Genomic DNA, 57,671 nt, shown 5'->3' with positions numbered 1-57,671 from the left:
TGGGGACGGGCCAGCCGAGGCCCCAGATCTGGTAGGCCTGGGTCAGGTGTTCGGCCCAGTGCGCGATGACGACGAACAGGAAGAGGTTGAGCGCGGCCCGGTGGTGCTGGACGAGTGTCGTCCTCATGAGTCCTCCCGTTGGGGGCGGATGTACGGGGGCGGGGTCTCCGGCAGGCGGTGGGGCCTGCGCCACGCTGGTACACCCAGACTGCCAACTCCCGGATTCCGTACCCGTCTTCGAGATTGCGCAGTCGTGGTGCGCGTGGCCCGTGCCTGCCGTCGGCGTGCGCGGGGGGTCCGCACGATCGGAGAAGGCCGGAGATCTCCCCCGGCCCATACTGAAGGTCGCCAATCGTAGTGCAGCTCAGTCGATATGACGGCCAATCAGTTCAGATCGATCGGAATGAGGACGGACACAGGATGGCGGACCCGCAGGACGTGATCGCGGCGCTGAGCGCCGAGGGTGCCGAGGTCGACCGGCTCGTGGCGGACCTGGACGACGAGCAGTGGCGCCTGCCCACCCCGGCACCGGGCTGGACCATCGCCCACCAGATCGCCCATCTGTCGGCGACCTTCAAGATGGCCGGTACGGCGGCGGGGGAGCCGGACGCCTTCCGGGCGGTCGCCTCCCGGATCGGCGGCGACTTCAACGGGGCGGTGCAGACCGCGCTGCTCCCGTACCTGGCCGAGCCGCCGGAGCGGCTCTACGCCCTCTGGCAGGCCGAACGGGCGGCGGCGGAGAAGGCGTTGGCGGAGGTGCCGGCCGGGCAGGTGGTGCCCTGGCTGGTGCGGCCGCTCCCGGCGCCGGTGCTGGCCGCCGCGGGGATGATGGAGCTGTTCGCCCACGGCCAGGACATCGCGGACACCCTCGGGGTCGCCCGCCGGCACACCGACCGGCTCCGGCCGCTGGTGGAATTCGCCGTCCGGGTCTGGGACTTCGGCTACCAGGCGCGGCAACTCACGCCGCCCGACAAGGAGTTCCGGTTCGAGATCACGGCTCCGTCCGGCGCGCTCTGGGCGTACGGCCCGGTCGACGCGACGGACCGGGTGACCGGGCCGGCCGAGGACTTCTGCCTGCTGGTGACCAGGCGCCGGCACCGTGACGACCTCGCGGTGACCGCCACGGGCGCCGACGCACAGCACTGGATGGACATCGCGCAGGCCTACCGCGGGCCCGCCGGGGAGGGCCGCACCCCCGGGCAGTTCGCCGGCCGGTAGGCCCCGAGGCAGCGGCGACCGGAAGCGGCGACAACCCGAAGCACCGGCAACCCGAAGCACCGGCAACCCGAGGATTCCGACCGACAGGAGAATCTCAATGACCGTGTCAAGCCGTCTGCGTGACGGGTGGGACGGAGGTGAACTCCCTCTTGTCACGCAGCATCGCCCACAGGACGTTCACTCGGCGGCGGGCGAGCGCGAGCAGGGCCTGAGTATGGATCAGCCCCTCGGCGCGCTTCTTGAGGTAGTAGTCCCGCGATGGGCCCGGACGCATCATCGAGGACTGCGCGGACATGTAGAACAGCCAGCGCAGACGGCGGTTGTAGCGCTTGGGCCGGTGATAGTTGCCGGTCCGGCGCCCGGAGTCGCGGGGCACCGGCGCGAGGCCGGCATGCGAGGCCAGGCGGCCGGCGTCCCGGTAGCCGGACAGGTCGCCGGCGATGGCGACGAACTCGGCGCCCAGGATGGGGCCCATGCCGGGCAGGGACTCGATGATCTCGGCGCGTTCGTCGGTGCGGAAGGTCTTCCGGATCTCCCGGTCGTTGTCCTTGATCCGCTCGTCCAGGGCGAGGAGCTGGTGGGCCAGGTCGCAGACCAGTTTGGCGGCACGAACCTCGCCGGGCAGGGCGGTGAGCTGGGACTGGGCGGCCTCCACGGCCTTGACGGCGACGTCGGCGGCGTTGCGCACCCTGCGCCGATCCAGCCAGGTGGTCAGCCGCTTGACGCCGATCCGCCGCAGGGCGGCCGGGGTCTGGTACTCGGTCAGCATCACGACCGGGCCCTTGGCCGCCGAGTAGTCGAAGGCCCGTTCCAGGGCCGGGCAGATACCCACCAGCAGGTCCCGCAGCCGGTTGATCAGCCGGACGCGGTCGGCGATCAGGTCGCGCCGGTAGCCGGTCAGCAACTGCAGCGTGGACACCAGTTCCGGCGGCGTCTCGATCGGGGCGAAGTCTCGGCGCATGCGAGCCTGGTCGGCGATGACCAGGGCGTCCTTGGCGTCGGTCTTACCCTCGCCGCGGTAGGCGCCTGTCATGCGATTGACGGTACGGCCGGGCACGTAGACGACCTGCTGGCCGTCGGCGATCAGCAGGGCCAGCAGCAGCGCGCTGGCCCTGCCGGAGATGTCCACCGCCCAGCGCACCTCATCGGCCTTCTCCCGGGCCGCCCCGATGAGTTGGAGGATCTGGCCCTCGTCGTTGATCACCTTGGTCGAGAACAGCGTCCGGCCCTCGGCGTCGACCGCCACCGCCCAGTGATGCCCCTTGCCGGCGTCGATGCCGACCCATATCCGCTCGTGCGACCCGCTCAAGCCTTGCGCTCCGTTCCACCGTGACCAGCACCTCCATGGCCCGAGGAACACTCCGCCGACAGGTCCTTAACCAGCGATGCCCGCAGTTCTCAATCAGCAGTCGGAGCGTCCCGGAGGACCGGGCGGCCATTCTCCTGGAGCCATCAAGGGCAACCACGCCATCAGCCACACCCGGTCCTCCCGGACCGCCCAACATTCTTAAGGAACCCGCCATGCCCGAGATGCCCGACCTCACCCCGGACCAGGCCGCCGCCGTCGGCGTCCCGCAGCGCATCGTCGCCGCCTGGGCCGGGCACGACCACGACGCCTTCGCCGACCTCTTCACCGAGGACGCCCACCTGATCCTCGCCGGCGGCGTCTTCCTCCAGGGGCGCGAGGCCATCCGCGCGTTCATGGCCCAGGCCCTACGCCGGCCCGTTCAAGGGCACCCAGGTGACCGGCCAGCCGCTGGCGGCGAAGTTCCACGGGCCGGACTTCGCCCTCGTGGTCACCCAGGGCGGCGTGCTCGCCCCGGGCGAGACCGAGGTCGCCGGCGAGCGGGCGATCCGGGCGACCTGGATGCTGGCCCGGCAGGACGGCGGCTGGCTGATCGCCGGCTACCAGAACACCCCGATCCACGCGGGCTGACACCGCGCACCGGACCCCGGGACCCGCCACCCGCCGGTGGCGGGTCCTTCCCGTGCCGCTCCCGCCCGTACAGGGGGCACGGGCCGCCGAGGTCACCCGGCGCAGGCGCCGACCTCGGCGATGCGGCGGGCGAGGTACTTGCGCTCGGTGTCGCTGGTGGCCAGGTCGAGAGCGCTACGGTACGCCTGGGCGGCCTCCTCCCAGCGGTTGAGCCTGCGCAGCAGGTCCGCCCGGACGGCGGGCAGCAGGTGGTAGCCGTTGAGCTCGCGGCCGTTGGAGAGCTCGTCGACCAGCGCCAGGCCGGCCGCCGGCCCCTCGGCCATCGCGACGGCCACCGCCCGGTTCAGCTCCACGACAGGCGACGGCGCGAGCCCGGCGAGGCGCCCGTACAGATGGGCGATGGCCGCCCAGTCGGTGTCCGCCTCGGAGTCCGCGGTCGCGTGGCAGGCGGCGATGGTGGCCTGCAGCTGGTAGTGGCCGACCTCGCCGAGGTCCAGGGCGGACTCCAGCAGGGCGACGCCCTCGTCGATCTCCGCTCGCCGCCAGCGGGCGCGGTCCTGGTCGGCGAGCGGGACGAGTTCGCCGTTCTCGCTGACCCGGGCGTCCCGGCGGGCGTGGTGGAGCAGCATCAGCGCGTTGAGGCCGAGCACCTCGGGCTGGTCGGGCATCAGCCGGGCGAGCAGCCGGGCGAGCCGGATCGCCTCGCCGCACAGGTCGGGCCGCAGCAGGTCGGCGCCGGTGGAGGCGGCGTAGCCCTCGTTGAACAGCAGGTACAGCACGGCGAGGACGCCGGGCAGCCGCTGCGGCAGCAGTTCCGCGCCGGGCACCTGGTACGGGATGCGGGAGTGGCGGATCTTCTCCTTGCCGCGCACCAGGCGCTTGGCCATGGTCTGCTCGGAGACGAGGCAGGCGCGGGCGATCTCGGCGGTGGTCAGGCCGGCCAGGGTGCGCAGGGTCAGGGCGACCCGGGAGACCAGCGGCAGCGCGGGGTGGCAGCAGGTGAACATGAGCCGGAGGCGGTCGTCCCCGATGCCGCTCGGCTCGGCGGGCAGGCGTTCCTCCGCGTGGCGCAGGTCCACGGCGATCTGCTGGAGCTTGACGGCCTCGACCTTGCGGCGGCGCAGCCGGTCGATCGCCCGGTTGCGGGCGGTGGTGACGATCCACGCGCCCGGGCGGGCGGGAACGCCGTCCTGCGGCCATCGGGCGAGCGCCTGCGCGAAGGCCTCCTGCGCGCATTCCTCGGCGAGGTTCCAGTCGCCGGTGGTGCGGATCAACGTCGCGACCACCCGGGCCCATTCGGCCCGAAAGGTGGCCGCGACCGCCGACTCGACGCTCACCCCCGGAACGGCCGGATCTCGATCACGCCCCGCTCGGCGACCGGGTGGCGGGAGGCGATGTCGATCGCCTCCTTCAGGTCGGCGCAGTCGATGATGTCGTAACCGGCGATGACCTCCTTGGTCTCCGCGAACGGTCCGTCGCCGAGCACGACCTCGCCGCCGCGCAGACGGACGGTGGTGGCCGCGTGGTAGGGGCTCAGCTCGTCGCCGTGCAGCCGGATGCCGGCTGCGTCCAGCTCGTCGGCCCAGGGCATCGGCTCGTCGGGCTCGACCGGCTCCTGCGGCTCGCGCTCGTAGGCGGCCCGGTCGACACAGACGAAGAGCATGAACTTCATGGCTCCTACCTCCAGTTGACGCATCCGCGGCAGTCCGATTCTAGGGTGCCCCGCCGCCGGCCGCCCGGTGATCGCACCAGGCGGCCGGGGAGGAGTATCCCGCCACCGCACCCCCACGACGAACAGGGAGTACGGAATTGGACAGCCGTGTCGCGGCCGGAGGTCCGTGGCGCCGGGCCGCCCGCGCGCTCAGACCCGGCCGTCAGACCCGGCCGGGCAGGCCTTCCGCGGCGAGCCGCTTGACGACGGCCCACGCGACGGCGCCGAACTCCGCCAGCGCCTGCCGGTTGACGTTGTCGAGCGTGTCGCAGGCCTGGTGGAAGCAGGGATCGTTCTCCTTGCCCGCCGTGCCGCCGTACTTCCCGGCCTGTTCCTCGGTCTTGACCTCGGCGGCGCCGCCGAACAGGCCGCCGGTCGGGACGCCGGCGTTCATCAGGGGGCCGTAGTCGGACCCGCCGACGAAACTGGTGGGCGGGTGCGGGTCGGTGACCATGCCGCGCCTGGCGAACTCGTCGGTGAACAGCTCGGCGATCCGCTCCGACCCGGCCGGGCCGCTGCCGTCGAAGACGTAGCGGACGTAGTTCGGCGAGCCGATCGAGTCGAGGTGCACCGCCGCGAAGATCTTCCCGAGTTCGGCCGGGCCGACCGTGTTCACGTAGTGGTACGACCCCTGCCGCCCGATCGCGCCGGTGGCGGGGTCGCGCACCGCGCGCGTCTCCTCGGCGCCGAAGAAGGCGAACCGGACCTTGTAATGCGGCGGCACCCGCAGGCGGGAGAGCTGCCGGGCGATCTCCAGGGCGGTGGCCACGCCGCTGCCGTTCTCGTTGATGCCCGGCCCGCTGGGCAGCGCGTCGAGTTCGGCGTGCACCAGCAGGACGTGGTCCGGGTCTCCGCCCCGGGTCTCCGCGATGATGTTCCTGGTGCGCGCGTGGGGGTCGTTCAGCGTGTGGGTGGTCACGTGGACGACCGCACCGCCGGCGGCCTGGGACGCCTGGTAGAGCGCGAGTCCGTCGGCGTAGCCCAGCGCGCCCACCACGGGTATCGCCGCGGGCTCGCCGATGGTGCCGGACATCGGCTGGTCCCGGCCCGGCTGGCCCTCGTTGAAGAGCACCGCCGCCGCGTAGCCGGCCGCCTGGGCGTTGAGCGCCTTGACGCCGAAGCCGCAGCCGCCGCGCTGGATCAGGGCGATGCGGACGCTGCCGGCCGGCACCAGCGGGAAGTCCGCGACGGCGCACCCGGAGGCCGAACTCGGCTGCGGCGTCGGCGGGATGACGACGTTGCTCGTCGGGACCAGTTGGCCGGTCACGTCCCCGCTGCCCGAGTAGACGAACGTGTCGGCGTGGAAGGTCACGGCCGCGGGGGAGACCTCGTTCAGCGCCGCGGGCGCCAGCTCCCGGTAGAGCGGGACGGTGAAGGGCTGCTCCTGGATCGTGTACCCCGCGGCCCGCAGGGTCCGCTCGACGTAGTCGGCGGCCGCGTCGAAGCCGGGAGTCCCGGAGGTGCGGATGCCCTCGTGGCGGTCGGCGATGCGCTGGAGCGCGCGTTCGTGGGCGAGGATGCCCCGGGCCGTCACGCCCCGGGCCGCGGCGAGGTCACCGGAGACGTCCTCGGCGCTCGCCGGCTGTGCCGTCCCCGCGACGGCGACCGTGGTGAGCAGGGTGGTCAGGACAGCGAACCATCTTCGCAAGGTTCCTCCTCGTATCGGGTGGTGCCAGGTGGAACGGCCCGCCGGGGGAACCCGGCGGGCCGTGGTCGGTGCGGCGGGGCCTACGTGTGGCGGGCCTACTTGTAGGCGAGCGCCTGGAGCTCGAACAGCTCCGCGTAGAGGCCGCCGGCCTTCATCAGGGCGGTGTGGTCCCCGGTCTCGACGATCCGGCCGTCGCGGACGACGACGATCAGGTCCGCCATCCGGACGGTGGAGAACCGGTGCGAGACGAGCAGCGTGATCGCGCCGGTCGATGCCCCGAGCGTGCGCGCCTGCGCCGCGTAACGCTCGAACAGGTGGTGCTCGGCCTCCGGGTCGAGTGCGGAGGTGGGTTCGTCCAGCACCAGGAGCAGCGGGGTCTCGCGCATGAGCGCCCGGCCGAGGGCCAGCTTCTGCCACTGCCCGCCGGAGAGTTCGGCGCCCTCGGTGTAGCTGGTGCCTAGCTGCGTGTCCAGGCCGTCCGCCAACTGGCCGATGAGGTCGGTGGCGTGGGCCTTCTCCAGGGCCGCCCGGACGGACGTGTCGTCGTCGATCCGGGGCAGGTCGCCGAGGCCGACGGTGGACCGGGCGGGCAGCTCGTAGCGGACGAAGTCCTGGAAGCCGGCGGCGATCCGCTCGCGCCACTGCTCGGCCGGCAGCTGCCGCAGGTCGGTGCCGTCGAGCAGGACGCGCCCCCGGGAGGGCCGGTAGAGCCCGCAGAGCAGCTTCACCAGGGTGCTCTTGCCCGCGCCGTTCTCGCCGATGACGGCGACGGTGGAGCCGGCGGGCAGGGTCAGCGAGACGTCGGTCAGCACCGGGGTGTCCGTGCCGGGGTAGGCGAAGTCGACGCCCTCCAGCTCGATGCCGCGGGTGAACGTCTCCGGCGGCGTCTGCCGCCCTGCGCCGGGCGCGGTCTCGGCGGAGGGCCGCTGCGCCGGCGCCGTCGCCGCGGCCGTGGTCACCAGGCCGCGCATGGTGTCCATCCGGCGCAGCGTGCCGGCCATCCGCTGCAGGTCGCCCAGCAGGTTGACGGCGGAGGCGACCTGCCGGTTGACCTGGGTGGCGAGCGAGATCACCAGGACGACGTCGCCGACGCCGTGGTGGCCGGCGATCGCCTCGCGGATCACCAGGATCATCGCGCCCATGTAGGCGAGGCCGAAGACGGTCTGGCCGGCCGCGCGGACCAAGGCGGCGCGGGTGTTGGCGTGCCACAGGCCGCGGCTGGTGGTCTCCCACAACTCGGCGTGGCGGCGGCGCAGTTCGTCGCTCATCCGGAAGACCCGCAGCTCGCCGGCGAAGCGGGCGGAGGAGGCCAGGCGGAAGAGGTTGAGCGCGATCCGGGTGGGTTGGGCGGTGTCCGTCCTGGCCCGGTCGGTGATGGCCTCGGCCTTGCGGCCGGCGATCAGCGGCGGCACGGCGGCCAGCGGCAGCAGCAGGAGCAGCGGGTTCAGCCGGGCCAGCAGGACGGCGGTGAAGACGACGGCCAGGAGCAGCCCGAAGGTGCTGAACAGCGCCTGGAGCGCGTTCGGGAAGCGCCGGCTCTCGGGCTGGAGGACGGTCACGAGGTCGGCGTAGTCCGGTCGTTCGTGGTGCTCGATGCCCTCGTAGCCGTTGGAGAGGGTCATCAGCTCCTCGACGAAGTGCAGTTCGGCGAGTTCGGCGAGCTCGAAGTAGGCGACGTGGGCGAAGTTGCCGAACGACAGCGTCACCACGGCCAGGACGGCGACGACCACGCCGTACCCGCCAGCGTCGCCGGTCCGGCCGTCGACGACGGCGTCCGTCATCAGGCCCAGGAAGGCGGCGAGCAGGGGGGCGGCGACGGCCCCGGCCATCATCAGGACGACGGCGGTGACGGTCTTGCGCCAGTCCACGCGCCAGGCGATCGAAAGCAGCCGCCACGCGCCGGTCAGTGTCTCCTTCATCGCGCCCTCCCGGCGGTCTCGGCGTCGGGGTCCGCCTCGGCGGTCTCGGCAACCTCGCCGGCGTCCCCGTCCGTCCCGTCCGTGAAACGGTCCGCCTGGAGGCGGAAGAGGCGGGCGTACCGGCCGTCGGCGGCGAGCAGTTCGTCGTGGCTGCCCTGCTCGGCCACCCGGCCGCCCTCGAGCACGACGATCCGGTCGGCCTGCCGGACGGTGGAGAAGCGGTGCGAGATCAGCAGGGTGGTGGCCCCGCGGGACAGTTCGGTGAACTCCTGGAAGAAGCCGGCCTCGGCGCGGACGTCGAGGCTCGCCGTGGGCTCGTCCAGGACGAGGACGGGCGAGCCGTGCCGCAGCGCGAACAGGGCGCGGGCGAGGGCGACGCGCTGCCACTGCCCGCCGGAGAGGTCGCCGCCGCCGTCCAGGTGGCGTGCGAGCGGGGTGTCCAGGCCGCGGGGCAGCCCGTCGAGGGCCTCCCGCAGGCCGACGGCGTCCACCACGGCCGCCACCCCGGCGCGGTCGTCGAGGTGGGCGACCGACCCGAAGGCGATGTTGTCGGCCGCGGACACCTCGTACCGCGCGAAGTCCTGGAAGATGACGCCGAGTTTGGCCCGCCAGGCGTTGACCGGGTAGGAGCGGATGTCCACCCCGTCCAGCCGGATCGTGCCGGAGGTCGGCTCGTAGAGCCGGGCGAGCAGCTTGACGAGGGTGGTCTTGCCCGCGCCGTTGAGGCCGACCAGGGCGGTGCACCGGCCGACCGTCAGGGTGAGGTCCAGCCCGTCGAGGATCATCCGGTCCTCGCCGGGGTAGTGGAAGCACACGTTCTCGAAGGTGATGGTGGCGGCGGGCTCGGGCACCTCGGCGGGGGCCGTCGAAGCGGCCACGGGCTGCGGTTCGTCCTCGCCGATCCGGGCCAGGAAGCGCCTGACGGCGCCGTAGGCGTGCATGCCGACGGCCGTCGGAAGGTCGGATTCCCGGTAGAACTCCCCGAGGTTCAGCGCGCTGAGCGCCGCGGTGACCACGAGGGCGAAGTCGGTGAGGGTGAGCTCCGGGTCCGGCCCGGCCGCGCCGCGCCCCACCAGGGCCATCACCGTCGCGGTCACCGCCATGCCCCAGGCCGTGAACCAGACGAACGGCCAGAGGTAGATCCGGCGGCGGGCCGCCCACAGCGGCTTCAGCCAGTCGAGGTAGCACTGCCGCCACAGGCCGCGCAGCCACCCGATCAGGCCGAAGATCCGGATCTCCTTGGCCGCGCCGGCGTCGATCGCCAGGGCGCGCAGATAGTCGTTCTTGAGCTCGGCGCCGTCGAGTTCGAAGCGGACGTCGGCGTACTTGCGCAGGCCGCCGCGCAGCCCGTAGCGGAACAGCATGACCGCGACGACCAGCCCGGCCGCGGCCGGCCAGGAAAAGACGGCGCCCACCACCCCGGCGTAGCCGGCGAGTTGGGTGTAGCGGCCGATCAGCGCCAGCTGCCCAGCGCAGGCCTGGCCGGGGCTCTGCACCCAGGTCTCCAGCTCCCGCGCGGCGGTCCGCAGGTCCTCGACGACCTGCGGGTCCTCCAGCGGGCCGACGCTCGTCGTGCCGGTCGAGGCGGCGATCACGTCGTCGATCACCCGGCCGTCGATCCGCCGGGCCACCAGCTCGCCGACCGACTCGCGGACCGGCGCGACGACCTGCTGCCCGATGAAGGCCACCGCGGCCACCGTGAACGCGCCGAGCAGCGAGCTCCAGGCGTCCGAGTCCAGCCCGCCGGCCATCGCCGCGGGCACCTTGCCGAGCAGCACCGCGGTGGCGACGACGAACACCACCGGCAGGGCGCCGAGCAGCAGGTTCACCAGCACGTCGACGGCGATCAGCCCGGCGCCCGCGCGGCGGGTCAGCGCCGAGATCTCCAGGCGTTCCCGGACCAGCCGGGCGGCCGTGCTCTCCGGCCCCGGGGCGGTCACCTCGCACGCTCCAGGGCGCCGCGTTCCAGATCCTTCGCCATCGCTCCTCCGTGTCTCCGGTCGTGTCTCGTGGCCGCGTGGTGACCGGGCCACTGCCGCCACCGCGACGAACCGCCAACTGCCTGATGGACACCGGGGCCGGGGTGCGCCGGGAGAACCCGCCACACCCCGCCCGACGGCCGTCGCCGCCGCTCAGAGACGGAGCACGACCTTGCCCACGTACGCGCCGTGCATCAGGTTGACCGCCGCGTCGACGCCGTTCTCCAGGCCGTCCACGATCGTCTCCGCGACGACGATCTCCCCTGAGCGGACCCAGCGCGGGAACCGCTCGTCGAAGACCGGGAACAGCTCGGGGTGGTCGAAGGTGTAGTAGCCGAGGAGTTCGAGCCGCTTGCCGATCACGGCCATCATGTTCCGCGGGCCCTGCACGACCCCGGTGCGGATCTCCTCGTTGCGCCCGCCCATGACGATCCGTCCGCGCGGCCGCATCGCGTCGATCGCCGCCTCCAGCTGGGCACCGCCGACGTTGTCGTAGAACACGTCCAGCTCCGGCAGCCGGGGCCGGACGTCCTGGTGGTAGTCGAAGGCGTCGTCGAAGCCGAGGCGCTCCTTCAGGTAGCGCACCTTCTCCGGCGTGCCCGCCGAGCCGATCACCCGGGTCGCCCCCCGCAGCCGGGCGAGCTGGCCCGCCATGCTGCCCACCGCGCCGGCCGCGCTGGACACGAAGAACGTGTCCCCGGCGCGGATCTGGGCGACCTCGGTGCCGACGTAGGCCGTCAGCCCGAAGCACAGGTGGTGGGTCAACGACGGATAGGCGTCCGGGTCGACCCGGCGGAACTCGCCGGCCTGCGCGACGGCGTAGTCGCGGAAGCCGAACCGGTGCCAGACGATGTCGCCGGGGCCCAGCCGCTCGTCGGCGCTCTCGACGACCTCGCCGATCGCATCGCTCCACATCGGCTCCCCGGGCGTGAAGTCGGGGATGTCCAGCCGGCTCAGGTCGTTCGTCCGCAGGACCAGCCCGGGGTCGATCGACATGAACAGGTTGCGCACGACGACCTGCCCCGGGCCCGGCTCCGGGACCGGCACCTCCACGATCCGGGTGTCTCCGGCCGCAGGAAAGCGGCCCCGCGGCCGGGACACCAGGTGCACCTCACGACCCAGCCTCACGTGAACTCCCCCCTGTGTGGCGGCCGACCCGCCCGCGATCTCACCCCCTGCTCGGCTCGGCGGCGCCCGCACCGGCGGCGAGGCCCGCCGTCCGGGCGTCGATCCCCTCCTTGATCCCGGCGACGATCCGCTGCGCCTGCGCCGCCGTGGGCGCCGCCGCGATCACCGCGACGATCGGCTCCGGCCACGGCAGCGCCCGCACGCTCGTCGGGTACGCCTTGACGCCGTCGGCCCACAGCTCCTGGAACACCGGCCGGATGTGCTCCTCGTACGTGGTGCCCTCGACGACCGGCAGCATGAAGTGCGCGGAGAGCGTCAGCTCCTTCTCGGCGCCCCACATCCGCAGCAGGCCGCCGGCGTGCAGCGAGCCGCTGCGCCGGGCGTTGATCTCGGTGACGTAGAGCCGGTCGTCGGAGCCGGCCACGCAGTCCACGCACATCCAGCCGCGGTAGCCCAGCCGGTGGGCCGCCGTGCCGAGCTCGTGCGCGACCTGGGTGACCCGGTCGCCCCACGCCGGCGGCAGCGCCCCGACGCCCACGTCCACGCTGCGGAAGGAGTAGCCGTGCTCGACCGTCAGCGCGCACAGCACGACGTCCTCGACGCCGTTCTCGCCGACCAGGATGTCGGCGGCCGGGCAGCCGACGCCCTCGGCGTGCTCCTGGAACTGCTGGACCAGGATGGGGAACGCGAAGAACGAGTCGCGGCCCGCGTTGTCCAGGAACTCCTCGACGGCGCCCGGGGCGTCGGAGACCACCCCCGAGCCGTCGCCCGCCACGCCGAACAGGGTGCGGGCGATCACCCGGCCGTGCCGGGCGGTCATCGCCTTCAGCGCCCCGCGCAGCTCCACCCAGTTGCCCGCCACCATGCCCTGGGCGACGTTGATGCCGGGCAGCTCCCGGGCCAGGTCCAGCGGGCTGATCTTGGAGTCCAGGTAGAGGCTCGCCCAGTAGGCGTCCTCGTCGACGTGGTCCAGTTCCACCGCCAGGCCCCAGCCGCGCACCAGCGCTGCCAGCAGGTACGTCTGCGGCGTCGGGCCGACGATGTGCAGCCGCACCACCCGGTACGGCGACAGCAGTTCGCGCAGCTCGGCCTGCGCGTCGCCGTCCTTCAGCAGGTCCTCCACCAGCAGCCCGGTCCGCATGGCCGGCGACACCACCGGCGCCGGGTCCAGCCCGAGCGTCCGGTGGATGTCGTCGAACCACTGCCGGTTCCAGCCGGTGGGAAGCACCAGGACCCGCGGGTTGGGGCTCCAGAACACCGAGTGCTCGCACTCGTAGGTGCCGCTGAACCGCACCACCCGCTCCCGCTCCTCACCGGTGAGGTTCAGGGAGGGGTTGCGCAGGTGGTACTCGGCACTGTTGGGAACGATGAGCTCGACGACTTGCGACATCTGCGGGGGCCTCGATTCTCGGTGGTTCTCGGAGGTGCTCGGCGTTTCGCGGTCCATCGGCGTTCTCGGCGCTTCTCGGTGCTTCTCGGTGTTTCCCGGCGACTTCGGCCGGCGCCGGGCGGCGGTGCCGTTACGGCGCGGCGATCTCCTGGGCGATCTCCCACATGTTCCCGGCCGGGTCGGCGAAGGTGGCCGTCCGCCGGCCCCACGGCTGGTCCACCGGCCCGTTGACGAGCTTCACGCCGTGCTGCTCCAGCTCGGCGCAGACGGCGTCGGCGTCCCGGACGTTGACGGTGAGCAGCGCGCGGGCACCCGTCTGCGGGCCGGCGACCGGTGCCGGCGCGACCAGGCCGTGCGCCTCGCCGACCTCCAGCAGGTTGATCATCAGGTTCCGCATCTTCAGGACGGCCGACTCCCCGTCCTGGTAGACCACGGTCAGGCCGAACACGTCCAGGTAGAAGGCCTTCGTGGCGGCCAGGTCCTCCACGAACAGGGTGATGACCTCGATCTCGTTCAGGGCCTTGATCATGTGCTGCTCCTCAGCTCTCGTGCTCTCGTACGGGTGTTGCCGCGGCCACCCCGGAGGGCGGACCACCCCCACGACGAACGGGGGCCGCCCGGATGGACACCCCGCGGGTCAGAGATCCCGGGCCGGGAGATCGACGGCGAGGACGCGGAACTCGGAGGTGTACCGGGCCCCTTCCGCGTCGCGCAGCCACAGCCCGTCCGCGTCCGGCAGCATCTCGGTGAGTGTGACCGCGCCGTTCTCCTGCTCGGCCGAACGGCGGACGGCCTTGGCGAGCGTGTTGACCAGCACCAGGCTGGTGAAGTCCACGAACGCGGGCTTGTCCTCCACGGGCACCTTGTAGAACGCGCGCTCGGGCAGGCCGTGCGCCAGCCGCCAGCGCCGGGCGGCGAGGAAGCGGTCCGGCTCCGACCGCACCGCGGCCCAGGCGAGTTCGCCGGCCGGGAAGGTCCACGACTCGCGGGCGACCACCAGCCGGTCGACGGTGATCCGCGGGCTGTGGCTGCCCCGCGCGACCGGCTTGAACGCGTTGATCGCCGCGGCCGCCAGCGGCTCGCCCACCACGTGGGCCAGCGGCGCCTCGAAGTCCCCGCTCCGCGAGCGGACCACCAGCCGCTCGCCCTCCCGGTCCACGACCAGATCGGCCGCCGGAATGATCGGCGCGGGCGGCGTCACGGCCTCGGGATGCATCGTCCAGTACGTGTACCCGGGGGAGAGCAGCGCCGACGGTGGTGCCACCCGCGAACTCACCCCGGGCACGTCCCGGGAGGTGATCCCGTAGATCCGGCGCCGGCCCAGGTCCGCCTCGGCGGCGGCCAGCATCGACGGCGGATCGTCGTGCTGCTCGACGAAGACCCGGCTCTCCATGGTGTTGAACGACAGGTGCAACTCGCCCAGCACGAGCAGGAATTCGCCCCGATCGACCGCCGCCTCGTCCGCGGCGGCGAGCATGAAGTCCGGCGAGTGGTGTACGGCGGTCGGCCACGGCAGCGGGCGCGGCGGGAACAGCTCGGCCACCCGCCCGGCGATGTCCGCGCTGCGCAGCGTCACATGACGGGCGTCCGGCGGCAGCCGCAGGACGTCCGCCCACCGCCGCTGGAACTCGTCGACCGCCCGGCGGACCGGCTTTGACAGGCTCCGGACGTTGAAGTACAGCTGAGGGGTCACCAGGCTCAGGATCGAGGCCAGCGGCACCTGCGGGCCGCCGGTCTGGGCGACCCGGCGCTCGTACACCTCCGTCAGGTAGCGCTCGTACTCCTGGCCGATCTCCGCGACCAGCCAACGCCCGCTGTCCAGCAGCAGCGTCAGCGGGCCCGCGAGCTGCTCCCGCAGCGCCGGCCCGAGCGCCACCCGCACGTCGCGGACGGTGTCCTCGTAGACCAGCGTCCGGCCGGCGTAGGTCTGGCCCGGGCGGCGCTCGCCGCCGACACCGGTGATCTCCTCGAAGCACGCGCCCAGGCGCGCCATCGCCGCCTCCAGCGCCACGTCGTCCCCCGCGGCCGCGGCGACCTCGTCGCGAGCGGCCACGAGCCGGTCCACCATGGCGATCGCATGCGCGCGGACCTCCGGGTCGGGGATCAGCTCCAGCCGGGCGATGAGCGTCCGCTCCGGATGTGCCTCGATCGTGCCGACCAGGTCGAGCCGGAGCAGCTGCCGCTCCACCAGGCTCTCGACGGCCGCCAACACCGCTGTTGGGTCACCGAGTTCGGGGAACTCGGACCAGGCCAGCTCGTCGGCGATCGCCCGCACCGAGCGGACCCCGTTCACCAGCGCGAGCAGCTCGCTCTCGGCGGGCGTGAGCGGCACCGGGTCCCGCCCCGGCAGCAGCAGGGCCGACCCCGCCAGGCGGTGGGCCGCGAACAGCCGCGGCGCCAGCCAGGGCCGGACCCGCGGATCGTCCGACAGCGCCCGCGCGACGGCGTCGATCGCCCAGATCTCGAAGTACACCGTGCGCCGGGCCAGGAACCCCGGGCCGACCTCCGTCGCCACCGGCGCGCCGTCGCCCGTCCAGCGGGCCCAGCCGACCGGGCCGACGAAGCCGATGGTGTCGTTCTTCAGGCCGTAGCGCTGGAGGTAGCCGGCCACCGTGAGCTCGTGGTTGCGCCCCCGGACGTTGCGGGGCTCGCCGGCCGCGAGCTTGTCCAGGCACAGCCGCAGCAGCTTCGGGTTCTGCCAGGCGACGGCCTCCCGGAAGCGCGGCGTCCGCGCGGCCTCGCGGACCGCCGCGGACAGGCGCTCCGCGGCCCTCGCGTACTCCGCGCGGTAGGCGTCCACGGCTTCCACGGCGTCCACGGCGGTGTCTTCCACGGCGTCGGCCGCGGCGGCCAGCGCCGGGTCCGCCAGCGGCCGCACGGTGTCGGCCGGAAACCCGGTGCTGCGCAGGACGACGTCGCGCCACACGGCCCAGCCCGTGGTGCCCAACGGGACCAGGTGCGACTCCTCGGATCTGGTCATCTACACCTTCCGCCGGTCGATCTGGTCCGCCAGGGCGTCCAGGGTGGGGTAGTCGAAGAGGGCGGCGATGTCGAGATCGACGCCGAACTCGTGGTGGATGCGGGTGACCAGCTCCACCGCGGTGAGGGAGTTGCCGCCCAGGTCGAAGAAGTCCGCGTCGTGGGCGATCTCGGGCCAGCCCAGCAGGCCCGTCCACAGCTCGTGCAGCCGGCCCATGGTGTCCGTGCCCTGCGGCCCGGCCTCGGCGGCTTCGGGCTGCCGGTCGGGCGGGACGGACTCGGCCGCCGACTTGGCGCTCCAGTCGGTCAGTTGACGGATCATCACCTTGCTCGGCGTGTGTGCGTGCAGCAGGTCCAGCAGCAGCGCGGCGCCGCGCTGCGCAGTGGCCGGGTCGTCAGGCTGCCCCGGTCGCGGCCAGGCGACGGTGAGGGTTCGGGCCGCCGCCGGGGCGCCGGTGGCGGCCAGGGCGGTGAGGACGGCGTCGGCGGCGGCGCGGTCGGGGTCGTCCGGTGGGGCCGGGTGCCCGGTGACGGTCACGAACAGGTCGAGAGGCGGCCGGCTCGCGAAGGCCCGGGCCAGGGCCGCCAGGCCGAACACCCGGGGGCCGAAGACATCGGCGGCAGGGCTGTCGGGCCCCGCGACGTGGAGGACTCCGTGGACCGTGCCGTGTCGGCTGGTGACGTCGTCGAGCAGCGTCGAGAGCGCCTGCCGGTCCGTCACGTCGCAGGCGGCGAGCTCGACGGTGGCGCCGAGCGCCTCCAGCTCGGCGAGCAGCTCGGGCTTCGCCGCCGCCTTCCGGCCGAGCAGCACGAGCACGGGCCGCATTCCGGTGGCGGCCAGCGCCCTGGCCAGCGTGCCGCCGAGACGGCCCGTGCCGCCGGTGATCAGGTACGTCCCGGCGGGGCGCAGCGCGGAGCCCGGGGCCGGGGCCACCGCCAGCGCGTGCTCCGCCGGCACCCAGCGGCGGCCTCCACGCAGCGCGACCAACCGGTCGTCGTCGCACCGGAGTTCAGCTGCAAGGTCCCTGTCGGAAACGGTGGGGCCGAGGTCGATCAGGCGGGTGCCGCCGTCACCGTCCGCGGCGGGCCGCACCAGCGCGGTCAGCGCGGCGTGGCCCGGCCGCAGCGGGTCCTGGCCGCTGACGTCCACGGCCTGTTCGGTGAGGACGAGCAGTTCGGGCCGGGGGCCCGCCTCACCGGCCTGGCGCAGCAGCTCGGACACGGCGGCGTAGCCCGTCGTGAGCTGCTCGGGCAGCTGCGCGCCCTCGGGCAGGCCGACAGTGGCGGCGTGGACGAGCAGGCCGGGTACCACGCCACGCTCCCGCAGGGTACGGAGGACACGGGCGAGGTCCCGCGCCTGGCCGACGCGGACGACGAAGCCGTCCTCGCGTTCCTCGTACGCCTCTCCCGGCGTCAGGGGGACGACCCGCAGGCCGGCTTCCCGCAGCGCGACCGTGACCCGGCGCGCCGAGGCCTCGTCCGGCGGGAGCACGGCCACCGCTGTGCGCGCCGGCTCGGCTGTGGTCGGCCCCGGGTCGCGGGGCCGCTCCCGCCAGCCCGGCAGGGCGAACGGCGAGCCGGCGGCGGTGCCGTGGTCGTGGTCCTGCTCGTGGTCGTCGGCAGGGGCGGCGTCGGCCCAGTACCGGCGGCGCTCGTAGGGGTAGCCGGGGACGGGCACCCGGCCGGCGCCCGACAGGTCCTCGACCTCCGCCCAGTCGATGGCGTGGCCCTCCGTCCACACGCCGGCGATCGCGGTGAGCGCCGCGTGCACGTCGGCCAGCGGCTCGGTGCGGCGCTGGGCCAGGGTCGGCAGCACCCGGTGGCGGTCCGCGATCACCGCCGGGTGCTGTCGCAGGGCGGAGGTGAGGGCCCGGCCGGGCCCGGCCTCGATCATCAGCTGCCGCGTCTTGGTGGCGGTGAGCGCGTCCACCGCGTCCGCGAACCGCACCGGCTGGACCAACTGCCGCGCCCAGAAGGCCGGATCGGTGGCCTCGGCGGCGGTGACGAGGCCACCGGCCGCCGACGAGTAGAGGTCGAGGGCAGGCGGAGCCAGCCGTAGCCCGCGCAGGGCCTCCTCGAACAGCGGCACCGCCGGCGCGGCGAGCGGCACATGGGAGGCACGGGTGAACGGCACCGGGCGGACGTTCAGTCCCGCCCGCCGCAGCGCGGCCTCGGCCTCGGCCATGGCGTCGCGCGGGCCCGCGACCACCACCATGCGGGGGCCGTTGACGACGGAGACGTGCACCTCCTCGGGCAGCAGCGGGGCGACCTCCGCCGCGGACGCCGCGACGGCGAGCATGCCGCCGGCCGGCGTGCCGGCGAGCGCCCGCGCCCGGGCCAGCACCGCCCGGACGGCGTCCTCCGGGGTCAGCACGCCCGCGGCCTCGGCCGCGGCGAGCTCGCCGAGGCTGTGTCCCACGACGGCGCCGGGCCGGATGCCCCACGCCTGCCAGGCGCGGGCCAGCGAGTGCTCCACGGCGAACAGCAGCGGCTGGGCGACGTCCGGGGCGTGGAGCTCGGCGGGGCCGGCCTCCCGCCAGAGCCGGCCCAGCGGCACCCCGTGGGCCTCGAAGAGGTCGATGCACTCGTCGAAGGCGGTGGCGTAGGCGGGAGTTCGCTCGTAGAGGTCGAGGGCCATGCCCGTGTGCTGGAGCCCCGTGCCGGGGAAGAGCAGCACGATCCGGCTGTCCGGGACGCCGACCGGTGCGGTGAGCAGGCCGGCCGCCTGCGGGTCGCGCAGCAGCGCGGTCGTCTCCCGTGCCCCCGCCGCGACCACCGCGCCGCGGTAGGGGTGAGGCGTGCGGCCGTGCTGCAGGGTGGCGACGCTCGCCGTGAAGTCCCGCGTGCCGGAGGCGAAGTGCTCGGCCAGCCGCTCGCGGTAGCGCCCCGCCGCCTCGGGCGTGTGCGCCGACCACACGACGATCCGCGGCCGGTCCTCGGCGGAGGGCACCGGTGCTGGCGCGGGCGCCTCCTCGACGATGACGTGCGCGTTGGTGCCGCCCACGCCATAGGAGTTGACGGCGGCGACGCGGGTCCGCTCCGCGCGGCGCGCCCACGGCGTCGGACCGGTCGGCAGCTCGAACGGCGAGTCGTCGATCGCCAGCTCCGGGTTGGCCTCCCGGAAGCCGGCGGTGAGCGGGACGGTCTCGTTCTCCAGGGACAGCACCACCTTGATCAGCGAGGCCATCCCGGAGGCGTGCCCGAGGTGGCCGATGTTGCCCTTGACCGAGGTCAGGACGGTGCCGCCGGTCCCGCGGGCGCCCAGGTAGCGGTACGCCGAGGCGAGGGCGGCCACCTCGATCGGATCGCCGAGGACGGTGCCGGCGGCGTGCGCCTCCACCACGGCCACGTCCCGCGGCGCCACACCGGCCAGCATCATCGCCTCGGCGATCGCCGCCGACTGCCCGGAGACGCTCGGTGCGGCGAAACCGGCCCTGGCGGAGCCGTCGTTGGTGACGGCCGTCGCGCGGATCACCGCCCGGACGTGGTCGCGGTCGGCGACCGCGTCCGAGAGCCGCTTGAGCGCCACCACCGCGGCCCCGGAGCCGAACACCGTGCCCGTGGCGGCCCGGTCGAACGGCCGGCAGTGCCCGTCCCGGCTGTGCGCCCCGCCGGCCTCCCACCAGTAGCCGTGGTTCAGCGGCAGCTCGACCTCCGCCCCGCCGACCAGGGCGAGTTCGCACTCGCCCGCCCGCAGCGCGGCCGCGGCCAGGTGCAGCGCCACCAGCGGGCTCGAACAGGCCGACGCGACCGCCAGGCTGGGGCCGTGCAGGCCGAGCTTGTACGAGACCAGCGGGGCCAGGTAGTCGGTGGAGTTCCAGCTGTTCAGCGACATCCCGGCGCGGTCGTACCCGGCGAGGCCCTCGCTGCGCCGGACGATGTCGAGGTAGCGGCCCGTCCCGGCCGATCCGAACACACCCACGTCCGCGAGCCGTTCGGCGTCGTAACCGGCGTCCTCCAGCGCCGCGTGGGCGCACTCCAGGAAGAGCCGGATCTGCGGGTCGCAGATCCGCGCCTCGCGCGGGGTGAGCCCGAACAGCTCGGCGTCGAAGCCGTCGATCTCCGGCACGGTCGCGACGGCCTTGACGTACCGCGGGTCGGCGAGCGCCCGGGCCGGGACGCCGGCCGTGAGCAGCTCCTCGTCGGAGGGGAAGCGGATGGACTCGACACCGCCGCGGAGGTTGGCCCAGAACCCGCCGATGTCGAGGGCTCCGGGGAATCGGCCCGCCATCCCCACGACGGCGACGGGTTCGTGCCTGGTCTGGTCGCTCATACCTGCCTTCGAAGGTCGTGTCGGATGCGCCGGCGCAACTGCAGGCGCTGTTCGGCCTCGCGAACGGGCGAGGCGGGGGAGCCGGGGGGTCCGCCGCGGAGGGCCGGCGGCGGGGCGGTGCGGGCCTCGCCGGAGAGGAACCGGGCCAGCGCGAGGAGGTTCGGATGCTCGAACATCGCGGTCACCGGGAAGGCGGTGGCCAGCCGCTCGCACAGCAGCGCGTGCAGCCGTACCACGGCCATCGAGTTCAGCCCGGCGTCGAAGAAGTTGTCCGCCGGCGGGAGGTCGAGGCCGACGATCTCCCGTACCAGTCCGGCGAGTTGGGCGGCGAGCTGTCCGTCCTGCGGGGTGCCCGGGGCCGGCGCGGGGGCCGCTGCCCCGGCGGCCTTCGAGCGGTCGGACCGGTCGCCGGGGGCCTCGCCGGTGGTGACGCGGATCTCGGTGGGGACGGCGTACCGGGGCAGCAGGCGGCGCAGGTGGGAGCGGAGGTCGGCGCTGTCCGGGGTTGTCGCGCCGGGCGCCGTGCGGACGGACAGCGACAGCACCGGCCCGGCGGCGGTCGGGGTCAGCCCGGCGACGGCCCGCCGGACCGCGGGGTGGTCCAGGGCCGCGCGTTCGACCTGTTCGGGGTCGAGACGGTAGCCGTTGACGGACAGTTGGCGGTCGAGCCGGCCGTGCAGGACGACGGCGCCGGACGGGTCGCGCCTGCCCCGGTCGCCGGTGCGGTAGGTGCCCGCCGCGGCGTCGAAGCGGTCGCTCCGGCCGGCGGCGTCGAGGTACCCCGCGGCGAGGTGCGGTGACCTGACGACGACCTCCCCGGTGTGGCCCACCGGCGCGGGCGTCCCGTCCGGGCGCAGCACCAGCAGGTCGGAGGCCCCGGCGCCGGTGCCGACGGGCAGTTCGGCCGTGTCCGGCAGTCCGGCGGGTGGAAGTTGCCCGGCGGCGAGCTGCCAGACGGAGGCGAGCTGGGGGGTCTCGGTGGCGCCGTAGGCGTTCACCACGGGCGCCGCCGTGACGGTGCGCAGCGAGCGGACCAGGCCCGCGGTGAGCGGGGCGCCGCCGCTGACGACCAGGCGCAGGTGCGGCAGGCGGGCGGTGGCGTGGGCGGGGCGGCCGGAGAGGATCAGTTCCAGGAGGGCGGGAGTGGCGTGCAGGACGGTGATCCGTTCGTCGTCCAGCAGCGCGAACAGCCGGTCGGGCGCGGTGAAGGCGGACTCGGGTGGGACGACCGCGGTGCCGCCGGCCAGCAGCGGCGCGAGGACGTCGCGCAGCAGCGGGTCGTGGCCGAGGCCGCCGAGGAGGGCGATCCGGTCCTGCGGGCCGAGGCCGAAGGTGCGTCCGTACCAGTCCAGGGTGGCGGCGAGGGCCGTCGGCGGCACGGCGACCGCGGCCGGGCGGCCGGAGGTGCCGGAGGTGAACAGGACGTGGCTGATGCCGGGCAGTCGGCGCGGCTCATGGGCCGAGCCGGGCGCGAGGCCGTCGACCGTCAGGACGGCCTTGGGGCGCAGCAGTTCCTGCCGTTCGGCGAGGGCTGGCCCGGGCAGGCCGGCGTCGGTGATCGCCACGGCCGCGCCGGCCTGCCGGGCGCCGAGCAGGGCGGCGGGCAGGCCGGGTGTGCGGGTGGCGCGCAGTTCCAGGACGTCCCCCGGGCCGATCCCGGCCGCGGTGACGTCGGCGGCCACCCGTTCGCAGGCCCGCACCAACTCGACGTATGTCAGGGCGTGTTGGGGGCCGATGACGGCGAGTGCGTCCGGGTGCCGCGCGGCGACGGCGCGGATCCGGGCGAGGACGTCGGGCGCCGCAGGCGCGACCTCGGGCGCGGGTGGCGTCGGAGCGGGGAGCCCGAACGGGGGCCGGTCCTCGGCGAACGCGGTGGCGACCTCCACCACCTGGCGCAGCAGTTCGGCGACCACCGCGTCATCGAACAGCCCTTCTCGGCTGAGGAGTTCGATGCGGTAGCCGTCGGAGGCGTCGTGCCGGAGGTAGAAGTTGAGGTCGAACAGCGCGGCCGGTGGCGCGGCGTCCACCCACCGCGCGGGTGTGCCGGCGAAGCCGGGGGCCGGCCCGACCCGGCTGAGGTCGTTCACCCAGACCTGGAACAGCGGGTTGTCCCGGGGCGAGGGCGGCAGGCCGAGACGGCGCACGATCGCCTGGAACGTGGGCGTGGCGTGGCCGAGCGCCTCCAGCGACCGCTCGCGGACGTGGTCGAGCAGTTCGTCCCGGTCCCGGTACTTCCCGGCGTCCAGCCACAGCGGCACGGTGGTGAGCACCGGCCCCACCAGTTCCGGCTCCTCGGGGTGCAGCCGCCGGCTCACCGGCACGCCCACGGCGACGGACTCCTCGCCCGTCCACGCGGCGAGCACGGCGGTTACACAGGCGAGGACGTACGTCGCCCGGGTGTGGCCGGTGCGGATCAGGAGGGCGTCGACGGCGGCGCTGAGGTCCGCGCCGAGCACGGCCGTCGCCCGGCGGCCGGCGAGTGTGGGGGCGGCCGGGCCGGTCAGCCGGAACGGCAGCGGGGTGCGGGCGGGCGCGTCGCGCAGCAGCCGTTCCCAGTAGGCGAGGTCGTCGTGCCAGCGGGCCGAGCCGGCGGTGTCCGCCCGCTCGTGCGCGAAGGCGGCGAAGCTCGGGGCGGGCGGCCACTCGGGGGCGAGGCCTGCGGCCCGGGCAGTGTAGGCGGCGGCGAGGTCCCCCGCCACGAGTTCGAGGGCGTGCTGGTCTGCCACCAGGTGGTGCAGGGAGAGGACGAGCAGCGCTTCGCCCGGGCCGTGCAGCAGGCCGAGGTTCAGCAGCGGCGGCCTGTCCAGCGGGACGGCCCGCGTGGCGATCTCCGCGACGAAGCCGCGGACCGCCGCCTCGTCGAACGGTCGGGTCAGCGTGCGGGTGGTGATCGGCGGATCGGCGTGCGGCGCGTACGACCACCGGGGTACGCCGCTGGTGGCCTGGACGGCGGCGCGCAAGAGGTCGTGGCGCTCCACCACGTCCCGTGCGGCGGCCCGCAGCGCCTCGCCGTCGACGGCGGCGGATATCCGCAGTGCCCCGACGACGTTGTTGCCCGAGTCGTCGGCGAGGGCGCGGTTGAGCAGCCAGAGCGGCTCCTGGACCGGGGTCAGCGGGCTGTGGTCGGCCGGCGCCGCCGACGCGGGCCGGCGCGGGCCGCGCGGCGTGCGGGCCACCAGGGTACGCAGGCCGGCCAGGGTGAGGTTCTCCAACAGCAGCAGCGGCAGCGGCACCTCGATCCGGTACAGCTGCGCGACGCGGGCCAGCAGGGTGAGGGCGGCCAGCGAGTGCCCGCCCAGGCTGAGGAAGCCGACGTCCTCGCGCCGCCGGTCGGCCGGGACGGCGAGCACCTCCCACCAGACGCGGGCGAGCTCGTCGAGCGGCTCGTCGGGGCCGGCCACGGCCGAGGCCCACCAGCGGGCGGTCTCGGTGCCGATCCGCCGCCGGTCGGCCTTGCCGGAGGAGGTGAGCGGGAGCCGCTCGACCCAGCGCAGGGTGTGCGGCACGAAGGCCCGCGGCAGCCGGTCGGCGACGTGGGCGAGGATCTCGTGGTCCGCGCCGGCGCGGCCGCGGGTCCGGACGGCCACGGCGACCAGCTCGGGCGCGGCGCCGCCGGGCGGGCGGACCGCGACGACCGCGGCGGCACCGACCGCCGGGTGGGTGGTGAGCGCGGCCTCCACCTCGGCGGGTTCGATCCGCACGCCGCGGATCTTCAACTGGGCGTCGGTGCGGCCGAGATGACGTAGCAGGCCGCCCTCGGCCCGGACGAGGTCCCCGGTCCGGTACCAGCGCCGGCCGTCCCGCACGGCGAACGCCGCCTCGGTCAGATCGGGCCGGCCGACGTAGCCGAGCGCGACCTGGACGCCGCCGATCCACAACTCGCCCGGCTCGCCGTCGGGGACGGGCTCACCGCCGGGGCCGAGCACGCGCAGGTCGACGTTGTCGATCGGGGCCCCGATGAGGACCTCACCGTCGGCCGTGAGGCCGCGCGGCACCGGCCAGTGGGTGACGTCGATGCCGGCCTCGGTCGGCCCGTAGAGGTTGTGGAGCCGTGCCGCGAACCGCTCGGCGCAGCGGGCGGCGAGCGCCGGTGGCAGCGGCTCCCCGCTGCAGAACACCAGCCGCAGCGAGGGGTGGTGGGCGTCGGTCAGCCGCAGGTGGGCGTCCAGCACGGTCGGGACGAAGTGGCAGACCGTGATGCCCTCGTCGTCGACGACGCGCCCGAGCGCTTGCGGGTCGTAGTGGGCGTCGGGGGGCGCGAACACGCACCGGGCCCCGGTCACGACGGGCAGGAAGAACTCCCAGCCCGCCACGTCGAAGGTGGAGGGCGTCTTCTGCAGCACGCGGTCGCGGCCGTCGAGGCCGAACCGCCCGGACATCCAGAGGATCCGGTTGGCCAGCGCGGCGGCGCCCACGAGCACGGCCTTCGGTGTGCCCGTCGAGCCGGAGGTGAACAGCGCGTAGACCGGGTCGTCCGGGGCGACTTCCCGCAGCGGCGAGGCGTCGGCGGGCGGCGTCCGGGGCACCGTCACGGCCGGTGCGCCGTCCGGGGCGAGGGCTTCCTGCCGCTGCGCCACCACCGTGCACAGCGGCCGGACGGTGTCCACCATGGCCGCGACCCGCTCGGCCGGCTCGTCGGTCGCGATCGGCACGTAGTGGCAGCCGGCCTTCAGGATCCCGAGCAGGGCGACCAGCAGATCGGTCTGCCGGGGCATCCGGACGGCCACCGCGCCGCGACGGCCGCCCGTCGCCCGCAGCACGGCCGCCGCCGCCGCGTCGCTGAGCAGGTCCAGCTCGGTGTAGGTGAGGGAGCGGTGCGGGTCGGAGCAGGCCACGGCGTCGGGAGTGCGCAGCCGCTGGTCGCGGACCAGGCCGGGGATGCCGTACGGCGCGCGGTGGGGCACCCGCGGCCCCCGCAGCACCGAAGTCCCGTCCGTCATCGCGTCACCTGCCCGCCGGCGTCCCGATCGGCTGGAGCGCGACCGCCTCCGGGTCGGCGAGGAAGTCCGGCCGCCGCCCGGTGACTTCGGGGCGGTTGGTGACGCTGTTGTAGACGAACATCAGCATCGCCCGGCCGAACGGCGAGATGTTCGCGGCCGACGAGTGCAGGATGTTCGGGTGGAACAGCAGCACCGACCCGGCCGGCCCCTTGGGGCTCACCATGCCGTGGGCGCGGGCGAGTTCCTCGATGACCGAGTGGCGCACCCGGAACTTCTCGTCGGCGGTCAGGGTCGCCACCCAGGCCGGCGCGTCCTCGTAGCCGAGCGGCATCCCCTGCGCGTCGACGCTCGCGAGCAGGCCCGCGGTGTGCGTGCCGGGGACGAAGGTGAGCGGCCCGTTGAACTCGGTCACCTCGTCGAGGAACACCGCCACGTTCAGCAGGTCGGGCCGCGGCAGGCCGTCGCCGGTCAGCCAGTAGACGTAGTCCTGGTGCCACTCCCACTGGTCGCCGGCGAACGGTGCCTTGACGTTCACCTTCGACTGGTGCACGTACACGTCGCTGCCGTCGAGCAGCTGGCGGACGGCGCCGAGCAGGGCCGCCCGCCTGGTCAGCCCGGCGATCCCGGGGTGCGAGCGGTGCAGCCCGTACACCGAGCGGACCGTCCGGCCGTCCCGCTCCAGGACCCGGGCCGGGCCGTCCTCCGTGAGCACCTCCGGCAGGGCGGCGGTCGCCACGTCCAACAGGTCCTCAGCCAGGGACCCGGGCGGCAGCAGCAGGAAACCGTCCCGGTGGTACTGCGCGATGAGCTCGGGGGTGAGCGGTCCCCGTCGGTCGCCGGACGTGCCGGCCGCGTCGTGCGTCATTGCTCAGGCCCTTCCTCGATCGGTTCGGAGTCGTTCCACGGCCGGACGTCCGGCGCGGCCGGGCCGCCGCGCCCGGCTACCAGACGGGGCGGACGTCGATGGTGCCGAAGCGGGCGACCGGGTGCTTGCCCGCGACCTCGATCGCCTCGTCGAGGTCGGCGCACTCGATGACGTCGAAGCCGGCGATCCGCCCCTCGGCATCGGCGAACGGCCCGTCCAGCACGACGACCCGGCCGTCCCGGACCTGCACCGAGGTGGCGTCGCCGGCCGGGCGCAGCCGGTTGCCCTCCAGCCGCACGCCGCGCCCGTCCATCTCGGACACCCAGTCGGCCGTCCCGACCGCCATGCCCGCCTCGTCCTCGGGCGTGACCTCGGCGTCCTGGTCGGCGCAGATCAGCAGCAGGTACTTCATGGTCGGTCTCCTTCGCTCGGGGGCGTCCGTCGCCGTCCGGGCCCGTCGTGCGCCCGTCGGCCGTCCGGTTCTCTGCGAAGGCGACGAACGGGCCCGCGGCGGATGGACATCGGCCGACCGTTCCGGCCGGTCTACTCCACGACGGCGTAGGCCCGGACGGGGAAGCTGCCCATGCCGACCACCGGCGGCGGGGCCGCGTGGAAGCGGAAGCCGGTCGCCGGCAGGCGCTCCAGGCCGCTCAGGTGCTCGACGATCGGGATCTTCGCGCGGAGCAGCCCGGTGTGCGCGGGCCGGTCCAGGTCCGCCATGTCGTCGATGTTGACCGAGTCGATGCCCACCAGGGCCGCCCCCTCGGCGATCAGCCGGGCCACCGCCTCGGCGGTCAGGAACGGGTGCTCGGGGTCGCCGTACTTCTCCGTGCCCCAGTGCCGGTCCCAGCCGGTGCGCACCAGCGCCGCCCGCCCGGTGACGGGGTGGCGGCCGAACAGTTCGGGGCCGATGGCCCGGCCGCAGCCCGTCGCGTCGACCAGGACGCCGGGGACGTCGGCGAGCCGGGCGAGGTCGAGGCCGGAGAGGTCGGCGCCGTCCGGGTAGCGGTGGAACGGGGTGTCGAGGTAGGTGCCGGTGTTGGCGACCATCTCGATCCGCCCGATCTGGAACTCGGTGCCCGGGGTGTACCGGGGCCGGGAGTCGGCGCGGGACATGTGGTCGCCGATCAGCGGCCCGGGCAGGCCGGGATAGGTGGTCATGCCGTGCTCGATGGGATGTGACAGGTCGATGACGGGTCGTCCGCTCATGGGCGTCAGCTCCTGGGTTCTCGGACCGGCAGCAGCCCGTCGTACTCGGGCTTCTTCTTCCAGTCGGGCTCGGGGGGCCGGTGGCCGGGGCGGGGGCAGTGCGCCGAGTGCTCGCCGGTCTCCGGGTCGTGCAGGTAGCGCGGGCAGTTCTCGAACACCGCGGTCACGCCGACCCGCAGCACGGCCTCCGCGCCGTGGTGCGGGGCGAGCGCGGCCGGGTCGGCCAGCACCTCGCAGGTGCCGTTCACGCGCAGCTTGGCGCGTCGGGCCGGGAAGAGGAACAGCAGTCCGACCCGCCGCCCGGCCGCGGCGTTGCCGAGCGTGCGGTACATGCCGTTGCCGTCGTAGCTCGGGATCTCCAGCGTCCGCAGGTCCGGCACCCGGACGAAGCCCGGCAGCCCGCCCTTGTACGAGCACTCGGGGAACCCCTGCGGGTCGAGCGTCGCCACGTAGACGGCGTCGGCCCCGCGGATCCACTCGGCGTGCGCCTCCTCCAGCTCGTCGAGCACGTACGCGCGCGCCAGGTGTGCGGCCAACTCCTCGGTGCCGAAGCGGTGTTGCAGCTCCCGGCTGCCGTCGTGGTAGAAGTCCTCGGGCTTCACGGCGTCACCGCAGGGCCCGCATCTGCCGCCAGACCCTCTCGTAGTAGGCGTTGGCCACCCGCTCCCGGGTCAGCGCGCCCATGCCGATCTCGCGCAGCACCTCGGGGGAGTGGTGGGCCAGCGGGATCAGCACGTTCTCCAGCCACTCGGCGCCGTGGTCGGCGTCCACGTGGACGTGGATGCGCTGGTAGTGGATGACGTCGTCCGGCACGGCCAGCCGGCTGCACCCGTCGACCATCGCCTGGAAGCGCACCGGCGCGGTGTACTCCATCAGCCCCATCGCGGCCAGCAGCCGGGGCGTCAGGTGGCGGTGGACCCCGTACATGAGCACCAGGTTGGCGTTCTCGTACACCTCCGTGCCGCCGAGCCCGGAGATGTCGACCCCGCCGAGTTCGAGCCGGCCGCGCATGTACCGGGCCGAGTGCTCGAACAGCCGGGTGTGCATCTGCTCCAGCTTGCCCTCGCCCATCTCGTCCCAGTAGTTCTCGGCCATGGTGAGCTTGCTGGTGCCCGTCGAGCCGATCTGCGCCAGCGCGACCAGGTCGTCGAAGCGGCTGTCGACCAGCTCCTCGGCCAGGAAGAACAGCGCGATCTCCTCGATCGTCGCCTCGTCGGCGAGGTAGCGGCAGAAGGCCGGCTGGACGTGGCGCGAGCGCAACGCCGCGAACCAGTCCGCCAGGCCCTCGGCGGACTCCGGCAGCCCCGCCGGGTCCACCTGCCGGTCCTCCCAACGGAGCCAGGCGTCCTCGGTGGCGGCCGTGAGCGGGTCCCCGCCCAGCCGCGGGACGGTCAGGAAGGATTCCGCGCCGGCCAGATAGGACGTGTAGTGGCGGTGCAGCCGCTCCATCAGGGCGAAGCGGACGGCGGTGTCCGGCTCCGTGCCGTCCGCCGGAAATGCGGCGGCGATTTCCGTGCCGGCGCCGACGCGCAGCGGCGCGATGCTCTCCGAAATTGCCCCGGCCATGTATTCCTCCTGGGTTTTCAGTCCCCGGGAATTGTCCCAGGTCAGGTCTGCGGGACCGCATCTTCGAGAATGCGGTTCCGGTTGCGGCGGTGATTTCCGCTGCTCGTTTCCGCTGCTCGCTTTCGGTTGGTCGCGGCGGAAGGGAGACGGATTGCGGAGAAGAGGGGTGAACGGCGCGACGGGCCGTCACATCACGGTGGTGCGGTAGAGCAGCCGGTGGTGGTAGCGGCTGTCGCAGGGGGTGCGCGTGTGCATCGTCGCGTCGTTGTCCCAGATGACGAGGTCGCCGACGTTCCAGTGGTGGCGGTAGAGGTAGCGCTCGGCGGTGGCGTGCGCGTGCAGGTCGTCGAGCAGCTCGGCGCTCTCCTTCTCGTCGAGTCCGACGACGCCGCTGATGATCATGCTGCCGAGCAGGAGCGAGCTGCGGCCGGTGACGGGGTGGCGCCGCACCAGCGGCTGCGCTACGTCCGGGGTGCGCTCGCGCTCCTCCGGGGAGAGCGGCTTCTTGTGCGGGTTAGTGAGCAGCTCCTGGTCGACGAGGTGCGCCATGGAGTGCACCGCCCGCAGGCCGGCTATCCGTGCCCTGACCTCCTCGGGCAGTTCGTCGTAGGCGGTGGTCGAGTCCGCGAAGATCGTGTCGCCGCCCTCCCGCGGGGCGATCGCGGAGTACAGCAGCGAGGCCCGGCTCATCACCTCCCGCCAGGAGTAGTCGGTGTGCCACTCCTCCTGGTTGTCGCCGTCGTAGAGGCCGATCGGCTCGCCGTGCTCGAAGATGTTGCTGATCTTCAGCACCTCCGGGTGCTCCGGCACGACGTACCGGGCGACCGGGTAGACGTCCAGCGGCCCGAAGAGGCGGCTGAACCGGACGTGGTCGGCATGGCTCAGGTCCTGGCCGGGCAGGACGAGCACGCGGTGGCGGACGAGGTCGTCGAGGATCCGGTCGGCGGTCGCCCGGTCGACCTCCTCGCGCAGGTCGAGGCCGGTGAGCCGGGCGCCGAAGACGGGGCCCAGCGGTTCGAGTGTGTAGGACGTCATGAATCCTCTCCTGATACGTGAGGGGGGTTTCGGAGCGCCTTCGGCCCTACGGGGAAGCGGCGTCAGAGGGTGCGCCAGTCGCGGTCCGGGTCGGCCAGGACGCCGAGCACGATGCTGCGGTACGCCTCCACCCACCCGGCCGCGGTCCCGGCGTCGAACTCCTCGGGGTTGAACTGCAGCGTGCCGCTGACCTCGCCGGACGCGGTCACGCCCATGTTCCAGGCGGCGCCGCCCGGGATCTGCTCGGTCACGCTCTCGCGCTTGGCGACCGGCACCGTGCTCTCGGAGATCAGGAACGGGTCCCCGGCGCCGGGGGAGGCCGCCAGCGACTCGGAGAACCCGAAGATGAAGTCGCAGTTGCGCGGGTCGGCCATCGGCGCCATGAGTGAGGGGACGGCCTGCTCCACCCACTGGATCGGCACCTCGTGCCGGTACGCCTCCAGGCACGTGGTGCGGGTGGCCAGGAGCAGTTCGCGGAACGTTCCGGCGTCCGCGAGGTCGGTCCGCAGGGCCAGGAAGTTGAGGAACGGGCCCACCGTGTCCTGGTACTCGGGCCGGCCCCGGCCGTGGACGATCGTGTTGACCACCGGGTCGTCCACACCGCCGATGCGGCGCGCCAGCACCGAGAACGCCGCCAGCATCACCATGAACCGCGAGCACCGGGCGGCCCTGCCGAGCGCCGACACCGCGTCCATCGTCGCCGTGTCGAAGCGGAAGGTGTGCGCGACGTACGGCTCGGTGTGCTCCGGCGGAATCGGCCGGTCGGTGGGCAGGGTGAAGAACGGCGCGCCGTCCAGCCGCTTGCGCCAGTACGCCAGGTTCTCGGCCGCCGAGGCCCCGGCCGCGTTCTCCGACTGCCACTGCGTGTACTCGCGGTACTGCCGCAGCTGCGGCAGCTCCGGCTCCGCTCCGCGCGTCCGGGCCGCGTAGCACGTCGCCAGGTCGCGGTTGATCAGCTGCAGGGACCAGCCGTCGGCCGCCGTGTGATGGCTGGCCAGGCCCAGCACCGCGTCGCGGTCGTCGAACCGGGTCAGGAAGGCCCGCAGCAGTGGCAGGTCCTCCACCGGGAGGACGACCGACTCGGTCTCGGCGAGCAGGTGCTGCGCCATCAGCTCGCGGTCCTGCCCCTCGGCCGGCGGCAGGTCGCGGACGTGCAGCGGCACCCGCGACGGCGGGTGCACCTCCTGGTACGGCGGCCGCGCGTCGCGCACGATCACCGTCCGCAACACCTCGTGCCGCGCGACCACGTCGTCCAGGGCGCCCTGGAGCGCGGCCACGTCGACGGGGCCGGTGATGCGCAGGGCCTTGGTCACGGTGAACCGGGGCCCGAAGGACCCGGACTGCTCACCGGCGCACCACAGCTCCTGCTGGCTGGAGAGGGGGAACCGGCCGGTCCCGTCCCCGGAGGGCGGGACCGGCGCTGCGACCTGGGTGTGCGGCACGTCGTCTCCTCGGCTGTCGGAGTGCGGTTCGACACTCCGACGAACGGGAGGACCGCGGATTGGACGGCCGGCCCCGAAAAACTTCAGCGGATTTCGACGGGCTCCGCCGCGGGCGGTGTTGCTGGCGTGGCGGTGGGCGTCGCGGCGCCCTTCTGCCGGGCCCGCACCGCACGGGCGAACGACCGCAGGTCGCCCGCCAGCAGCTCCGGCACCTCCAGCGCCGGGAAGTGCCCGCCCTCGGCGAACTCGCTCCACTGCACGATGTTCGGGAACCGCCGCTCGGCGATCCGCCGGATCGGCAGGCTCCCGTCGTGCGCGAAGGCCGCGACCGCCAGCGGAACCGGCAGCGGCGGCGCCACCACGGGCGGGCGCGAGGCGTCCGGCAGCAGGTCGGCCATCTCGTAGTACAGCTGCGCCGACGAACCGGCCGTCGCCGTCAGCCAGTAGAGCGAGACGTTGGTCAGCAGCTGGTCCCGGCTGACCGAGTCCCCGCTGGTCCAGTCCTGGAACTTCTCGGCGATCCAGGCGAGTTGGCCCACCGGCGAGTCGGTCAGCCCGTACGCCAGGGTCTGCGGGCGGGTGCTCTGGATCTTCATGTAGCCGGCCCGGCCGGTCGTCTCGAACGCCGCCAGGTAGGCCAGCCGCGCCAGGTCCGCCTCGTCGAGGCCCTCCAGCTCCTCCGGGCCCGCGGGTGGCGTGAGCAGGAAGCTCACGTGCGCGCCGGCCAGGTGCTCGGGGTCGAGCGCGGCGGCGGTCAGCGAGATCCACACGCCGAGGTCGCCGCCGTGGGCCAGGTACCGCTCGTAGCCGAGCCGGCGCATCAGCTCCGTCCAGGCCCGCGCGATCCGGGTGACGTCCCAGCCGGACTCCGGCGCCGGCCCGGAGAAGCCGAAGCCGGGCGGCGCCGGGACCACCACGTGGAAGGCGTCCGCCGGGTCGCCGCCGTGGCTGCGCGGGTCCGTCAGCAGCTCGATGACGTCCAGGTACTCGGCGACCGAGCCGGGCCAGCCGTGGGTGAGGACCAGCGGGGTGGCGTCCGGCTCGGGCGAGCGCACGTGCAGGAAGTGCACGGTGGCCCCGTCGATCTCGGTGAGGAACTGCGGGAACCGGTTGAGCCGCTCCTCCGCGGCCCGCCAGTCGAAGCCCGTCCGCCAGTACTCGGCCAGCTCCCTGAGGTACTCCACCGGCACCCCGCGGGCCCAGCCGACGCCGGGGACCTCGGCCGGCCACCGCACGTCGGCGAGCCGGCGGTGGAGGTCGTCCAGGTCCTCCTGCGGAATGGCGATTCGGAATGGCTGCATTTCAGGGCCTCCTCATTTCGTCGGACGGAACACCGACCCTTCGTCCCTGCCGCCCGGGGACGCTACCAGCGGTCCCGGGCGGTAAACAGGGACGACCGGGGGGCGGCCGGCCGAATGAGCAATCTGGGAGTAGAGGCCTTTTCCCGGGAGGTCAATGATGGTGCCGTCGACAGGCCGGCGCTGCCTCGATGCGCCGCAATTCGGACGCTCCGAATGAGGTTCGCTCCACATGTGTTCGCCGCGACGACGTTCGCGGCGGTGACGCTCCAACGAGGGGGCACGGTGGCTGTTTTCGTCGGGGATCGGGCCGTGGTGCTCGGCGCGAGCGTGGCGGGTCTGCTCGCGGCCCGCCTGCTGGCCGACGCCTACCGCAGCGTCACCCTGGTGGACCGGGACGCGCTCACGCCCTCCGCCGGCCCGCGCCGCACCGTGCCGCAGGGCCGCCACATCCACGGCCTGCTCGCCCGGGGCCAGCAGGTGCTGGAGGACCTCTTCCCCGGCCTCACCAAGGAACTCGCCGAACTCGGCGTGCCCGTCCGCGACTTCGGCACCGGCCTGAACTGGTACTTCAACGGCCGCATGATCCGCAAGGCCGAGACCGGGCTGACGTGCGTCTCGGCCGAGCGTCCGCTGCTGGAGGCCCGGGTGCGCGAGCGCGTCCTCGCCCTCCACAACGTCACCCTGGTCGACCGCTGCGACATCATCGGCCTCGACGCCGCACCGGACCGCCGCCGGATCACCGGCGTCCGCGTCCAGCCCTCCGACGGCACCACCGAGCAACTCCTGGACGCCGACCTGGTCGTCGACGCCACCGGCCGCGGCTCCCGGACCCCGCGCTGGCTCCACGAGCTGGGCTACCCCCAGGTGCCCGAGGAACGCGTGAAGATCGACCTCACCTACACCACCGCCGAGTTCGCCGCCCCGCTGCCGGTCGACCCGATCGGCGACGGCATCGGGCTGGTCTGCGTGGCAGGCCCCGGCCGGCCCCGCGGGGCGACCCTGGTCCGGCTGCGCGACCGCTACGCCCTCTCGCTCTACGGCCTGCTCGGCGAGCGCCCGCCCACCGACCCCGCGGGCTTCCTCGCCTACGCGAAGGCGCTGCCCGTCCCCGAGATCCACGCGGCCGTCGAGCACGCACGCATGCTCACCGAGCCGGTGTCGATGCACTTCCCGGCGAACGTCCGCCACCGCTACGAGCGGATGGACCGCCTCCCCGACGGCCTGCTCGTCATGGGCGACGCCGCGTGCGTGTTCAACCCGATCTACGCCCAGGGCATGACCGTCGCCGCGACCGAGGCCGTCGTGCTCCGCACCCACCTGGAGCGGGGGCTGCCGCCCCGGCCGCAGGACTTCTTCCGCGACCTCGCTGCGGCCATCGACGCGCCGTGGGACATGGCCGTCGGCGGCGACCTCGGCTTCCCGGGCGTCCAGGGCCGGCGCACCCTCAAGGTGCGGATGGGCAACCTCTACCTCCCGCGGCTCCAGGCCGCCGCCGCCCACGACGGGCACCTCTCCACCGCCTTCCTGCGCGCGGCGGGCCTGGTCGACCCTCCCCAGGCGCTCATGCGGCCCGTCGTGGTGTACCGCGTGCTCCGCCGGGCGGGAAGGCACTGACGCCCGCCGACGGGGCCTTCCGGCGGCCGGATCCCACGGCTTTTTTTCTGACGCTCACCTTCCGAAGCTCATCTTCTGACGGCTCGTTCTGACGGATACCCAGCACGGAATCACCGGAGGTTCCCCCGTGACACCCCACCCCGAGCCCATCGTGCTCGACCCCACCGGCCGGGACGTCCACGCCGAGGCCGCACAACTGCGCGCCCGGGGCGCAGTGGCCCAGGTGACGCTGCCCGGCGGCGTCCGGGCCTGGTCGGTCGTCGGCTACGACACGGTCCGCCAGGTGCTGAACGACGAACGCTTCGCCAAGGACGCCCGCAAGCACTGGCCGGCCTTCGTCAACGGCGAGATCAGCGAGGAGTTCCCGCTGATCGGCTGGGTGCTGATGGACAACATGACCACCAGCGACGGCGCCGCGCACGCCCGACTGCGCAACCTGACCGCCAAGGCGTTCACCATGCGGCGCACCGAGGCCATGCGCCCGCGGGTCGAACGCATCGTCCGGGAGCTGCTGGACGACCTGGCCACCGCCGCCCCCGGCGAGGTGGTCGACCTGAAGGCCCGCTACGCCTACCCGCTGCCCACCAAGGTGATCTGCGAACTCTTCGGCGTCCCCGAGCACATGCGCGCCGACGTGATGCGCGGCGGCGAGGTCAACACCGAGACCACCATCAACCACGAGGAAGCCGTCGCCAACGTCGAGTCGTGGCACAACGCCATGTACGAACTCATCGACATGAAGCGCAAGGAACCTGACGACGACCTGCTGAGCATGCTCATCGAGGCCCAGGACAACGGCTCCAGACTCAACCAGTCCGAACTCGCCGGCACTCTCCACCTGATGCTCGGCGCGGGCTCGGAGACCACCACCAACCTGCTCAGCAAGGCGGTCGTCGCGCTGCTCACCCACCCTGAGCAGTTCGCGATGGTCCGCGACGGGCGGGTCCCGTGGCGGGACGTCATCGAGGAGACGCTCCGCGTCGAGTCGCCGATCGCACAGCTGCCCTTCCGCTTCACCACCGAGGAGGTGGAGATCGCCGGAGTCAGGATCCCGAAGGGCGACCCGGTGCTGATCGGCTTCGCCGCCTCCGGCCGCGACCGGGACCGGCACGGGGAGAGCGCCGACCGCTTCGACATCACCCGCGCCGACAAGGAGCACCTGTCCTTCGGCTACGGCGTCCACCACTGCCTCGGCGCCCCGCTGGCCAGGATGGAGGCTGCCATCGGCCTGCCCGCGCTGTTCGAACGCTTCCCGGACCTCGCGCTCGCCGTGCCGGCCGACGAGGTCGAACCGCAGGGCACCTTCCTGCTCAACGGCGCCGCCACCCTGCCCATCCGCCTCACCCCGGCCGAATAGCCCCGCCGTCCGGCCCGGCCGTCCTGCCATGCCGTCGAGAACCCCCGCGAACCCGAGGAGCCCGATGAACCCGAACGTCCCTGCCCGCGCGGAGCTGGTCCGCCGGGCTGCCGAAGTGGCGCCCGTTCTGCGCTCCCACGCCCCGTGGGGGGAGGAGCACCGGCGGCTGCACGAGGAGTCCCTGGCGGCGCTCACCGACGCCGGCCTCTTCCGGATGCGGGTGCCCACCCGGTACGGCGGCTACGAGACCGAGGCCGCCACCTTCGTGGAGGTCATGACCGAGCTCGCCCAGGGCGACGGCTCGGCCGCGTGGAACGTCTCCGCCTGGTCCATCTCCGCCTGGATGGCCTGCCAGTTCCCCGACCACGTCCAGGACGAGGTGTTCGCGTCGGACGTGCGGGTGTGCGGCGTGCTGAGCCCGAGCGCCAGCGCCGTGCCCGCCGCCGACGGCGCGGTGGTGAACGGCCGGTGGCAGTTCATCAGCGGCGCCCATCACAGCCAGTGGCAGGTCGCCCTCGCCATGGGCCCGACGCCCGACGGATCGTCGCAGTGGCCGCTGATGGCTCTGATCCCGCTGTCCGACCTGACCATCGTCGACGACTGGGACACCACCGGCCTGCGCGGCACCGGCAGCGTCACCACCGTCGCCGAGAACGTGTTCGTGCCGCACGACCGCCTGCTGCCGCTGGCGCTGGTCCTGCAGGAGCAGTCCGCCTCGAAGCTCAACCCGGAGTCGCCGCTCTACCGCGCCCCGCTGATCGCGACTGGCTCCACGACCTTCACCGGCACCGCGATCGGCCTGGCGAAGTCCGCCCTGGCGGTCTTCCTGGAGCAGCTCGACAAGAAGATCACCTACACCGAGTACGCGTCCCGGCGCGAGGCCCCGATCACCCACCTCCAGGTCGCCGAGGCGGCGCTCCGGATCGAGGAGGCCGAAGCGCACGCCGCCCGGCTGGCCGCCATGGTGGACGCCAAGGGCGCCGCCGGCGAGCCGTGGACGGTCGAGGAGCGGGCCCGCTCCCGGGCCTACCTCGGCCGGGTCTTCCAGTTGGCCACCCGGACGGCCCGCACCCTCGGCGACGCGAGCGGCGGCGGCTCGCTCTACCTCACCGGAACGCTCCAGCGCACCGTCCGGGACCTGCACGCGCTGAGCCTGCACGCCCTCATGCACTCCTCGACCAACACCGAGCTCTACGGCCGGGTCCTCTGCGGGCTGCCGCCCAACACCATGTACCTGTAGCCCCATCCGCCGTCCGCCGTGCCCCGGCCCGCTCGCCGGGGCACGGCCGGTTGCGGCGTGCCGCACAATGGGCGGCGTGATCGACACCACCCTCAACCTCTGGCGTCAGCCCCTCGGCGAGGTGCCGGCCGACCTGTGGGACCGCACCGACCTGACCGTGCTGATCCTCGCCGAGACCGGACTCACCCAACTGCCTCCAGGCGTCGGGAGGTTGCAGCGGCTGCGCACCCTCGACCTCGGGCACAACCGACTCGCCGACGTCCCCGCCGAACTCGGTGACCTCACCGGCCTGCGTGACTTCCTCTACCTGCACGACAACGCGCTGACCGCGCTCCCGGCCACGCTCGGCCGGCTCACCGCGCTGCGCTACCTCAACATCGGCGAGAACGGGATCACCGAACTCCCCGACAGCATCGGCGAGATGACTGCCATCGTCGAGCTGCGCGCCCAGCACAACCGCTTGACCGCCCTCCCCGAGACGATCGGCGGCCTCCGTGCCCTGCGCGAACTCTGGCTCCGCGGCAACCAGTTGAGCACCCTGCCGGCCGCCGTCGCCGGACTCACCGAACTGCGGGAACTCGAACTGCGCGAGAACGCCTTCATCGAGATCCCGCCCGCCCTCGAAGGCCTGCCCCGGCTGCGCCGCCTCGACCTGCGCGGCAACGCGATCACCGAACTGCCGGACTGGCTCGCCGATCTGCCGGCCCTGGAGAAGCTGGACCTGCGGTGGAACGAGGTCCGGCCGGCCGTGCGACTGCTCGACGCCCTCACCGCACGCGGGTGCGTGGTGCTCCACTGACGGGCCCAAGGGAAGAAAGATCACCACAACAGCCGCCGACCTGCTACCGTTGATCACATGAAGCGCGCTGCACTCGCCACGACGACGCCGGAAAGAGTCCCGGCGCGCTGACTGCTGACCTAGTCCGAAGCCCCGGGGCGAGTGCCCCGGGGCTTCGTCGTTCCGGTCCACTCGCCCGCACGCCCGAGTGGAGACCACCCTCATGAACGCCCACGTGAACGCCCCTGCGAACTCCCGCGCGAACTCCGCCGCGCACGACCGCCCGCAGGACCACGACGCCCACGTCCACCCGCACGACCACCGCAGGCTCGGCCGTGAGCTCGACCTCTTCGACACCGACCCGCTGATGGGCTCCGGCCTGCCCTACTGGCTGCCCGGCGGCGCCGCCGTCCGGCACACCCTGGAGGAGTTCATCCGCGGGCGCGAACGGCGGGCCGGCTACCGCCACGTCTACTCGCCCGTGCTCGGCAAGCGCGAACTGTACGAGATCTCCGGCCACTGGGCGCACTACCGCGACGACATGTACCCGCCGATGCGACTGGGCTCGGAGGAGATGGTGCTGCGGCCGAGCCTCTGTCCCCACCACGCCCTGATCTACCGCTCCCGCTCCCACAGCTACCGTGAACTGCCGCTGCGCATGGCTGAGTTGGGAGGCATGTACCGCTCCGAACTGTCCGGCGTGCTGGGCGGGCTGACCAGGGTGCGGGCGATCCAGCTGAACGACGCGCACGTGTTCTGCACCCCAGAGCAGGCGGCCGACGAGGCCGTCGCCGCACTGGAGTTGATCCGCGAGGCGCACCGCGCGCTGGGCATCGTGCCGGTCCGCTACCGCCTCTCGCTCCCCGGCGAGGGCGGCAAGTACGTGGCCGACCCGGCCCTCTGGGAGCGCGCCGTCGCCCTGCTGACCGAGGTCCTGGAGCGCTCCGGGGTGCCCTTCGAGGCCGCGGAGGGCGAGGCCGCGTTCTACGGTCCCAAGATCGACGTCCAGATCGCCGACGGCGCCGGGCGCGAGTTCACCCTCTCCACCGTCCAGATCGACTTCCACCAGCCCGAGCGGTTCGGCCTGCACTACATCGGCCCGGACGGCGCCAAGCACCGGCCGGTGATGGTCCACCGCAGCGTGATCGGCAGCGTCGAGCGGGTGGTCGCCTACCTGATCGAGCGGTACGCGGGCGCCTTCCCGGCCTGGCTCGCACCCACCCAGATCGTGTTCCTGCCGATCTCCGAGGCCGAACTTCCGCAGGCCGAACGGCTGCGGGAGCGCTGCTTCGACCTCGGACTGCGCGCCGAGGTCGCCGGCCCCGAGCACGGCAGCCTCGGCGCCCGCATCCGGGAGGCGCGGCTGGTGCCCTACCAGGCGGTGATCGGCGCCAAGGAGGCCGTGGACGAGCGCGTCGCGCTGCGCCTGCGCGACGGCCGCCGGCTCGATCCGCTGCCGGCGGAGGAGGCGCTTGTGCGGATCGGCGCCCTGGCGGCCGCGTGCAGCGGGGAGCTGTGGGAGGACGTCCCCGGGTGCTGATCCGGTGGCGTACGTACGACTAGTGCGGTCCGAGGTGTGTCCGGCCGTTCGGGGACAGCGGCCGCCCGTCGAATGGGCCGGGCGGCCGTTCGGCCCGTCAGTAGGACTGCAGCTCGATCAGGTGGCCCTCCGGGTCCCGCAGGTGGGCGCTGCGCAGGTTCGGCCCCCACTCCGGGCGGTCGGTGGCGGCGACGGCGAGGGTGCCGCCGTGGTCGAGGCAGAGGGCGAGGGCCTTGTCCACGTCGTCGACGCGGAGCACCAGCATCGCGGAGTCCTGGGCGGGGGCGGCGGGGTGCTCGGGCAGACCGGTGGTGCCGAGGGTGGCGGCCATCGCCGCGCGGTCGAACAGCACCAGGACGGCCTGGTCGTCGACGTCCCAGTTGGCGTACGGGCCCTCGGGTGCGCCCTTGACCAGGGTGGCGCCGGTGAGGGGCGGGAGGATCGCGCCGTAGAAGCCGAAGCACTCGGCGAAGCGGGTGACGAGCAGGCGGGGGTACAGGGCATCCATGGCAGAGCTCCTGGCTCGAATATTAGTAGGTTCCGCCCCACTATAGGGATGAACCCTAGAATTGGGCCATGACCTCCTCGCCGCCCTCGCCGCCCTCGCCGCCCGCCGACGCCCTGCCGCCGACACTGCTGGACCTCAGCACCTACCTGCTCTCCCGGATCGGCAAGGCCACACGCGGGCAGCTCGGCGAGCGGCTGGCCGGCCGCGGGCTGCGGCTCTGGGACATGGCCGTGCTCGCCGCGCTCGCCGACTTCGGGCCGCACGCCCAGCGGGACCTGGTCGAACGGCTGGGCCTGGACCCGAGCGACCTGGCCAAGATCGCCGACCAGCTGGCAGCCGGCGGGTACGTCGAGCGGACCCGCGACACCGCGGACCGGCGGCGAATGTCGGTGTCCGTCACCGACGCGGGACGGGCACTGCTCGCCGAACTCGACGCCGAGGCGCGCGCGGTGCAGGACGAGGTGCTCGCGCCGCTGGACGCGCGGGAGCGGCACGTTCTGCAGGAGTTGCTGCTGCGGGTCCACCGAGGGCTGGAGGGCCGCCGCCTGTGAACCGTCAGCCGAACGGCTGCGGTCGGCGCGCGCCCGCGAACTCGCCGGACCAGCGCGGGATTTCGAGCACGCCCTCCACACGGGCGACCAGTGTGCCGGTCCGCTCGGCGTGGATCATCGCTCCGTCGCCCGCGTAGATCCCGACGTGGTGCAGGGGCGCCTCCGGGCGGGAGAAGAACAGCAGATCGCCCGGCAGCAGCGCGTCGCGATCCACCACCGCGCTGCGGTGGAACTGGGCGACGGTGTAGTGCCCGAGCTCGACCGTGCCGTGGCTGGCCCGGTACCAGCAGTAGAGGGAGAGCCCGCTGCAGTCGAAGCCGACAGTGCTCTCGCCGAGGCACTTGCCGTCGAGGTAGCCGTTCTCGTCGTCGCAGAAGCCGAGGCTCGCACCGAGCCGGTCGCCGCCGCCCCAGGCGTACGGCACGCCGATCTGGGCGGCGGCCACCTCGGCGACCCGGCGGCCGAGGGCGACGGGCGCCCGCGCCGCCTCGGGCGCCCGTGCCCCCTCCGGTGCGGGCGCGGGCTCGGCGTGCGCGGTGGCGGAGCCCAGCGTCGGGACGAGTCCCGCCCCGAGTGCCAGGCCCAGCAGCCGGCGGCGGCCGACGCCCGAATCCTCGTCGCGGTACGGCAGTCGGGGTTCCATCACTGACTCCCTTGTGGTCCGTGCGGTCGGTGGCGGCCTCTCGGCGGCCACCAGGATCCCGGTTGTGAGGGCCGGCCCGCCATCACCCGCAGCGGTGAATCGTGGACGCAACGGCCTTGGTGGGGTGGGAAATCCGCTGGTAAATGGTTTGACGGTCGGTCATGAGGCCGCCAACGATGGGCGCGAACGTTCGACCGCAACCCATGGAGGACCTCATGAGCAGCGGCGTCAAGCTGATCCGGAACACCAGGCTCACCAGTGCCGTGGACTACGCCTACGCGTCCGTCGTCGATGCACCGGTGCGCACGCTCTGGCTCGCGGGCGCCTGCCCGCTCGACGAGGAAGGGCGGACGGTCGCCGTCGGCGACTACGAGGGACAGGCCCATCAGGTCATGCGGAACCTGATAGCCGTGCTGGAGGACGCGGGCGCCGGGCTGACCGACGTCGCCCGGACCACGGTGTACGTGGCGTCCTCCGACCAGGACGACCTGGTCAAGGTGTGGGACGTGTATCGCGCGTACATGGGGGAGCACGATGCCCCCAGCACGCTGCTCGGGGTCGCTTTGCTGGGTTACGACGACCAGCTGGTGGAGGTCGAGGCGGTGGCCGTGCTGCCCTGACCGGGCCGTCGCTCCGGCCGGGCCCAGCCGGGGGAAAGGGGTAGGGGAGGGGGTGGGGGGAGGGCCCCGGCGGACCGCGACCGTCAGGCCGAGGCGAGCAGCGCGTCCAGCTTCTGGTAGCCCTCGACGACGCCGCGCTCCATGCCGCTCGCGAGGATCGCGTCGCGCGCGACCAGGCTGTCGACCACCGACAGCACGGTGACGCGGGTGCGACCCTCGCCGATCGCCTCGAACGAGGCGGTCTCCAGCGAGACACCGTCCGGTACGCCCTCGTAGGTGAAGGTCTGGACGAGCCGGGTGTCCGGCCGGACCTCGTGGAACGAGCCGTAGAAGGCGGCGATCTCCTGGCCCTCGCGGTGCATCGAATACCGGTAGCTGCCGCCGGTGCGGGCGTCCCAGGTGTCGATCTTCATGTCGAGGTCCTTGGGGCCCAGCCACTGGGTGACCAGCTCGGGCTCGATCCAGGCCCGGAACACCCGCGCCTGCGGGGCGTCGAACTCGCGGACGATCCGGATGGTGGGCAGCGCCGGGTCCGCCTCGATCCGGGTCTCGTGGCCGGTGGTGGAGGTCATGACAGGTCTCCTTGGTCTTCTTGGTCCTGGTCGTGGTTGCTCTGCTCGGATTCGCCGCGGTCGGGTTCGTCCATGGTCGCGAGGACGGCGTCCAGGCGGCGGAAGCGTTCCTCCGCCTGGCGGCGGTAACGCTCGATCCAGCTCGTCATCAAGTCGAACACCTGCGGTTCGAGGTGGCACGGCCGCCGCTGTGCGTCGCGGCTGCGGCTCACCAGGCCGGCCTCCTCCAGCACCTTGAGGTGCTTGGAGACGGCCTGCATCGACATCGCGTACGACTCCGCAAGCTCGCCTACGGTCGCGTCACGGACCGAGAGGCGGGCGACGATGTCGCGCCGGGTCGGATCGGCCAGGGCGACGAACGCCCGGGACAGCTGATCGACGGCCACCGTGCACCTGCTCCTTCTCAACCGATTGGTTGAGAACAACGCTACGCCGACCCGCCAGCGTATTCAACCGATCGGTTGTAGAGCTTCTCGGGGCGTCGGCAGGTCGTTGGCCCGTCTCCACGGTATGGAGGAAGCGCGCGGATGAAGGAAGCGCTTGGGGCGATTCCCGGACATCGTCTTGTCGCCGTCCGGCGGCCGGTCGCTAAGATACGGGGTGTTTGGTTTTGTTTCGGGGGAGCGCCAGGGCGGGTGGTTGCGGTGGTGAGGCAGGAGCGCGCGCTCCGGACGCGTCGGCTGATCCTGGAGGCGGCGGCATCCGTCTTCGACGAGTTCGGGTACGAGGGCGCCACGATCGGCGAGGTGGTCGCCCGGGCCGGCGTGACGCGCGGCGCGGTCTACTTCCACTTCGCGTCCAAGCGGGATCTGGCGCAGGGCGTGGTCGACGAGCAGTTCGCCCAGGACGGGGTGCCGGAACGCGCCTGCAAGCTCCAGGAGTTCGTGGACACCGGCATGGTGATCGCCCATCTGATGCCGCGTGACCCCCTGTTGAGCGCCGGGGCCCGCCTCTCCCTCGGCCAGGACGTGTTCGAGGACCTCGGCGGCGGCGCGATTCCCGGGTGGATCGGCCGGCTGGAGGCGCTGCTGGTCGCGGCCGGCGAGCGGGGCGAACTGCTCCCGCACGTCGTTCCGGCGGACACCGCGTGGCTGGTCACGGCGGCGTGGGCGGGTGTGCAGATCCAGTCGCAGAGGCTCACCGGGCGCGCCGACCTGGAGCAGCGGGTGTCCTCCCTGTTCCGGCACCTGATGCCGAGCGTCGCGGTGCCGGGTGTGCTCGGTTCCCTGCGGATGGGCCCGGACCGCGGCGCCCAGGTGATGGCCGAGGTGGCGGCGGCCCGCGAGGTGAAGCCGGTCGACGAGGGGGTCGCGGCGGCCTGAGCGGCCGGCCGCACCGATGCGTCCAACCAAACAGCGCGTCCGGTTTTGCGCCGGGACAGACCAGCCGTGCAACCACCCGCCCCGCTTCGGGCACTCCGCGACAACCTGCCCGGCCACGGCAAACCGACCAGCACCGCACCGCTCGGCCCTCGCACGGAACCCAGGGGACCCGGCCGCATCGACACCAAGCCGCACAGCCGGCTCCGGCTCGAATGTCAGTGCGGGTCGCCATGATGGCAGGTATGAAGGACGCAGCCACCATGGCCTCTCCCGCAGCCCTGACCTCCCCGGAGGCCTACGCCGACGCCGTCGCCACCGCGGTCCGGGCCGCCGCGGCGTACTACGCCGACGGCGACACCCCGCTCGGCGACGACGAGTACGACGCCCTGGTCCGCGCGGTCGAGGCGTACGAGCGCGAGCACCCGGACGAGGTGCTGCCCGAGTCGCCGACCGGCAAGGTCGCCGGCGGCGCGGTGGTCGGCGACGTCCCGCACAGCGCGCCGATGCTCTCGCTCGACAACGTCTTCTCGGCCGAGGAGCTGGAGTCCTGGGCCGCCGGCCTGGAGCGCCGCCTCGGCCGCCCGGTCGCCGCCTGGTGCGTCGAGCCGAAGCTGGACGGCCTCGCCGTCGCCGCCCGCTACCGTTCCGGCCGCCTCACCCAGGTGCTCACCCGCGGCGACGGCCTGGCGGGAGAGGACATCACCCACGCAGCCGACGCCGTCCTCGGCCTGCCCGTGCAGCTTGCCGAACCGCTCGACATCGAGCTGCGCGGCGAAGTCCTCCTCACCCACGAGCAGTTCGAGCAGGCCAACGCCGTCCGCACCGCCCACGGCGCCACCCCGTTCGCCCACCCGCGCAGCGGCGCCGCCGGCACCCTGCGTGCCAAGGACCGCCCCTACCGCGTCGAGCTCACCTTCTTCGCCTACAGCGCCCTCGGCCTGCCCGGCCTCGGCCACGCCGACCTGTTGGCCCGCCTCGCCGAGCTCGGAGCCAACACCGCCGTCACCACCGACGCCGCACCCCGCCGCTGCGCCACCCTCGCCGAGGCCCAGCAGCGCATCGACGAGATCGCCGCCCTGCGCGCCGCGCTGCCGTTCGGCATCGACGGTGTCGTCGTCAAGGCGGACGCGGTGGCCGACCAGGAGGAGGCCGGTTCCGGCTCCCGCGCGCCGCGCTGGGCCGTCGCCCGCAAGCTCCAGGCACAGCACAAGGTCACCCGCCTGCTCGCCGTCGAGTGGAACGTCGGCCGCACCGGGATCATCGCGCCCCGCGCCGTCCTCGAACCGGTCGTGATCGACGGCGTCACCGTCACGTACGCGACGCTGCACAACCCGGCCGACATCGAGCGCCGCGGCCTGATGATCGGCGACCAGGTGTTCGTCTACCGGGCCGGAGACGTCATCCCGCGCGTCGAGGCGCCGCTCGTCGACGAGCGCACCGGCGACGAGCAGCCGATCGCCTTCCCCGAGGTCTGCCCGCGCTGCGGCGACGCGATCGACACCTCCGAGCAGCGCTGGCGCTGCGTGCGCGGCCGGGGCTGCCAGGCCGTCGCCTCGGTGATCTACGCGGCCGGGCGCGACCAGCTCGACATCGAGGGCCTCGGCGGCACCCGGGCCGTCCAACTGGTCGAGGCCGGCCTGGTCTCGGACATTGCCGACCTGTTCACCCTCACCCGGGAGCAGCTGCTCACCCTGGACCGAATGGGCGAGACCAGCGCCGACAACCTGCTCGCCGCCATCGAGACCGCCCGCAGCCGGCCGCTGAACCGGGTGTTCTGCGCGCTCGGCATCCGCGGCACCGGCCGCACGATGTCCCGCCGGATAGCCGCCCACTTCGGCAGCATGGTCGCCATCCGCGCCGCGGACGCCGAGGCGCTGGCAGGAGTGGACGGCATCGGCGTCGAGAAGGCCGCCGTGATCGTCGCCGAACTCGTGGACGTGGCAACGCTGTTGGACAAGCTGGCGGCCCAGGGCGTCGGGACGGCGGTCAGCGAGCCGGCCGCACCCGCCGCCGCCTCCACGGACGCGCCCGAGGCGGGCCCGCTGGCCGGCCAGAGCGTCGTCGTCACCGGCGCGATGACCGGTGCCCTCGCGGACCTCTCCCGGAACGCGATGAACGAGCTGATCGAGCGCGCCGGCGGCAAGGCCTCGTCCTCCGTCTCCAAGCGCACCACCCTGCTCGTCGCGGGGGAGAAGGCCGGCTCGAAGCGGGCCAAGGCCGAGGAGCTCGGCATCCGGATCGTGACCCCCGAGGAGTTCGCCGTGCTGGTAGCCGACCACCTGGACGTCGACTGACATCGTAGATCCACCCGTCGCAGCGGTGCGGTAGGGTGGCCGACGTCGAGTATGACCGCGACTCAGGGAGGTGGGACCCATGACCGGTAGCTCCGAGCGGGTGCTCCCGGGTCCGGCCGTACGGGCGGCGCGTCGCGCAGCCGGCAAGCAGTAGCCAACGGGCAGCAGCCGGTAGGTTGCGCGGTCTCGCCCGGACGGTGGCGGCCCTCGCGGGGCCCTGACGGAGTCGTTCAGCTTCATCTCGATTCCCTCAAGGGGTTCTCTTTGTCGGTCTTCCCTTCCGCAACCCTCCGTTCCTCCGTGGTGTCCCGCCTTCGGGCCGCCGGTTGCGTCTTCGCCGAGGACGAGGCGCGCATCCTCCTCGCCGCCGCCGCCACCCCGGCCGACCTCGCGGCGATGGTCCGCTCCCGTGCAGAGGGCCACCCGCTGGAACACGTCGTCGGCTGGGCCGAGTTCGCGGGCCTGCGGATCGCCGTCGACCCGGGCGTCTTCGTGCCGCGCCGCCGCAGCGAGTTCCTGGTTGCCACGGCCGCCACGCTCATTGGCCCGGACGCCCTGGTCGTCGACCTCTGCTGCGGCAGCGGCGCCCTCGGTGCCGCCGTCGCCGCCGCCGTCCCGCACCCCGTCGAGCTGTACGCGGCCGACGTCGACCCGGCCGCCGTCCGCTGCGCCCGCCGCAACCTCGCCCCGTACGGCGGCCGGGCCTACCACGGGGACCTCTTCGCGGCCCTGCCCGTCCACCTGCGCGGCCGGATCGACGTCCTGCTCGCCAACGTCCCCTACGTCCCCACCGCGGACATCGACCTCCTGCCCCCCGAGGCCCGCCTCCACGAGGCCCTGCCCGCCCTCGACGGCGGCACCGACGGCCTCGACGTGCTCCGCCGCGTCACCGCCGACGCCCCGCACTGGCTGGCCCCCGGCGGCTCGCTCCTCTTCGAGAGCAGCGAACGCCAGATCCCCGACGCCCTCGCCGTCTCCCGCGCCGCCGGCCTGGACGCCGCCGCCTCCTGGCACGAGGACCTCGACGCGACCGTCATCACCGCCGCCCGCCCGTAGCCCACTACTCCGATCGGCCGCCTGCGCCCGCGCAGGCGGCCCCGCCCTGCTCAACTGTTCCCATGACGGAACCTCCCGCGATGACCGGCACCACCACCTCCTACAACGACCTGCGCGCCCTGGTCATCAACTGCACGCTCAAGCGCTTCCCGGAGCGCAGCCACACGCAGGGCTTGATCGACGTCAGCACCGGCATCATGGAGCGCCAAGGCGTGCAGGTCGAGGTGCTCAGGGCGGTGGACATCGACATCGCGACCGGCGTGTGGCCGGACATGACGGAGCACGGCTGGGAGACCGACGAGTGGCCGGTCATCTACTCGAAGGTGATGGACGCCGACATCCTCACGTTAGCCTCGCGCTTTCACGAAGTGGGCTGTCCGGCAGGTGATCAGCAAAGCAGAAAGTGCCTCTGACCTGCGAGAATAAGGATTGTCTAGGCCCTTGTTCCCGCACCAGCCGGAGGCACTTCCCAGGTGAGTAAGCGTATCGGGTCGTATCCGCGTGTGCGGGTGTCGGGTGGCGGTGGCGGGATTGTCTCGCAGGCCGGCGGGGTGCTGCTGGTGGAAACGACCCGAAGAACAGGGCTGGCTGATGCGCTGTCTGCGGCGCTCGCGCCGTGGCGCAAGCCCAGGGCGGTTCATGACCCCGGCAAGATCCTGTTGGATCTCGCGCTGACAGTGGCATTGGGCGGGGACTGCCTGGCGGACGTCGCGATGCTGCGGGCCGAGCCCGCCGTGTTCGGGCCGGTGGCATCGGATCCGACTGTTTCCCGCCTGGTCGACACCCTGGCGGCGGCTGGACCCAAGGCACTGACGGCAATCCGCCGTGCTCGGGCCGAAGTCCGCGAGCGGGTCTGGCGGTTGGCCCGCGAGGCGGCCCCGGACGCGGGCGGCGAGGTGATCGTGGACATCGACGGCGTGCTGGTCATGGCGCATTCCGAGAAGGAGCACGCCGCCAAGACCTGGAAGAAGACGTTCGGCCATCACCCGCTGTTCGCGTTCGTCGACCACGGCCGAGACGGGTCCGGGGAACCTGTCGCCGGCCTGCTCAGGCGCGGGAACGCGGGCAGCAACACCGCCGCCGACCACATCGAGGCCGCCCGAATGGCCCTGGGCCAGCTGCCGAAGAAGTACCGGCGTGGACGCCACACCCTGATCCGCGCCGACTCCGGCGGCGGCACCCACAAGTTCCTCAACTGGATCACTGCACGCGGAAGGTGGCTTTCCTACTCGGTGGGGATGACCATCACCGACGCCATCCACCAGACCGTCCTGCTCGTGCCGGCCTCGGCCTGGACGCCCGCGATCGGGCCGGACGGCGAGATCCGGGACGGCGCCTGGGTGGCCGAACTCGCCGGGGACGTCCTCACTGGCTGGCCGAAGGGCATGCGGCTGATCGTCCGCAAGGAACGGCCGCACCCCGGAGCCCAGTTGCGCTTCACCGACGCCGACGGAATGCGGCTGACCTGCTTCGCCACCAACACCGCCCACGTCCCGATCGCCCACCTGGAGCTGCGGCACCGCCAGCGCGCCCGCGCCGAGGACCGCATCCGCGCCGCCCGCGACACCGGCCTGCGCAACCTCCCCCTCCAAGCGGCCGCGCAGAACCAGGTCTGGCTCGAGATCATCCAGCTCGCGCTCGACCTGCTCGCCTGGATGCCCATGCTCGCCCTCACTGGGCCCGCCCGCCGGTGGGAACCCAAACGCCTGCGGCTACGGCTGTTCTCCGCCGCCGCCCAACTCGTCACCACCAGCCGCCGCCGCGTGCTCCGCCTCGCTCGACACTGGCCCTGGACCGATGTGATCACCAGCGCCTTCGAACGGCTACAAGCCCTGCCGAACCCGGGCTGACCAGCGTCGATGCCCTATCCCAGCCAGCAACTGACCCTCCCCGGAGACGTGGAACCCGGCGCCCACCCGACGCGACAGCCGGGCCACAGGCATCCTCGCCACCGCCAGAAAGCCGAAACGGCCCGCCGGATGAACCGACGGACCGTCACGAAAGATCGAGGTTAGCCGGGCCTGTCTGGCTGGGAGATAACTCGTCAGTGATGAAGAAGGTCATCGAGCGCCTGTATGCCTGCTCGTCGATCCTCAACTCCGATGGCCAGTACGCCTACTACGGCCGGGTCGGCGGCTGTCTGATCACCGGCAACGAGGACGGCGCCAAGCATTGCGCGATGAACGTCCTCTACAGCCTGCAGCACCTTGGTTACGTCATCCCGCCGCAGGCCGACGCCGGCTGGGTCGGCGAGGCCGGCCCCGGCCCGTCCTACCTCGACCCCGGCTCCGGTGGGCCGGAGAACGATTTCACCAACCGCAACGCCACCTTCATGACCTGGAACCAGCTCCACATGGCCCGCATGCTCAAGGACGCCGGCGGCATCCCGGCCCACGGCAACCAGCGCTCGGAGTGGGACGCCGGCTGCCGCTTCGACTTCGAGAACCCCGAACACCGGTGAGCCGCCGCCCTGGTCCGGCGCACTGGCCGCATGCGTGTGTTTGGTGGCCGGGCACGCTCTCGTCGTCGAGGCACTGGGGGCAGGCCAGGTTGCAGCGCACGATCGGGGACCAGCACATGCTCAGCGGGTAGTCGGGCGCGAAAGCGGCCGGGTCTGCCAGGGGCCAGGCGGCGACCTGCTGGTCGTCCAGGGCAACGCAGCCGGTGGGGAGCGGCGCCAGAATCGCGCCTGTGCTCACATAGTGCCTGAGCAGCACCGACAGATCGGTGATCGGCTGACGATTCATCAGGCTGATCACCGCCGCTCTCTTGAGCCACAGGGCCGGCGCGAAGCCCAGCGCGTCCTCAGGTCCAGCGCTGACAACCGGCGAATCCGGACCAACCCTGACAGGCCTTCCGATGCCGGGTCATGGGAAGCCCGGCGGCCGGAGTGCGAAGCGCAGGGAGGTGTTGGTGAGGTAACCGCGGCGGCTGGACCAATGGGGGTACACCGGGCGAGCGGATACCGAGAGTGCAGCGGCTGGTCGCATAGCCTTTCGCCCTGCCGCCGCCTCGGTGGCGCCGGTATCGGGACGTGGACAGGGGCGCAGGGTGAGTTCGTCGGGTGCGGCCGCGTCGACGCGGCGGGCGAGGTTCCGGGCGTGGCTGCTGGCAGGCCTGTCCGACATGGCCAAGCAGCACCCGGGGCCGCACGCGGAGGCGCCGGTCGAGCACAGGGGCCAGCGCTGGTGGCGGGTGATGTGCCTGACCGGTCTGGACTACTTCTCCACGCTCGGCTACCAGCCCGGCATCGCGGCGCTCGCGGCCGGGCTGCTGTCGCCGGTGGCGACGATCGTGCTGGTGATCGTGACGCTGTTCGGCGCGCTGCCGGTGTACCGGCGGGTGGCGCAGGAGAGCCCGCACGGTGAGGGGTCGATCGCGATGCTGGAGCGGCTGCTGTCGTTCTGGCAGGGGAAGTTGTTCGTCCTGGCGCTGCTCGGGTTCGCGGCGACGGACTTCATGATCACCATCACCCTGTCGGCGGCGGACGCGACCGCGCACCTGGTGGAGAATCCGAGTCTGCACAGCGCGCTGTCCGGCAAGCAGATGCTGATCACCCTGCTGCTGGTCGCGCTGCTCGGCGGGGTCTTCCTGAAGGGGTTCAGCGAGGCTATCGGCCTGGCGGTGTTCCTGGTCGTGGTCTACCTGGCGCTCAACGTCGTCGTCGTGGTGAACGGGCTCTGGCACGTGCTGCAAGCCCCGCACGTGGTCACCGACTGGGCGGACGCGCTCACCGCCGAGCACGGCAACGTGCTCGCGATGATCGGCGTCGCGCTGATCGTCTTCCCGAAACTGGCGCTCGGCCTGTCCGGCTTCGAGACCGGCGTCGCCGTGATGCCGCACATCGAGGGTGATCCCGAGGACACCGAGGACAAGCCCACCGGGCGGATCCGGGGCGCCCGCAGGCTGCTCTCCACCGCCGCGCTGATCATGAGCGCGTTCCTGATCACGACGAGCTTCATCACCACCCTGCTGATCCCCAAGGCCGCGTTCGAGACCGGCGGGCAGGCCAACGGCCGCGCCCTGGCGTACCTCGCCCACCAGAACCTGGGCGGCACCTTCGGCACCGTCTACGATCTGTCGACCATCGCGATCCTCTGGTTCGCCGGCGCGTCGGCGATGGCGGGCATGCTCAATCTGCTGCCGCGCTACCTGCCGCGGTACGGCATGGCGCCGCACTGGGCGCGGGCGGTGCGGCCGATGGTGATCGTGCTGACGCTGATCGGGTTCCTGGTGACATGGATCTTCGACGCGAACGTGGACGCCCAGAGCGGCGCGTACGCGACCGGTGTGCTGGTGCTGATCTCCTCGGCCGCCATCGCCGTCACCATCGCCGCCCACAAGGCCCGGCAGCGCAACTGGACCATCGGCTTCGCCGCGATCGCGGCGGTGTTCCTCTACACGACGGGCGCGAACATCGCCGAACGTCCGGACGGTGTGAAGATCGGTGCCTGCTTCATCGGCGGGATCGTCCTGGTCTCGTTCCTGTCCCGGCTCAAGCGGGCCTTCGAACTGCGCGTCACCGACGTGGTGTTGGACGAGGCAGCCGAGCGGTTCGTCCGCGACTACACCTACCGGCCGATGCGGCTGATCGCCAGCGAGCCGAACAACCGGGACCTGGCGGACTACCAGGAGAAGAAGCGGGAGATCCGGGCGCACCACGAGATCCCGGCCGACCTCGACCTGGTCTTCGTCGAGGTGACGGTACGGGATCCGTCCGAGTTCGAGTCGGTGCTGGACGTGCACGGCGAGGTGCTGCACGATCGCTACCGGCTGCTGTCGCTGGAGAGCTCCAGCGTCTCGAACGCGTTGGCCGCCCTGCTGCTGACCATCCGGGACCGCACCGGGCAGCTGCCGCACATCTACTTCGGGTGGACCGAGGGAAACCCGTTCAGCCACTTCCTGCGCTTCTTCCTGTTCGGTCAGGGCGAGGTCGCCCCGGTCACCCGCGAGGTGCTGCGCGAGGCCGAGCCGGACCGTTCCCGGCGCCCGCGTGTCCACGTCGGGTAGGGCATGTCTTCAAGAGGGGCGGAGCATGGACGTGGAAGCGGGGGAGGTGGCGGGGCGGCGGTGACCGGGAAGCTGCGGGTGTTCCTGGGGGCGGCGCCGGGGGTGGGGAAGACGTACGCCATGCTCCGGGAGGGGCGGCGGCTGCGCGGGGAGGGACTGGACGTGGTGGTCGGCCTGGTCGAGACGTACGGCCGTCGCGGCACGGACGAGCAGCTGGGGGACTTGCCGGTGCTGCCCCGGCGGCCGGTGTCGTACCGGGGCGTGGAACTGACGGAGCTGGACGTGGACGCCCTGCTGGCGCGCCGTCCGGCCCTCGCGCTGGTGGACGAGCTCGCTCACACCGACGTGCCCGGCGGGCGGAACGAGAAGCGCTGGCAGGACGTGCGGGAGCTGCTGGACGCCGGGATCGACGTGGCGACGACGCTCAACATCCAGCACCTGGAGAGCCTCAACGACGTCGTGGAGCAGATCACCGGCGTCGCCCAGCGCGAGACGATCCCCGACGAGGTGGTCCGGGCCGCCGACCGGATCGAGCTGGTCGATCTGAGCCCGCAGGCGCTGCGCACGCGGATGGCACAGGGGGAGATCTACGCGCCGGACCGGATCGACGTGGCCCTGGACCACTACTTCCGGGCCGGCAACCTCGGCGCCCTGCGGGAGCTGGCGTTGCTGTGGCTCGCGGACCGGGTGGAGGAGGAGCTGGCCGACTACCGTGCCCGGCACGGCATCCGGGCGCCTTGGGAGACCAAGGAGCGGATCATGGTCGCGCTCAACGGCGCCCCGCAAGGCGAGCACCTGATCCGCCGGGGCGCCCGCACCGCGACCCGCGTGCACGGGGACCTGATCGGCGTGCACGTCCGGCTGGACGACGCTACGGCGCAGCGGGAGCCGCCGGGCCTGGCGGAGCAGCGGGCGCTGCTGCGGGAGCTGCACGGCACCTTCGTCGAGGTGAGTGGCGGAGATGTGGCCCGGACGTTGGTGGACTTCGCCCGGACGGAGAGTGCCACGCAGATCCTGTTGGGGCCGACGAGTCGCAGCCGGTTGCGCGAGTTGGTCTCCGGCTCGGTGATCAACCGGGTGATCCGGCTGGCCGGCCCGATCGACGTGCGTGTGCTGCCGCCGCCCGAGCCGGGACTGCTGACCGTGCCGCCCGCGCCCCGACGCCGTCGCCCGGCGCTGGTCCCGGTTCGGCGGCGCCGGCTGGCGTGGTTGCTCGGGCCGGTCGGGGCGGTCGCGCTGGCCTGGGCGCTGTCGCCGCTGCGTGACTCGCTCGGCCTGTCCGGCGTGCTGCTGTGCCTGCTGCTGCTGGTGGCCGGGACGGCCCGGTTGGGCGGTCTGCTGCCGGCGGCGGGCAGCACGGCGGCCGGGGCGCTGGCGGCGGACTTCTTCTTCACCACGCCGTGGCACAGCCTGATGGTGGAGCGGGGTGTGGACGTCGCGGCGCTGCTGCTGTTCCTCGCGGTGGCCGGGGTGATCTCCCATCTGATCGACGGTCTGACGCGGCGCTCGCAGCAGGCGGGCCGGGCGCGAGCGGAGGCGGCGGTGCTGGCCCGGCTGGCGGGGGAGACGGTGGAGTCCGGGGCGCGGGTGCTGCCCGATCTGGTGGCGGAGCTGCGGCAGGTGTTCCAACTCGACGGCGTCGCCGTGCTGGTGCGGACGGGTGCGCTCTGGCTGCCGGTGGCCACAGCCGGGCCGGAGGTGCCGCTGCGGCCGGACGAGGCATCGTTCTCGGTCGACCTGGGCGACGACGCGTTGCTGGTGCTGCGTGGCACACCGCTCACCGAGGAGGACGCCCGGCTGCTCGGACCGTACGTCACCCAGTTGAAGCTGGCCCGGGAGCGGGAACGGTTGGTCGCGCAGGCGTCGGCGGCGGAGGTGCTCGCGCAGACCGACGCTCTGCACACCGCACTGCTGGAAGCCGTCGGGCAGGACCTGCGGGCGCCGCTGGCGGCGGTGCGCCGGGAGACCGAGCGGCTGCCTGAGCCGGCCGTGGAGCGGATCGACGCCGAGGTGGCGCGGATGGAGCGGCTGGTCGCCAACCTGTTGGACCTGAGCCGGCTGCGGGCCGGGGTCATGCCGGTGGTGCTGCGGCCGACGGCGGTGGCGGAGGTGGTGCGGGCTGCCGCGGAGGGGCTGGCGGGCGTCCGCATCGACCTCGGTTCGGGTCTGCCGCAGGTGCTCGCCGATCCCGGGCTGCTGGAGCGGGCGCTCGCGGACGTCCTGGCCTCCGGGGGGACGGCGGCGGGGGCGGTGGTGGTCGACGCCGGCGTGGTGGCCGGGCGGGTGGATGTCCGGGTGACCGCCCACGGCGGCGAGGCCGTTGCCGGGGAGCCTGCGGGTCTGGCGGTGGTGCGGGGATTCGTGGAGGCGATGAACGGCGAACTGGCCGTCGAGGAGGCTCCCGGCGGCGGTACCGCCTACGTGATCAGCCTGGCTCGCGCGGTGGCGTGATGCCGTGGCTCCGGGCTGGTCGGCGATCCGGGGCGTCAAGATCGCGTTGTGATTCCGGGCGGCGGCGTCAGGATTCCGTCAAGGCGAGGCGGCGGGGCTGCGGCCGTCGGATTGGCTGGCGTCGAACGGACTTGCGGCGAAGCTGGGACAGGACATTGCGCATGTACTCCGCCCGCCCCGGCGGCCGTCGCTACCACCCCGTCCTCGACCGCCTGCCGGTCGCAGCGTCCGGCACGGTGGCCCTGGTCGCCGGTGGCGCGCTCGCGCTCGGCCTCGGCTGGCTGGGCGAGCTGCATGCCGGCTGCTTCCCGTACGTCGCGTACGTCGGCCTGGCCGCGCTGGCAGGAGCCTTCTCCCGGCCCCTGGCCGCGCCGCTGGTCGGACTGGCCGCCTGGTTGTGCTGCAACGCCTTCGTCGAGCACCGCCATGCCGAACTCGGATGGTCGGGTCCGGGGGTGGAAGGCGGGCACTTCGCCCTGTTCACGGTGGCAGCCCTGGTGATTTCGCTGCCGGCCGCGCTGCCGCGCCGGGCGATCCGCGTCGAGCGCCTTCCGGTCGGCGAGGACTCCGGGAACCGTTTCGGCTGAGCCTGCCGCCTCCGGAGTCGCTCCGCAGGCGGCAGGCCGGGTGTGCTATCCCAGCCCCGGCACGAACTCGATCAGCAGGTCGATCGCCTTGATGCCGAGGAACGGCAGGATCAGCCCTCCCAGGCCGTACACCCGCAGGTTGCGCCGGAGCAGGTCGGTGGCCGACGCGGGCTGGTAGCGCACGCCGCGCAGGGCGAGCGGGATGAGCGCGACGATGATCAGCGCGTTGAAGATGATCGCGGAGGCGATCGCCGAGGTGGGGCTGTGCAGGCCCATGATGTTGAGGTGGTGCAGGCCGGGGTAGGCGCCGGCGAACATCGCGGGGATGATCGCGAAGAACTTGGCCACGTCGTTGGTGATCGAGAAGGTGGTCAACGCCCCTCGGGTGATGAGGAGTTGCTTGCCGACCCGGATGATGTCGATGAGCTTGGCCGGGTTGGAGTCGAGGTCGACCATGTTGCCGGCCTCCTTGGCGGCCGGGGTGCCGGAGTTCATGGCGACGCCGACGTCGGCCTGGGCGAGGGCGGGGGCGTCGTTGGTGCCGTCGCCGGTCATGGCGACCATGTTCCCAGCGGCCTGTTCCTGCCGCAGGTAGGCGAGTTTGTCCTCCGGGGTGGCCTCGGCGAGGAAGTCGTCGACCCCGGCCTCCTCCGCGATGGCCCTGGCGGTGAGCGGGTTGTCGCCGGTGACCATGACGGTGCGGATGCCCATCCGGCGCAGTTCGGCGAAGCGTTCCGCGATGCCTTCCTTGACGACGTCCTTGAGTTCGACGACGCCGAGCGCGCGGGCGCCGTGCCGGTCGTGGACGGCGACGAGCAGCGGGGTGCCGCCGGCCTCGGCGATCCCGTCGACGAGCGGCTTGGCCTCCATGGGCAGCCGTCCGCCGGACTCCACGACCCACCGGGCGACGGCGCCTGCGGCGCCCTTGCGGATGAGGCAGGTGGTGCCGTCGGGCCAGCGCAGGTCGACGCCGCTCATCCGACTGTGTGCGGTGAACGGGACGGGCCGCTGCTCGCCGAGTTCGCCGGGAGCCCTTGGCGGCACCCAGTACTGACGGTTCGTCAGTTCCATCAGTGAACGACCCTCCGGTGTCTCGTCGGCCACCGACGCCAACTGCGCGGCCTCGGCGAGCTGTTCGGTGGCGGCGCCGGGCAGGGGGTGGAGGGCGACAGCGTGACGGTTGCCGTGGGTGATGGTGCCGGTTTTGTCGAGCAGCAGCACGTCGACGTCCCCGGCCGCCTCGACCGCCCGGCCGGAAAGGGCGACGACGTTGCGCTGCACGAGCCGGTCCATCCCGGCGATGCCGATCGCGGAGAGCAGCGCGCCGATGGTGGTCGGGATGAGCGCGACCATCAACGCGACCAGCACGATGGTGGTTTGGGGCGCGTGGGCGTAGATGGCCATCGGCTGGAGGGAGACGACGGAGAGCAGGAAGACGATGGTGAGCGAGGCGAGCAGAATGTTAAGCGCGATCTCGTTCGGGGTCTTCTGCCGGTTGGCGCCCTCGACCAGGTTGATCATGCGGTCGATGAAGCTCTGCCCGGGCCGGGAGGTGATCCGGATGATCAGGTGGTCGGAGAGCACCTTGGTGCCGCCGGTCACGCTCGTGCGGTCGCCGCCGGACTCGCGGATGACGGGCGCGGACTCGCCGGTGATCGCCGACTCGTCGACGCTCGCGACGCCCTCGACCACCTCGCCGTCCTGCGGGATGACCTCTCCGGCCGGCACCAACACGATGTCGTGCAGCAGCAACTGCTCGGCGGGGATGACCTCGTGGCGCCGATCGCGGGTGCCGACCCGCCAGCGCAGCAGCCGCCTCGCGGTGGTGGCGGACTGGGCGCGGCGCAGGGAGTCGGCCTGAGCCTTGCCGCGGGCCTCGGCGACGGCCTCGGCGAGGTTGGCGAACAGGACGGTGAGCCAGAGCCAGAAGCTGATCATCCACGAGAAGACGCTGGGGTGGATGACGGCGCTGAGTGTGGTGAGGGCGGAGCCGGTTTCGACGACGAGCATCACCGGGTTGCGCGCCATGGTGCGCGGGCGGAGCTTGCGGACGGCGGCGGGCAGCGCCTCGGCGAGCTGGTGACGGGTGATGAGCCGACGACGGCTCCTCGGCGTGCTGGGCCGGTGGCTCGGGTGGTGCGGTGGCTGCTCGGGAACACGGTCCGGGCGGCGGAACCAGTTCTGCTGGTCGTCGGTGGTGGCCGGTGGGGTGAGGGCCGAACGGCGCATCGTCTCGGGGACCTTCCGGGCCGCCCGGGAGAGGGGCGGCGGTTCGGGGAGCGACGGGAACGCCGGACAGCGAAGCACCGGCTTTTCACGCGACGTGCGCGTCTTGACGCCGGCTTGGCGTGCCGAGTGGCCTCTTTGACAGTTCCCTGACGACTTGTCGGACACGCGTTCGTCAACCAGGGAGGGCCGGGCCCGCCCAGTACGCCACCCCGTGCCGCACCGGCCGGAAGCCCGCCGCCTCGGCGAGCGCCCAGCTGGGGCAACCACGCCCCCCGGACCGCTGCCTTCCCATGCTGGGCACAGGGCCTTGGCGAGTTCCGGAAACTCGACGGCGGTCGGGACCTGAGCATCAACGACGCGTCGACACTGCGTCAGGGGTTCGTCAGGGAGAGTGAACGGGCTTGCCCGGGGCATTTCGGGAAGGCTTTGATGGGGGACATGCACCGCTCGACACGCCACCACGACCGCCCGCCGCATAGCCGGCCGCGGATCGTCGCTGTCGCGGTCGTCACCGCCGTCCGGTAAGCCCGAGCTCCTTCCCGCTCGTTGCCGGCCGCGCGCACGGGCCCGGTGCCGTTCGCCAGTGCCTGTGCCGAACACCGCCGCCCGTCCCTTGCCCCAACCGGCTCCGAGTGCGGGGGGCGGGCGGTCGTTTCCTCGTATCACCTCCTTCTCGCGCCGGTGGCCCCGGAGGCGGGCGGCTTCGTGCCGCGTCGTCTCCGCACCCCGCCGGTGCCGTCCACCCTTGGAGGGGTCATGT

At 73.1% G+C, this 57,671-nt stretch carries 42 protein-coding genes and 3 pseudogenes (1 of these 45 running past the window's edge); 19 read left to right on the top strand and 26 right to left on the bottom strand.

Translation table 11 applies throughout. The features are described 5' to 3' along the window. On the bottom strand, nucleotides 1-127 hold the 5' end (the start) of the coding sequence (locus tag F7Q99_RS00220; protein ID WP_153459523.1) for a hypothetical protein. It extends 419 nt beyond the left edge of the window; 127 of the gene's 546 nt are visible here — the first part of the coding sequence; it begins with the start codon at nucleotides 125-127; the stop codon falls past the left edge of the window. Between the two features lie 293 nt (nucleotides 128-420). Between F7Q99_RS00220 and F7Q99_RS00215 the strand changes: the two genes are divergently transcribed. After that, nucleotides 421-1,218 carry a TIGR03084 family metal-binding protein gene (locus F7Q99_RS00215; RefSeq protein WP_153459522.1) on the top strand — a complete coding sequence of 266 codons (798 nt, stop codon included), beginning with the start codon at nucleotides 421-423 and terminating at the stop codon, nucleotides 1,216-1,218. 106 nt (nucleotides 1,219-1,324) lie between these two features. Here F7Q99_RS00215 and F7Q99_RS00210 read toward each other — a convergent pair whose 3' ends face one another. Continuing rightward, the gene (locus F7Q99_RS00210) at nucleotides 1,325-2,527 is read right to left on the bottom strand and encodes an IS110 family RNA-guided transposase (protein WP_153459521.1); all 1,203 of its coding nucleotides are present in this window, start codon (nucleotides 2,525-2,527) and stop codon (nucleotides 1,325-1,327) included. Nucleotides 2,528-2,562: 35 nt separating this feature from the next. On the opposite strand from F7Q99_RS00210, the pseudogene F7Q99_RS43005 reads away from it, so the two are divergent. Continuing rightward, nucleotides 2,563-2,895 (top strand): annotated as a pseudogene (locus F7Q99_RS43005) (hypothetical protein); the annotation flags it as partial. A gap of 64 nt (nucleotides 2,896-2,959) precedes the next feature. Then, the gene (locus F7Q99_RS43000) at nucleotides 2,960-3,154 is read left to right on the top strand and encodes an SgcJ/EcaC family oxidoreductase (RefSeq protein WP_326846091.1); all 195 of its coding nucleotides are present in this window, start codon (nucleotides 2,960-2,962) and stop codon (nucleotides 3,152-3,154) included. A gap of 92 nt (nucleotides 3,155-3,246) precedes the next feature. On the opposite strand, the gene F7Q99_RS00200 is transcribed toward F7Q99_RS43000, so the two are convergent. The 19 genes from F7Q99_RS00200 to F7Q99_RS00110 all read right to left on the bottom strand — a co-directional run bounded on the left by F7Q99_RS00200 (nucleotide 3,247) and on the right by F7Q99_RS00110 (nucleotide 32,539). Continuing rightward, nucleotides 3,247-4,491, bottom strand: coding sequence for an RNA polymerase sigma factor (locus F7Q99_RS00200; RefSeq protein WP_326846090.1), 1,245 nt, complete (start codon nucleotides 4,489-4,491; stop codon nucleotides 3,247-3,249). Then, a complete protein-coding gene (locus tag F7Q99_RS00195; protein WP_153459519.1) occupies nucleotides 4,488-4,826 on the bottom strand; it encodes a YciI family protein in 339 nt (112 codons plus the stop codon). Before F7Q99_RS00195 ends, F7Q99_RS00200 begins: the two co-directional genes overlap by 4 nt. 202 nt (nucleotides 4,827-5,028) lie before the next feature. Continuing rightward, complete coding sequence (locus F7Q99_RS00190) at nucleotides 5,029-6,513, bottom strand: M28 family peptidase (RefSeq protein WP_153459518.1); 1,485 nt, start codon at nucleotides 6,511-6,513, stop codon at nucleotides 5,029-5,031. 95 nt (nucleotides 6,514-6,608) lie between these two features. Next, nucleotides 6,609-8,432, bottom strand: coding sequence for an ABC transporter ATP-binding protein (locus F7Q99_RS00185; protein WP_153459517.1), 1,824 nt, complete (start codon nucleotides 8,430-8,432; stop codon nucleotides 6,609-6,611). Beyond that, complete coding sequence (locus tag F7Q99_RS42995) at nucleotides 8,429-10,372, bottom strand: ABC transporter ATP-binding protein (protein ID WP_326846089.1); 1,944 nt, start codon at nucleotides 10,370-10,372, stop codon at nucleotides 8,429-8,431. Before F7Q99_RS42995 ends, F7Q99_RS00185 begins: the two co-directional genes overlap by 4 nt. A 192-nt stretch (nucleotides 10,373-10,564) precedes the next feature. Continuing rightward, on the bottom strand, nucleotides 10,565-11,539 hold the full coding sequence (locus F7Q99_RS00175; protein WP_326846088.1) for an NADP-dependent oxidoreductase: 975 nt from the start codon (nucleotides 11,537-11,539) through the stop codon (nucleotides 10,565-10,567). Between the two features lie 40 nt (nucleotides 11,540-11,579). Next, nucleotides 11,580-12,929 carry an ATP-grasp domain-containing protein gene (locus F7Q99_RS00170; protein ID WP_153459516.1) on the bottom strand — a complete coding sequence of 450 codons (1,350 nt, stop codon included), beginning with the start codon at nucleotides 12,927-12,929 and terminating at the stop codon, nucleotides 11,580-11,582. 130 nt (nucleotides 12,930-13,059) lie between these two features. Continuing rightward, nucleotides 13,060-13,458 carry a VOC family protein gene (locus F7Q99_RS00165; protein ID WP_153459515.1) on the bottom strand — a complete coding sequence of 133 codons (399 nt, stop codon included), beginning with the start codon at nucleotides 13,456-13,458 and terminating at the stop codon, nucleotides 13,060-13,062. 108 nt (nucleotides 13,459-13,566) lie between these two features. Further along, nucleotides 13,567-15,909 carry a lantibiotic dehydratase gene (locus F7Q99_RS00160; protein ID WP_153459514.1) on the bottom strand — a complete coding sequence of 781 codons (2,343 nt, stop codon included), beginning with the start codon at nucleotides 15,907-15,909 and terminating at the stop codon, nucleotides 13,567-13,569. Beyond that, nucleotides 15,910-20,181, bottom strand: coding sequence for a type I polyketide synthase (locus F7Q99_RS00155; RefSeq protein WP_153459513.1), 4,272 nt, complete (start codon nucleotides 20,179-20,181; stop codon nucleotides 15,910-15,912). Further along, nucleotides 20,178-25,121: a non-ribosomal peptide synthetase gene (locus F7Q99_RS00150; protein ID WP_153459512.1), complete on the bottom strand. Its 4,944-nt coding sequence runs from the start codon at nucleotides 25,119-25,121 to the stop codon at nucleotides 20,178-20,180. Before F7Q99_RS00150 ends, F7Q99_RS00155 begins: the two co-directional genes overlap by 4 nt. A 4-nt stretch (nucleotides 25,122-25,125) precedes the next feature. Then, on the bottom strand, nucleotides 25,126-25,986 hold the full coding sequence (locus F7Q99_RS00145) for a phytanoyl-CoA dioxygenase family protein (protein WP_153459511.1): 861 nt from the start codon (nucleotides 25,984-25,986) through the stop codon (nucleotides 25,126-25,128). Between the two features lie 76 nt (nucleotides 25,987-26,062). After that, the gene (locus F7Q99_RS00140; RefSeq protein WP_153459510.1) at nucleotides 26,063-26,398 is read right to left on the bottom strand and encodes a YciI family protein; all 336 of its coding nucleotides are present in this window, start codon (nucleotides 26,396-26,398) and stop codon (nucleotides 26,063-26,065) included. 131 nt (nucleotides 26,399-26,529) lie between these two features. Then, complete coding sequence (locus tag F7Q99_RS00135; protein ID WP_153459509.1) at nucleotides 26,530-27,195, bottom strand: cyclase family protein; 666 nt, start codon at nucleotides 27,193-27,195, stop codon at nucleotides 26,530-26,532. 5 nt (nucleotides 27,196-27,200) lie between these two features. Further along, nucleotides 27,201-27,797 carry a pyridoxamine 5'-phosphate oxidase family protein gene (locus tag F7Q99_RS00130; RefSeq protein ID WP_326846087.1) on the bottom strand — a complete coding sequence of 199 codons (597 nt, stop codon included), beginning with the start codon at nucleotides 27,795-27,797 and terminating at the stop codon, nucleotides 27,201-27,203. Between the two features lie 4 nt (nucleotides 27,798-27,801). Then, the gene (locus F7Q99_RS00125) at nucleotides 27,802-28,761 is read right to left on the bottom strand and encodes an iron-containing redox enzyme family protein (protein WP_153459508.1); all 960 of its coding nucleotides are present in this window, start codon (nucleotides 28,759-28,761) and stop codon (nucleotides 27,802-27,804) included. A gap of 186 nt (nucleotides 28,762-28,947) precedes the next feature. After that, nucleotides 28,948-29,796: a TauD/TfdA dioxygenase family protein gene (locus F7Q99_RS00120; protein WP_153459507.1), complete on the bottom strand. Its 849-nt coding sequence runs from the start codon at nucleotides 29,794-29,796 to the stop codon at nucleotides 28,948-28,950. A 62-nt stretch (nucleotides 29,797-29,858) separates the two neighbouring features. Further along, nucleotides 29,859-31,238: a condensation domain-containing protein gene (locus F7Q99_RS00115; protein ID WP_195910960.1), complete on the bottom strand. Its 1,380-nt coding sequence runs from the start codon at nucleotides 31,236-31,238 to the stop codon at nucleotides 29,859-29,861. 83 nt (nucleotides 31,239-31,321) lie between these two features. Next, nucleotides 31,322-32,539 carry an epoxide hydrolase family protein gene (locus F7Q99_RS00110; protein WP_153459505.1) on the bottom strand — a complete coding sequence of 406 codons (1,218 nt, stop codon included), beginning with the start codon at nucleotides 32,537-32,539 and terminating at the stop codon, nucleotides 31,322-31,324. Between the two features lie 282 nt (nucleotides 32,540-32,821). On the opposite strand from F7Q99_RS00110, the gene F7Q99_RS00105 reads away from it, so the two are divergent. The 5 genes from F7Q99_RS00105 to thrS all read left to right on the top strand — a co-directional run bounded on the left by F7Q99_RS00105 (nucleotide 32,822) and on the right by thrS (nucleotide 39,068). Beyond that, nucleotides 32,822-34,153 (top strand): FAD-dependent oxidoreductase, encoded by a 1,332-nt coding sequence (locus F7Q99_RS00105; RefSeq protein WP_326846086.1) that lies wholly within the window; start codon nucleotides 32,822-32,824, stop codon nucleotides 34,151-34,153. A 127-nt stretch (nucleotides 34,154-34,280) separates the two neighbouring features. After that, a complete protein-coding gene (locus tag F7Q99_RS00100) occupies nucleotides 34,281-35,510 on the top strand; it encodes a cytochrome P450 family protein (protein ID WP_326846085.1) in 1,230 nt (409 codons plus the stop codon). Nucleotides 35,511-35,574: 64 nt separating this feature from the next. Further along, nucleotides 35,575-36,750: an acyl-CoA dehydrogenase family protein gene (locus tag F7Q99_RS00095; protein WP_153459503.1), complete on the top strand. Its 1,176-nt coding sequence runs from the start codon at nucleotides 35,575-35,577 to the stop codon at nucleotides 36,748-36,750. Nucleotides 36,751-36,817: 67 nt separating this feature from the next. After that, entirely contained in the window at nucleotides 36,818-37,549 is a 732-nt protein-coding gene (locus F7Q99_RS00090; protein ID WP_153459502.1) for a leucine-rich repeat domain-containing protein, read from the top strand. 202 nt (nucleotides 37,550-37,751) lie between these two features. Further along, a complete protein-coding gene (thrS, locus tag F7Q99_RS00085) occupies nucleotides 37,752-39,068 on the top strand; it encodes a threonine--tRNA ligase (protein ID WP_153459501.1) in 1,317 nt (438 codons plus the stop codon). A 97-nt stretch (nucleotides 39,069-39,165) separates the two neighbouring features. Here thrS and F7Q99_RS00080 read toward each other — a convergent pair whose 3' ends face one another. Next, on the bottom strand, nucleotides 39,166-39,576 hold the full coding sequence (locus tag F7Q99_RS00080; RefSeq protein WP_153459500.1) for a VOC family protein: 411 nt from the start codon (nucleotides 39,574-39,576) through the stop codon (nucleotides 39,166-39,168). A 68-nt stretch (nucleotides 39,577-39,644) separates the two neighbouring features. Here F7Q99_RS00080 and F7Q99_RS00075 point away from each other — a divergent pair, with 68 nt between their 5' ends. Next, the gene (locus F7Q99_RS00075) at nucleotides 39,645-40,127 is read left to right on the top strand and encodes a MarR family winged helix-turn-helix transcriptional regulator (protein ID WP_153459499.1); all 483 of its coding nucleotides are present in this window, start codon (nucleotides 39,645-39,647) and stop codon (nucleotides 40,125-40,127) included. 4 nt (nucleotides 40,128-40,131) lie between these two features. Here F7Q99_RS00075 and F7Q99_RS00070 read toward each other — a convergent pair whose 3' ends face one another. Continuing rightward, complete coding sequence (locus F7Q99_RS00070) at nucleotides 40,132-40,770, bottom strand: C40 family peptidase (protein WP_153459498.1); 639 nt, start codon at nucleotides 40,768-40,770, stop codon at nucleotides 40,132-40,134. A gap of 215 nt (nucleotides 40,771-40,985) precedes the next feature. Here F7Q99_RS00070 and F7Q99_RS00065 point away from each other — a divergent pair, with 215 nt between their 5' ends. Next, nucleotides 40,986-41,390: a RidA family protein gene (locus F7Q99_RS00065; RefSeq protein ID WP_153459497.1), complete on the top strand. Its 405-nt coding sequence runs from the start codon at nucleotides 40,986-40,988 to the stop codon at nucleotides 41,388-41,390. Between the two features lie 83 nt (nucleotides 41,391-41,473). On the opposite strand, the gene F7Q99_RS00060 is transcribed toward F7Q99_RS00065, so the two are convergent. Next, nucleotides 41,474-41,962, bottom strand: coding sequence for an SRPBCC family protein (locus F7Q99_RS00060; protein WP_153459496.1), 489 nt, complete (start codon nucleotides 41,960-41,962; stop codon nucleotides 41,474-41,476). Next, nucleotides 41,959-42,348, bottom strand: a complete 390-nt coding sequence (locus tag F7Q99_RS00055; protein WP_326846083.1) for an ArsR/SmtB family transcription factor — start codon at nucleotides 42,346-42,348, stop codon at nucleotides 41,959-41,961. The genes F7Q99_RS00060 and F7Q99_RS00055 overlap by 4 nt, the downstream gene beginning before the upstream one ends. Nucleotides 42,349-42,609: 261 nt before the next feature. On the opposite strand from F7Q99_RS00055, the gene F7Q99_RS00050 reads away from it, so the two are divergent. The 9 genes and pseudogenes from F7Q99_RS00050 to F7Q99_RS00010 all read left to right on the top strand — a co-directional run bounded on the left by F7Q99_RS00050 (nucleotide 42,610) and on the right by F7Q99_RS00010 (nucleotide 54,682). Continuing rightward, complete coding sequence (locus F7Q99_RS00050; RefSeq protein WP_326846082.1) at nucleotides 42,610-43,284, top strand: ScbR family autoregulator-binding transcription factor; 675 nt, start codon at nucleotides 42,610-42,612, stop codon at nucleotides 43,282-43,284. A 242-nt stretch (nucleotides 43,285-43,526) separates the two neighbouring features. Further along, nucleotides 43,527-45,578, top strand: coding sequence for an NAD-dependent DNA ligase LigA (ligA, locus tag F7Q99_RS00045; protein ID WP_407697720.1), 2,052 nt, complete (start codon nucleotides 43,527-43,529; stop codon nucleotides 45,576-45,578). A 300-nt stretch (nucleotides 45,579-45,878) separates the two neighbouring features. Continuing rightward, nucleotides 45,879-46,634, top strand: a complete 756-nt coding sequence (locus F7Q99_RS00040) for a putative protein N(5)-glutamine methyltransferase (RefSeq protein ID WP_326846081.1) — start codon at nucleotides 45,879-45,881, stop codon at nucleotides 46,632-46,634. Between the two features lie 80 nt (nucleotides 46,635-46,714). Further along, nucleotides 46,715-46,987: pseudogene (locus F7Q99_RS00035) on the top strand (flavodoxin family protein); the annotation flags it as partial. Between the two features lie 120 nt (nucleotides 46,988-47,107). Then, nucleotides 47,108-48,484: an IS1380 family transposase gene (locus tag F7Q99_RS00030; protein WP_326846080.1), complete on the top strand. Its 1,377-nt coding sequence runs from the start codon at nucleotides 47,108-47,110 to the stop codon at nucleotides 48,482-48,484. Between the two features lie 161 nt (nucleotides 48,485-48,645). Further along, nucleotides 48,646-49,095, top strand: a pseudogene (locus F7Q99_RS00025) (flavodoxin family protein); the annotation flags it as partial. 590 nt (nucleotides 49,096-49,685) lie between these two features. After that, nucleotides 49,686-51,644, top strand: a complete 1,959-nt coding sequence (locus tag F7Q99_RS00020) for an APC family permease (protein ID WP_407697719.1) — start codon at nucleotides 49,686-49,688, stop codon at nucleotides 51,642-51,644. Nucleotides 51,645-51,704: 60 nt separating this feature from the next. Then, nucleotides 51,705-54,095: a sensor histidine kinase gene (locus tag F7Q99_RS42405; protein ID WP_195910959.1), complete on the top strand. Its 2,391-nt coding sequence runs from the start codon at nucleotides 51,705-51,707 to the stop codon at nucleotides 54,093-54,095. 161 nt (nucleotides 54,096-54,256) lie between these two features. Beyond that, nucleotides 54,257-54,682 carry a hypothetical protein gene (locus tag F7Q99_RS00010; RefSeq protein WP_153459490.1) on the top strand — a complete coding sequence of 142 codons (426 nt, stop codon included), beginning with the start codon at nucleotides 54,257-54,259 and terminating at the stop codon, nucleotides 54,680-54,682. Nucleotides 54,683-54,727: 45 nt separating this feature from the next. Here the strand turns inward: F7Q99_RS00010 and kdpB are convergent, their stop codons facing one another. Further along, nucleotides 54,728-56,911 (bottom strand): potassium-transporting ATPase subunit KdpB, encoded by a 2,184-nt coding sequence (gene kdpB, locus F7Q99_RS00005; RefSeq protein ID WP_153459489.1) that lies wholly within the window; start codon nucleotides 56,909-56,911, stop codon nucleotides 54,728-54,730. Between the last annotated feature and the right edge of the window lie 760 nt (nucleotides 56,912-57,671).

It is taken from the genome of Streptomyces kaniharaensis (genome assembly GCF_009569385.1).
In the GTDB taxonomy this organism is placed as follows: domain Bacteria; phylum Actinomycetota; class Actinomycetes; order Streptomycetales; family Streptomycetaceae; genus Kitasatospora; species Kitasatospora kaniharaensis.
This window is presented reverse-complemented; position numbering and strand designations above follow the sequence as displayed.

Excerpts from the sequence above, each read along its gene's own strand:
- F7Q99_RS00215 (WP_153459522.1), top strand. The coding sequence starts at position 421 with ATGGCGGACCCGCAGGACGTGATCGCGGCGCTGAGCGCCGAGGGTGCC.
- F7Q99_RS00195 (WP_153459519.1), bottom strand. The coding sequence starts at position 4,826 with ATGAAGTTCATGCTCTTCGTCTGTGTCGACCGGGCCGCCTACGAGCGC.
- F7Q99_RS00185 (WP_153459517.1), bottom strand. The coding sequence starts at position 8,432 with ATGAAGGAGACACTGACCGGCGCGTGGCGGCTGCTTTCGATCGCCTGG.
- F7Q99_RS00170 (WP_153459516.1), bottom strand. The coding sequence starts at position 12,929 with ATGTCGCAAGTCGTCGAGCTCATCGTTCCCAACAGTGCCGAGTACCAC.
- F7Q99_RS00165 (WP_153459515.1), bottom strand. The coding sequence starts at position 13,458 with ATGATCAAGGCCCTGAACGAGATCGAGGTCATCACCCTGTTCGTGGAG.
- F7Q99_RS00160 (WP_153459514.1), bottom strand. The coding sequence starts at position 15,909 with ATGACCAGATCCGAGGAGTCGCACCTGGTCCCGTTGGGCACCACGGGC.
- F7Q99_RS00155 (WP_153459513.1), bottom strand. The coding sequence starts at position 20,181 with ATGAGCGACCAGACCAGGCACGAACCCGTCGCCGTCGTGGGGATGGCG.
- F7Q99_RS00150 (WP_153459512.1), bottom strand. The coding sequence starts at position 25,121 with ATGACGGACGGGACTTCGGTGCTGCGGGGGCCGCGGGTGCCCCACCGC.
- F7Q99_RS00145 (WP_153459511.1), bottom strand. The coding sequence starts at position 25,986 with ATGACGCACGACGCGGCCGGCACGTCCGGCGACCGACGGGGACCGCTC.
- F7Q99_RS00140 (WP_153459510.1), bottom strand. The coding sequence starts at position 26,398 with ATGAAGTACCTGCTGCTGATCTGCGCCGACCAGGACGCCGAGGTCACG.
- F7Q99_RS00135 (WP_153459509.1), bottom strand. The coding sequence starts at position 27,195 with ATGAGCGGACGACCCGTCATCGACCTGTCACATCCCATCGAGCACGGC.
- F7Q99_RS00125 (WP_153459508.1), bottom strand. The coding sequence starts at position 28,761 with ATGGCCGGGGCAATTTCGGAGAGCATCGCGCCGCTGCGCGTCGGCGCC.
- F7Q99_RS00120 (WP_153459507.1), bottom strand. The coding sequence starts at position 29,796 with ATGACGTCCTACACACTCGAACCGCTGGGCCCCGTCTTCGGCGCCCGG.
- F7Q99_RS00110 (WP_153459505.1), bottom strand. The coding sequence starts at position 32,539 with ATGCAGCCATTCCGAATCGCCATTCCGCAGGAGGACCTGGACGACCTC.
- F7Q99_RS00095 (WP_153459503.1), top strand. The coding sequence starts at position 35,575 with ATGAACCCGAACGTCCCTGCCCGCGCGGAGCTGGTCCGCCGGGCTGCC.
- F7Q99_RS00090 (WP_153459502.1), top strand. The coding sequence starts at position 36,818 with ATGGGCGGCGTGATCGACACCACCCTCAACCTCTGGCGTCAGCCCCTC.
- thrS (WP_153459501.1), top strand. The coding sequence starts at position 37,752 with ATGAACGCCCACGTGAACGCCCCTGCGAACTCCCGCGCGAACTCCGCC.
- F7Q99_RS00080 (WP_153459500.1), bottom strand. The coding sequence starts at position 39,576 with ATGGATGCCCTGTACCCCCGCCTGCTCGTCACCCGCTTCGCCGAGTGC.
- F7Q99_RS00075 (WP_153459499.1), top strand. The coding sequence starts at position 39,645 with ATGACCTCCTCGCCGCCCTCGCCGCCCTCGCCGCCCGCCGACGCCCTG.
- F7Q99_RS00070 (WP_153459498.1), bottom strand. The coding sequence starts at position 40,770 with ATGGAACCCCGACTGCCGTACCGCGACGAGGATTCGGGCGTCGGCCGC.
- F7Q99_RS00065 (WP_153459497.1), top strand. The coding sequence starts at position 40,986 with ATGAGCAGCGGCGTCAAGCTGATCCGGAACACCAGGCTCACCAGTGCC.
- F7Q99_RS00060 (WP_153459496.1), bottom strand. The coding sequence starts at position 41,962 with ATGACCTCCACCACCGGCCACGAGACCCGGATCGAGGCGGACCCGGCG.
- ligA (WP_407697720.1), top strand. The coding sequence starts at position 43,527 with ATGAAGGACGCAGCCACCATGGCCTCTCCCGCAGCCCTGACCTCCCCG.
- F7Q99_RS00010 (WP_153459490.1), top strand. The coding sequence starts at position 54,257 with ATGTACTCCGCCCGCCCCGGCGGCCGTCGCTACCACCCCGTCCTCGAC.
- kdpB (WP_153459489.1), bottom strand. The coding sequence starts at position 56,911 with ATGCGCCGTTCGGCCCTCACCCCACCGGCCACCACCGACGACCAGCAG.